The sequence below is a fragment of the Zavarzinia aquatilis genome (assembly GCF_003173035.1).
Lineage (GTDB): Bacteria > Pseudomonadota > Alphaproteobacteria > Zavarziniales > Zavarziniaceae > Zavarzinia > Zavarzinia aquatilis.
The window spans coordinates 115065-172735 of sequence record NZ_QGLE01000009.1 but is presented as its reverse complement, the minus strand read 5'-3'; the positions used below and the strand labels follow the sequence as shown (position 1 = coordinate 172735).

At 67.1% G+C, this 57671-nt stretch carries 48 protein-coding genes (2 of these 48 cut by a window edge); 40 read left to right on the top strand and 8 right to left on the bottom strand.

The window, feature by feature from the left end:
• The 3 genes from DKG74_RS15575 to DKG74_RS15565 form a co-directional block, all read left to right on the top strand.
• Positions 1-724: the 3' portion of a DMT family transporter gene (locus tag DKG74_RS15575; RefSeq protein ID WP_165837717.1), read on the top strand. It extends 185 nt beyond the left edge of the window; the window shows 724 of its 909 coding nt (coding positions 186-909); the start codon falls outside the window, past its left edge; it ends in the stop codon at positions 722-724.
• 63 nt (positions 725-787) lie between these two features.
• Positions 788-1312, top strand: a complete 525-nt coding sequence (gene ppa, locus DKG74_RS15570) for an inorganic diphosphatase (protein WP_109907095.1) — start codon at positions 788-790, stop codon at positions 1310-1312.
• Between the two features lie 228 nt (positions 1313-1540).
• The gene (locus DKG74_RS15565) at positions 1541-3187 is read left to right on the top strand and encodes an NAD-dependent malic enzyme (protein ID WP_109907094.1); all 1647 of its coding nucleotides are present in this window, start codon (positions 1541-1543) and stop codon (positions 3185-3187) included.
• A gap of 77 nt (positions 3188-3264) precedes the next feature.
• On the opposite strand, the gene glcF is transcribed toward DKG74_RS15565, so the two are convergent.
• Genes glcF through DKG74_RS15550 form a run of 3 tightly spaced genes read right to left on the bottom strand, consistent with a single transcriptional unit; the run spans position 3265 to position 7261 of the window.
• The gene (gene glcF, locus DKG74_RS15560) at positions 3265-4545 is read right to left on the bottom strand and encodes a glycolate oxidase subunit GlcF (RefSeq protein WP_109907093.1); all 1281 of its coding nucleotides are present in this window, start codon (positions 4543-4545) and stop codon (positions 3265-3267) included.
• Positions 4545-5768, bottom strand: a complete 1224-nt coding sequence (locus DKG74_RS15555; RefSeq protein ID WP_243404145.1) for an FAD-binding protein — start codon at positions 5766-5768, stop codon at positions 4545-4547. Before DKG74_RS15555 ends, glcF begins: the two co-directional genes overlap by 1 nt.
• 2 nt (positions 5769-5770) lie before the next feature.
• On the bottom strand, positions 5771-7261 hold the full coding sequence (locus DKG74_RS15550; protein ID WP_423841698.1) for an FAD-linked oxidase C-terminal domain-containing protein: 1491 nt from the start codon (positions 7259-7261) through the stop codon (positions 5771-5773).
• 167 nt (positions 7262-7428) lie between these two features.
• On the opposite strand from DKG74_RS15550, the gene DKG74_RS15545 reads away from it, so the two are divergent.
• Positions 7429-8259: a hypothetical protein gene (locus DKG74_RS15545; protein ID WP_133251609.1), complete on the top strand. Its 831-nt coding sequence runs from the start codon at positions 7429-7431 to the stop codon at positions 8257-8259.
• Between the two features lie 27 nt (positions 8260-8286).
• Here the strand turns inward: DKG74_RS15545 and DKG74_RS15540 are convergent, their stop codons facing one another.
• Positions 8287-8523 carry a DUF2061 domain-containing protein gene (locus DKG74_RS15540; protein ID WP_109907127.1) on the bottom strand — a complete coding sequence of 79 codons (237 nt, stop codon included), beginning with the start codon at positions 8521-8523 and terminating at the stop codon, positions 8287-8289.
• Between the two features lie 159 nt (positions 8524-8682).
• Positions 8683-10014, bottom strand: coding sequence for a 30S ribosomal protein S12 methylthiotransferase RimO (gene rimO / locus DKG74_RS15535; protein ID WP_207779377.1), 1332 nt, complete (start codon positions 10012-10014; stop codon positions 8683-8685).
• Positions 10015-10178: 164 nt separating this feature from the next.
• Here rimO and DKG74_RS15530 point away from each other — a divergent pair, with 164 nt between their 5' ends.
• From DKG74_RS15530 to DKG74_RS15510, 5 genes are all read left to right on the top strand, one after another.
• Positions 10179-10853: a response regulator gene (locus DKG74_RS15530; RefSeq protein ID WP_109907089.1), complete on the top strand. Its 675-nt coding sequence runs from the start codon at positions 10179-10181 to the stop codon at positions 10851-10853.
• Positions 10850-12202 carry a sensor histidine kinase gene (locus DKG74_RS15525; protein WP_109907088.1) on the top strand — a complete coding sequence of 451 codons (1353 nt, stop codon included), beginning with the start codon at positions 10850-10852 and terminating at the stop codon, positions 12200-12202. The genes DKG74_RS15530 and DKG74_RS15525 overlap by 4 nt, the downstream gene beginning before the upstream one ends.
• Positions 12199-12729, top strand: coding sequence for a cytochrome b (locus DKG74_RS15520; protein WP_109907087.1), 531 nt, complete (start codon positions 12199-12201; stop codon positions 12727-12729). The genes DKG74_RS15525 and DKG74_RS15520 overlap by 4 nt, the downstream gene beginning before the upstream one ends.
• 73 nt (positions 12730-12802) lie before the next feature.
• The gene (locus DKG74_RS15515; protein WP_109907086.1) at positions 12803-13030 is read left to right on the top strand and encodes a hypothetical protein; all 228 of its coding nucleotides are present in this window, start codon (positions 12803-12805) and stop codon (positions 13028-13030) included.
• A 20-nt stretch (positions 13031-13050) separates the two neighbouring features.
• Positions 13051-14154, top strand: coding sequence for a hypothetical protein (locus DKG74_RS15510; protein WP_109907085.1), 1104 nt, complete (start codon positions 13051-13053; stop codon positions 14152-14154).
• Positions 14155-14199: 45 nt separating this feature from the next.
• Here the strand turns inward: DKG74_RS15510 and DKG74_RS15505 are convergent, their stop codons facing one another.
• A complete protein-coding gene (locus tag DKG74_RS15505; RefSeq protein WP_109907084.1) occupies positions 14200-15075 on the bottom strand; it encodes an aldose 1-epimerase family protein in 876 nt (291 codons plus the stop codon).
• A gap of 85 nt (positions 15076-15160) precedes the next feature.
• On the opposite strand from DKG74_RS15505, the gene recQ reads away from it, so the two are divergent.
• Complete coding sequence (recQ, locus tag DKG74_RS15500) at positions 15161-16981, top strand: DNA helicase RecQ (protein ID WP_109907083.1); 1821 nt, start codon at positions 15161-15163, stop codon at positions 16979-16981.
• 74 nt (positions 16982-17055) lie between these two features.
• The gene (locus DKG74_RS15495; protein WP_109907082.1) at positions 17056-18084 is read left to right on the top strand and encodes a phytanoyl-CoA dioxygenase family protein; all 1029 of its coding nucleotides are present in this window, start codon (positions 17056-17058) and stop codon (positions 18082-18084) included.
• On the opposite strand, the gene DKG74_RS15490 is transcribed toward DKG74_RS15495, so the two are convergent.
• Together DKG74_RS15490 and DKG74_RS15485 are read right to left on the bottom strand one after the other, a co-directional pair.
• A complete protein-coding gene (locus DKG74_RS15490; RefSeq protein WP_109907081.1) occupies positions 18079-20286 on the bottom strand; it encodes a penicillin acylase family protein in 2208 nt (735 codons plus the stop codon). The two genes, DKG74_RS15495 and DKG74_RS15490, sit on opposite strands and share 6 nt — an antisense overlap.
• Positions 20287-20349: 63 nt before the next feature.
• The gene (locus DKG74_RS15485; RefSeq protein WP_207779376.1) at positions 20350-20853 is read right to left on the bottom strand and encodes a flavin reductase family protein; all 504 of its coding nucleotides are present in this window, start codon (positions 20851-20853) and stop codon (positions 20350-20352) included.
• 242 nt (positions 20854-21095) lie between these two features.
• Here DKG74_RS15485 and DKG74_RS15480 point away from each other — a divergent pair, with 242 nt between their 5' ends.
• The 29 genes from DKG74_RS15480 to DKG74_RS15340 all read left to right on the top strand — a co-directional run.
• A complete protein-coding gene (locus DKG74_RS15480) occupies positions 21096-22289 on the top strand; it encodes a flavin-dependent monooxygenase (RefSeq protein ID WP_109907080.1) in 1194 nt (397 codons plus the stop codon).
• A 62-nt stretch (positions 22290-22351) separates the two neighbouring features.
• Complete coding sequence (locus DKG74_RS15475) at positions 22352-23401, top strand: ferredoxin--NADP reductase (protein ID WP_109907079.1); 1050 nt, start codon at positions 22352-22354, stop codon at positions 23399-23401.
• Between the two features lie 121 nt (positions 23402-23522).
• Positions 23523-24401, top strand: a complete 879-nt coding sequence (locus tag DKG74_RS15470; RefSeq protein ID WP_109907125.1) for a VOC family protein — start codon at positions 23523-23525, stop codon at positions 24399-24401.
• A 231-nt stretch (positions 24402-24632) separates the two neighbouring features.
• The gene (locus DKG74_RS15465; protein WP_133251608.1) at positions 24633-25634 is read left to right on the top strand and encodes a WD40/YVTN/BNR-like repeat-containing protein; all 1002 of its coding nucleotides are present in this window, start codon (positions 24633-24635) and stop codon (positions 25632-25634) included.
• A gap of 1 nt (position 25635) precedes the next feature.
• Positions 25636-28059, top strand: coding sequence for an efflux RND transporter permease subunit (locus DKG74_RS15460; RefSeq protein ID WP_109907077.1), 2424 nt, complete (start codon positions 25636-25638; stop codon positions 28057-28059).
• 182 nt (positions 28060-28241) lie between these two features.
• The gene (locus DKG74_RS15455; RefSeq protein WP_165837716.1) at positions 28242-29090 is read left to right on the top strand and encodes an alpha/beta fold hydrolase; all 849 of its coding nucleotides are present in this window, start codon (positions 28242-28244) and stop codon (positions 29088-29090) included.
• 142 nt (positions 29091-29232) lie between these two features.
• Positions 29233-31269 (top strand): DUF1302 domain-containing protein, encoded by a 2037-nt coding sequence (locus tag DKG74_RS15450; protein ID WP_109907075.1) that lies wholly within the window; start codon positions 29233-29235, stop codon positions 31267-31269.
• 21 nt (positions 31270-31290) lie between these two features.
• On the top strand, positions 31291-32667 hold the full coding sequence (locus tag DKG74_RS15445; RefSeq protein ID WP_109907074.1) for a DUF1329 domain-containing protein: 1377 nt from the start codon (positions 31291-31293) through the stop codon (positions 32665-32667).
• Positions 32668-32723: 56 nt separating this feature from the next.
• Positions 32724-33509, top strand: coding sequence for a 2-oxopent-4-enoate hydratase (gene dmpE, locus DKG74_RS15440; protein WP_109907073.1), 786 nt, complete (start codon positions 32724-32726; stop codon positions 33507-33509).
• Positions 33510-33519: 10 nt separating this feature from the next.
• Positions 33520-34317, top strand: a complete 798-nt coding sequence (locus DKG74_RS15435; RefSeq protein WP_109907072.1) for an SDR family NAD(P)-dependent oxidoreductase — start codon at positions 33520-33522, stop codon at positions 34315-34317.
• A 136-nt stretch (positions 34318-34453) separates the two neighbouring features.
• The gene (locus DKG74_RS15430; protein WP_109907071.1) at positions 34454-35644 is read left to right on the top strand and encodes an amidohydrolase family protein; all 1191 of its coding nucleotides are present in this window, start codon (positions 34454-34456) and stop codon (positions 35642-35644) included.
• An 8-nt stretch (positions 35645-35652) separates the two neighbouring features.
• Complete coding sequence (locus tag DKG74_RS15425) at positions 35653-37191, top strand: FadD3 family acyl-CoA ligase (protein ID WP_109907070.1); 1539 nt, start codon at positions 35653-35655, stop codon at positions 37189-37191.
• Positions 37192-37219: 28 nt separating this feature from the next.
• Complete coding sequence (locus DKG74_RS15420) at positions 37220-38086, top strand: CoA transferase subunit A (protein ID WP_109907069.1); 867 nt, start codon at positions 37220-37222, stop codon at positions 38084-38086.
• An 11-nt stretch (positions 38087-38097) separates the two neighbouring features.
• Positions 38098-38892: a CoA-transferase subunit beta gene (locus DKG74_RS15415; RefSeq protein ID WP_109907068.1), complete on the top strand. Its 795-nt coding sequence runs from the start codon at positions 38098-38100 to the stop codon at positions 38890-38892.
• 74 nt (positions 38893-38966) lie between these two features.
• Entirely contained in the window at positions 38967-39857 is an 891-nt protein-coding gene (locus tag DKG74_RS15410; protein ID WP_109907067.1) for an enoyl-CoA hydratase, read from the top strand.
• Positions 39854-40939, top strand: a complete 1086-nt coding sequence (locus tag DKG74_RS15405; protein WP_109907066.1) for an NAD(P)H-dependent flavin oxidoreductase — start codon at positions 39854-39856, stop codon at positions 40937-40939. Before DKG74_RS15410 ends, DKG74_RS15405 begins: the two co-directional genes overlap by 4 nt.
• Before the next feature lie 8 nt (positions 40940-40947).
• Positions 40948-41697: an enoyl-CoA hydratase family protein gene (locus DKG74_RS15400; RefSeq protein WP_109907065.1), complete on the top strand. Its 750-nt coding sequence runs from the start codon at positions 40948-40950 to the stop codon at positions 41695-41697.
• A gap of 4 nt (positions 41698-41701) precedes the next feature.
• A complete protein-coding gene (locus DKG74_RS15395; protein WP_109907064.1) occupies positions 41702-42862 on the top strand; it encodes an acyl-CoA dehydrogenase family protein in 1161 nt (386 codons plus the stop codon).
• Positions 42863-42948: 86 nt separating this feature from the next.
• Positions 42949-43977 (top strand): acyl-CoA dehydrogenase family protein, encoded by a 1029-nt coding sequence (locus tag DKG74_RS15390; protein ID WP_109907063.1) that lies wholly within the window; start codon positions 42949-42951, stop codon positions 43975-43977.
• Positions 43978-43999: 22 nt separating this feature from the next.
• The gene (locus DKG74_RS15385) at positions 44000-45151 is read left to right on the top strand and encodes an acetyl-CoA C-acetyltransferase (RefSeq protein ID WP_109907062.1); all 1152 of its coding nucleotides are present in this window, start codon (positions 44000-44002) and stop codon (positions 45149-45151) included.
• 10 nt (positions 45152-45161) lie between these two features.
• Positions 45162-46061: an SDR family oxidoreductase gene (locus DKG74_RS15380; protein WP_109907061.1), complete on the top strand. Its 900-nt coding sequence runs from the start codon at positions 45162-45164 to the stop codon at positions 46059-46061.
• A 196-nt stretch (positions 46062-46257) separates the two neighbouring features.
• Positions 46258-47379 (top strand): acyl-CoA dehydrogenase family protein, encoded by a 1122-nt coding sequence (locus DKG74_RS15375; protein WP_109907060.1) that lies wholly within the window; start codon positions 46258-46260, stop codon positions 47377-47379.
• The gene (locus DKG74_RS15370) at positions 47376-48563 is read left to right on the top strand and encodes an acyl-CoA dehydrogenase family protein (RefSeq protein ID WP_109907059.1); all 1188 of its coding nucleotides are present in this window, start codon (positions 47376-47378) and stop codon (positions 48561-48563) included. Before DKG74_RS15375 ends, DKG74_RS15370 begins: the two co-directional genes overlap by 4 nt.
• Positions 48564-48574: 11 nt before the next feature.
• Positions 48575-49357, top strand: coding sequence for an SDR family oxidoreductase (locus DKG74_RS15365; RefSeq protein WP_109907058.1), 783 nt, complete (start codon positions 48575-48577; stop codon positions 49355-49357).
• Positions 49358-49410: 53 nt separating this feature from the next.
• The gene (locus DKG74_RS15360; RefSeq protein ID WP_109907057.1) at positions 49411-49713 is read left to right on the top strand and encodes an SCP2 sterol-binding domain-containing protein; all 303 of its coding nucleotides are present in this window, start codon (positions 49411-49413) and stop codon (positions 49711-49713) included.
• A 145-nt stretch (positions 49714-49858) separates the two neighbouring features.
• Positions 49859-50785 carry a LysR family transcriptional regulator gene (locus DKG74_RS15355; RefSeq protein WP_109907056.1) on the top strand — a complete coding sequence of 309 codons (927 nt, stop codon included), beginning with the start codon at positions 49859-49861 and terminating at the stop codon, positions 50783-50785.
• An 88-nt stretch (positions 50786-50873) separates the two neighbouring features.
• The gene (locus DKG74_RS15350) at positions 50874-52835 is read left to right on the top strand and encodes an APC family permease (protein ID WP_207779375.1); all 1962 of its coding nucleotides are present in this window, start codon (positions 50874-50876) and stop codon (positions 52833-52835) included.
• A 159-nt stretch (positions 52836-52994) separates the two neighbouring features.
• Positions 52995-56315: a transglutaminase family protein gene (locus DKG74_RS15345; protein WP_109907055.1), complete on the top strand. Its 3321-nt coding sequence runs from the start codon at positions 52995-52997 to the stop codon at positions 56313-56315.
• Between the two features lie 147 nt (positions 56316-56462).
• Positions 56463-57671, top strand: the 5' portion of a protein-coding gene (locus DKG74_RS15340; protein ID WP_165837715.1) for a circularly permuted type 2 ATP-grasp protein. Its footprint extends 1380 nt past the window's final position; the window shows 1209 of its 2589 coding nt (coding positions 1-1209); it begins with the start codon at positions 56463-56465; its stop codon lies beyond the right edge, outside the window.

The following is a 57671-nucleotide window of genomic DNA, read 5'->3' as shown; positions in this document are numbered from 1 at the left end:
CGCGCCGGGGGCCGATTTCTTTCTCTATGCCCTGCTGGGCGGCATTCCGCAGATCGTCGCCACCGGCTGCCTGATCCATGCCTATACGCTGCGCAATTTCGCCGTCGCCACCACCTTCTCCAAGACCGAGACGATCCAGGCCGCCGTGCTGTCGCTGGCGGTGCTGGGCGAGGGCCTGAGTCCCGGCGGCTGGGCCGCCATCGCCATCGGCTTCCGCGGCCTCGTCCTGCTGACGACGGCGCGGCGCAGCGGCGGCACCATCCCGCTGACCGAGGCCTGGCGGGAGCCGGCGACGGTTTACGGCCTCGCGTCCGGCTTCTTCTTCGCCCTTTCGGGCATCGGCATCCGCTCGGCCGCCCTGTCGCTGCCGTCGGGCGACAGTCTGATCCGGGCCGTGACCACGCTCTGCGCGATCACGGCGATGCAGACCGTGCTGATGGGCCTCTATCTGCTCGCCGCCGACCGCAAGGCATTGAAGGGCGCGCTCGGCTTCGCGCGAAAGCCGGCGGCCAGCGTCGGGATCATGTCGGTGGTCGGCTCCTTCGGCTGGTTCCTCGCCATGACGCTGGAGCCCGTCGCCCATGTCCGCGCCCTCGCCCAGGTGGAAATCGTCTTTTCCATCGCCATGTCGATCCTGGTTTTCCGCGAGCGGCCGGTCCGCCGGGAATATGCCGGGGCGGCGCTGATCGTCGCCAGCGTGCTCTTACTGCTATTGGCTAGGTGATTTCTTTGGCCGCAGGCGCTATGGTCCGCGCCGCCTTACGCTTTTTTTGAACCGGGGACCATCATGGATATCAGCAAGGTTTCGATCGGCAAGAATCCGCCCGACGACATCAACGTCGTGATCGAAATTCCGCAGGGCGGCGTGCCGGTAAAATACGAACTGGACAAGGAATCGGGCGCGCTCTTCGTCGACCGCTTCCTGCACACCGCCATGTACTACCCGGGCAACTACGGCTTCATCCCGCACACCAAGTCGGGCGACGGCGATCCGGCGGATGTGATCGTGATCGGCCAGTCGCCGGTCGCCGCCGCCTCGATCATCCGCGCGCGCCCGATCGGCGCCCTCCTCATGGAAGACGAAGCCGGCGCCGACGAGAAGATCATCGCCGTCCCCGTCGACAAGCTGCATCCCTTCTACAAGGACGTGAAGTCCTACGCCGACCTGCCGGACATCCTGTGCGAGCAGATCGCCCATTTCTTCCAGCACTACAAGGATCTGGAAAAGGGCAAGTGGGTGACCATCGTGAAGTGGGTCGGCCCGGAAGAGGCCAAGGCGCTCATTCTCGAAGCGATCGAACGGGCAAAGTAAGACGGCGGCGCATGTTGCGCCGCACCCAATTTACCTTTCGATGCGAAATCGCATGATGGGGGTGCCGGCAACGGCACCCCTTTTCATTTGCGCATGACGCCCCTCGCCTTAGACCAAGGAGAAGGTTGCGCACCCCGGCAGGCTCCACTACCTCTGCGACCAGATCGCGGCGTATAGTGCCCGCAGGCGATCGCCGGACCCTTTGGATCGACAAGAAAGCCAAGACCAATGACCAAGGCATCGGTGCCAGGCGGTATTCCCACCGGCATGGATCTCATGCAGAACCCCCGCCTGAACAAGGGCACGGCCTTCACCGAGGCGGAGCGCGAGGCTTTCGGCCTGATCGGCCTGATGCCCGAGGGGATCGACACCGAGGAAAACCGCCTGAAGCGCATCATGCTGCAGCTGGCGAAGAAGTCGACCGACATGGGCCGCTACATCTTCCTGCAGTCCCTCGCCGACAACGACCGCACCCTGTTCTACAAGACGATCATGTCGGACCCGGTCCGCTTCATGCCCATCGTCTACACGCCGACCGTGGGCGCCGCCTGCCAGACCTACGGCCACATCATGCGCCGGCCGAAGGGCATCTATCTCGGCATCAACCGCAAGGGCCGCATCGCCGAGATCCTGCGCCACTGGCCGGAGAAGGACATCCGCTTCATCGTCGTGACCGACGGCGAGCGCATCCTCGGCCTTGGCGATCTCGGCACCAACGGCATGGGCATTCCGATCGGCAAGCTGAACCTCTATACCGCCTGCGCCGGCGTGCCGCCGCGCATGACCTTGCCCGTCATGATCGACGTCGGCACCAATAACGAGGCTCTGCTGCGCGACCCGCTCTACATGGGCCTGAAACAGTCCCGCGTGCGCGGCAAGGACTATGACGACTTCCTCGAGGAATTCGTCCAGGCGGTGCAGGAAGTCTTCCCGCGCTGCTGCATCCAGTTCGAGGATTTCGCCAATGTGAACGCGGTGCCGCTGCTCGAGCGGTATCGCAATCGGGTGAGCTGCTTCAACGACGACATCCAGGGCACCGCCGGTGTCGCCGTCGCGGGCGTGCTCGCCGCGCTGCGCATCACCGGCAAGCCGCTGACCGAGCAGCGATTCCTGTTCCTTGGCGCCGGCTCGGCCGGCACCGGCATCGCCAATCTGTTGTCGCAGGTCATGCATCAGGCCGGCCTGCCGCTGGAGGAGGCGCGCGCCCGCTGCCACCTCTTCGACATCGAGGGCCTCGTCGTCGAGAGCCGCAACGATCTCGCCAGCTTCCAGCGCCCCTTCGCCCACAAGGGCGAGCAGCTGCGCAGCTTCGCCGAGGCGATCGAGGCCCTGAAGCCGACCGGCATCATCGGCGTCTCCGCCGTCGCCAAGGCCTTCACTCAGGAAGTGATCGAGGCAATGGCCCGCCTGAACGAGCGGCCGATCGTCTTCCCCTATTCCAACCCGACCAGTCACGCCGAATGCACGGCGGAAGAAGCCTACAAATGGTCGGAAGGAAGGGCGATCTTCGCCTCCGGCAGCCCCTTCCCGCCGGTGCGCATCGGCGACAAGACGCTGGTGCCCGGCCAGGGCAACAATGTCTATATCTTCCCGGCGGTCGGCCTCGCGGTCTATGCGACCGAGGCCAGCCGCGTGACCGACGGCATGTTCATCACCGCCGCCCGCGCCGTCGCGGAGCAGGTGACGCAAGCCGACCTCGACGCCGGCCTGATCTATCCGCCGCTCTCGGGTATTCTCGAAGCCTCGGTCCAGGTCGCGGTGAAGGTCGCCGCCGAAATCTTCAAGGAAGGCCAGGCCCGCGTGCCCGAGCCGGAAGATATCGAACTCTACATCCGCTCGCGCATGTGGCGCCCCAGCTACAAGCAGCTGCTGTAGGGCGGCTTTCCACAAAATCGTCGCCCCGGCGAAGGCCGGGGCCTTGTGACGAGAAGGGGTAAAAGCCTCTTCGGCGGTCAGCCGGGCGGCAGGCCCTCTGGCGCCGGCCCGCCGGTCGCCCAGTCCAGCAATTCGACCGTGTGCAGCACGGGCAGGGCGCCGTGCAGCCCGATCTGGGTCATGCAGCCGATATTGCCGGCGGCGATCAGCGGCGCGCCGGTCGCGGCGAGGGCGGCGGCCTTGTTGGCGCCCAATGGCGCCGACAAGCCGGGTTGCAGCATGTTGTAGGTCCCGGCCGAGCCGCAGCAGAGGTGCGGATCGACCGGCTCGCGCAACGCAAAGCCCGCGCGGGCGAGCAGGCGTTTCGGCGCCGTCACCCGCTGGCCGTGGCGCAGCGAACAGGCATCGTGATAGGCGATGGCGCGCCCGGCGGCGACACCGGTGGGCGCGAGGTCCACGCCGTCCAGCACTTCGCTGACATCCCGGGCGAGGGCGGCGAGGCGGGCGGCCAGGGCGGCGCGCGCCGGGTCGTCCTTCAGCAGATGGCCGTAATCCTTCACCGTGGTGCCGCAGCCGCTGGCTGTGACGATCACCGCGTCGAGCGTGTCGATCTGCCCGGCGAGGGCGTCCACGACAGCGCCGGCCATGGCCCGTGCCTTCTCGTCCTTGCCCATGTGCAGCGGCAGGGCGCCGCAACAACCCGCCTCGGGCACCACCACCTCGATGCCGTGCCGGGTCAGCAGGCGGACCGCCGCGTCATCGACAGCGGGCCGCAGCACCGGCTGGATGCAGCCCGTCAGCAGGGCAACGCGTAGCCGCCGGGGCCCCTGCGCCGGGTGGCGCTGGCCGGGCCGTACCACGGTCGGCGGCGGCAGTTTCGCGGGGATCAGGGTGCCGAGCGCGCCAAGGCGCCCGGGCAGACGCCGCACCACGGGCGCGAACAGGAAGCCGGCCAGCAGGGCGAGACGGAAACGCCGCCGCCCCGGCAGGGCAAGGGCGAGCAGGTCGCGGATCAGCCGGTCCACGAACCCGCGCGGTGCCGTCGCCTCGACATGAGCCTTGCCGTGTTCCACCAGCCGGCCATAATCGACGCCGGACGGACAGGTGCTCATGCAGTTGAGGCAGCCGAGGCAGCGGTCGAGATGGTCGCGCACCGTCTCGTCCGCCGGGCGGTCGGCCTCGAACATTTCCTTCATCAGGTAGATGCGGCCGCGCGGCCCGTCCAGCTCGTCGCCGGTCAGCAGATAAGTCGGGCAGGTCGCGGTGCAGAAGCCGCAATGGACGCATTTGCGCAGGATTTCGTCGATCTCGGCGATGGCGGGATCGGCCAGACGCTCGGGCGTGAAACTGGTGCGCATCAGTTCGGCCCCGAAATACCGGACCCCAGGATGCCGGGGTTCAGGATGCCGGCGGGATCGAAGGCGGCGCGGATGCGTGCTTCGAGCGCGGCGAGGCCGGCCGGCGGCGGCTCGAAGGCCGGCACCTGCGCCTTGATCGCCGCGGGGGCGCGCACCAGCGTGGCATGGCCGCCCAGCGCCTGCACACGGGGCCGGATGATCGCCGCCCCGGCATCGGCGAGCGGCGGCACCGCCAGCCACAGGCGCCCGCCCGCCCAGTCGGCGAACCAGCGAAGACCGGGGATCGAGGTGGCGAGGTCGGCGGCGAGGCTGCAGCCCGCGGCCGGCGGCACCGACAGGCGCCACAGCGCCCGCGCACCGTCCGGCAACAGTCCGGCGATGTCGCGGATGGCGACCCAGGTCTCGTCCGAGTCCGGGCCGTCGATGGCCTCGACGGGGGCGATGTCGCCGACCAGCGTCTGCAGGTCCGCCAGCCGTTCGTCGAGCGCGACCGAGGGCCCGTCGAAGCGGACGAGGACCGCGGCGGCCGCCAGCGGGTGGCGGGTGCGCACCGCGACCTCGGCCGGCAGATAGGCGATGGCCAGCGGCTCCAGCGCGGAGCCGGAAATCCGCTGCATCAGGCGCCCCGCCGCCGCCGGATCGAGATCGAGCAGGGCCGCCGTCACCGTGGCCGGCGCCCGGCCGGCGACGCGCAGCGTGAGCCTGGTCATGGCGGCGAGCGTGCCGAAGGAGCCGGCCATGAGCTTGGGCAGGTCGTAACCCGTTACATTTTTGACGACGCGGCCGCCGGCCTTGAAAATCTCGCCCCGGCCGGTCACGGCTTCCACCCCCAGCAGATGATCGCGCGCGGCGCCCGCCCGCGGCCGCCCGGGCCCGGACAGATTGGCCGCGATGGCGCCGCCGACGGTGCCAAGGCCCGGCGCCTCGCCGAAAACGGGGCCGATATCGGGTGGATCGAAGGCGAGGCGCTGGCCTTCCTCGGCGAGCGCCGCCTGCACGGTGGCGAGCGGCGTCGCCGGGCCGAGGGTAATCACCTGTTCCGCCGGCTCATATCGCTCGATCCCGGAAAAGGCGGAGAGGTCGAGCACGGCATCGGCGACGACCGGATGGCCGAAGCCGGCCTTGGTGCCGCCGCCGACCAGATGCAGCCGGGTGCCCGCGGCGTGGGCCCGTTCGATGACGCCGGCCAGACGCTCGGCGGAGGTCGGTTGGAAGCGTTCCATCGTCAGAACCTCGGCAGTTCGGGAAAGCGCAGCTTGCCGCCCGAGACATGCAGGCGGCCCAGCTCGGCGCAGCGGTGAAGCACGGGAAAGACCTTGCCCGGGTTCAGCAGCCCGGCGGGATCGAAGGCGCATTTCAGGCGCTGCTGCACGGCGAGATCAGTCTCGTCGAACATCTCGCCCATCAGGTCGCGTTTCTCGATGCCGACGCCGTGTTCACCGGTCAGCACGCCGCCGACGGCGACGCAGGCGCGCAGAATGTCGGCGCCGAAGGCTTCCGCCTTGTCAAGCTCGCCCGGGATATTGGCGTCATAGAGGATCAGCGGGTGCAGGTTGCCGTCGCCCGCGTGAAAGACGTTGGCGCAGCGCAGCCCGTAATGGGCCGAGAGTTCGGCGATCTTCGTCAGGATTTCGGACAGGCGGGCGCGGGGGATGGTGCCATCCATGCACAGATAATCGGGCGAGATGCGGCCGACGGCGGGAAAGGCCGATTTCCGTCCGGCCCAGAAGCCTAGGCGTTCCGCGTCGTCCCGGGTGCGGCGCAGGCTGCGCGCGCCCGCCGCATTGAGGAGGGCGGCAACCTCGTCCATCTGTGCCTCGACCTCGCCGGCCGGGCCGTCGAGCTCGACGATCAAAAGGGCGGCTGCCTCGCGCGGGTAACCGGGGTGGCAGAAATCCTCGGCGGCATTGATGGCGAGACTGTCCATCATCTCGATCCCGCCGGGCACGATGCCGGCGCCGATGATGGCGCCGACCGCCGCCCCCGCCGCCTCGACCGTGTCGAACCCCGCGAGAAGCGCGCCAATGCCCTGCGGCTTCGGCGTCAGGCGGACCGTGACTTCGGTGACGACGCCAAGCAGGCCTTCCGAGCCGGTGATGACGCCGAGCAGATCGTAGCCCGGCCCGTCCAGCGCCTTGCCGCCGCCAAGGCGGATCACCGTGCCGTCGATCAGCACCATTTCAAGACCAAGGAGATTATGCGTGGTCAGGCCATATTTCAGGCAATGCACGCCGCCCGAATTCTCGGCCACATTGCCGCCGATGGTGCAGGCGATCTGGCTCGACGGATCGGGGGCGTAGAAGAAGCCGTCCGCCTCCACCGCCTTGGTCAGGGCGAGATTGGTCACGCCCGGCTGCGCCGTCAGGCAACGGTTGGCGAGGTCGATGTCGAGAATGCGGTTGAAGCGGGCGAGGCTGAGCACGATGCCATCCTCGAGCGGCAGCGCCCCGCCGGACAGCGAGGTGCCGGCGCCGCGCGGCACCACCTTGACCTTCCGCCGGTGGCAGAGCGCGAGCACGGCCGAGACCTCCGCCGTCGTCCGCGGCAGGACGACCGCCAGCGGCCGCTGGACATAGGCGGTCAGGGCATCGCATTCATAGGGGCCGAGAGCGGAGGCTGCCGAGATCACGGCATCGGCCGGCAGCAACCGGCCCAGTTCCGCGACCAGCGCCGCCCTTTCCCCCATCACCGCCTTGTCGGCAGCCGGCATGATCAGAGCCATCGCTCACCTCCCGGCACAGGATGGCAGGTCGCCGCGCTGTTGCAAGTCTGCGACGCGGATGATCCCGGGGCGCAAGTGCATCCAATATGGCGTTAATTACAGAAGAAACCGGCGCAATTTTATGTCGCTATAGCCCGGACGATCCATCGTAAGGACTCCATGTGACCGCCGGAAGAGCATTCCCGCGCGCGAAAGGCCGCATCATTTCCGCGCCGACCCTCGGCCTTGCGGCGATGGTGGCGCTCGGCCTCGCGGCGGCACCGCCGGCCCTGGCGGAAACCCTGGTGGTTTCGGGCGTGCCGCTGGAATTGTCCGCGCCGTCCGGTTATTGCCGCCTGTCGCCCGACGTGCCCACCGAAGCCGCCGTCGCCCGGCAGCTTGCGCAGGCGGAAAAGGACACGCTGCGGCCGGCCCTCGCCTTCGCCGATTGTCTGGAGCTGGAAGACTGGCGCGCCGGCAGGCGCCGCGACCTGACCACCCTCGGCCAGATCGGCGGTCAGGTGGTCGGCGGCGAAGTGCAGCGGGCGGACAGCATTCCGGTCTTTTTCCGCGATCTGCGCGGCCGCCTGCCCCGGCTTTCCGCCGCCGAGGCCGTCGCCCTGCCCGGGCAGGACGGGCTGCTGGTCGAAGGCGCCGGCTTCGCCGTGCATGGCGGCCTTGTGGAGCGCGGCCGGGCGGCCGAATTGCATCTGGGGGCGACCACGGTCATCGGCGGCGCCATCGTCGAGATCAGCATTTATATGCCCGCCAGCCCGACCGGGGCGGACAATGCCGCCCGCCTCGCCGAGGGCGCGGGCAGCCTCGCCCAGGGCACGGGCGAGATGCTGGCGATGAACGATGTCTTCGACGAGGCGGAAAAACCGTCGAACTACAATCAGGCCGGCAGCCTCAACCAGCTCACCGCCATCGTCGCCGGACTCAGCCTGATTTCGCTGCTGGGCATCCGCTCGCTCTGGCTGCTGTTGCGCGCGCCGCGTCGCCGTCAGGTCTGATCGCGCCCTGTCTCAGGCTTAGCCATCTCAGGCGTGGCCGCAGATCAGGCCGTGTGAAGACGATCTTTCCTCCGTCCCCTTGCCCCGACCCAGACGCTTCCACGCCTGTTCGTGGAAGAAGAAGACCACCGTGTTCACGGCGGGCTCCACCAGCGCGACGCCGGTCGCGATCTGGACCGAGCCGGTGAAGGCATAGGTCACGGCGAAGCCGACGCTGAAGTGCAGCAGGGCGAAAGTCGCTGTCTTTGCCAGATCCCGAGCCATGGTCGACACCTTTCCTCGTCCAAACCGCCGTATTGCGAATTATTATCAATAAATTTTCAGGCAGGCAAGGCGGAATTTGCGATTGGCTCGCAAAAACAGAGAGGGCGCGGCGATGTGGCTCGCCGCGCCCTCTGAAACCGGTTCCGATGGCGCCGGGGATCAGTTCTGATCGGCGAGATGGCCAAACAGGTCGTATTCGCCCGCCTCGTCGACGGTCACGCGGACGATCTCGCCCGGGCGCAGGCGCCGGGTCGGTTCCTCGACGATGACATTGCCGTCGATTTCCGGCGCATCGGCGTGCGAGCGGCAGATCGCGCCGTCCTCGGGGTCGATCTCGTCGACGATCACCTCGAGGGTGCGGCCGACCTTGGCGTCGAGCTTGGCCATGGAGATTTCCTGCTGGACAGCCATGAAGCGGTTCCAGCGTTCCTCCTTCACCTCTTCCGGGACGGCACCGGGCAGGTCGTTGGCCGGCGCGCCGTCGACCGCCTCGTAACGGAAGCAGCCGACCCGGTCGAGCTGCGCTTCCTTCAGCCAGTCGAGCAGGAGGGAGAAATCCTCCTCGGTCTCGCCGGGGAAGCCGACGATGAAGGTCGAACGGATGGCGATATCGGGCACGTCGCGGCGCCAGGCGGCGAGGCGCTGCAGCACCTTTTCCTGATTGCCCGGGCGGCGCATCGCCTTCAGCACGGTCGGCGAAGCGTGCTGGAACGGAATGTCGAGATAGGGCAGCACCTTGCCCTCGGCCATCAGGGGGATGACGTCGTCGACATGCGGGTAAGGATAGACATAGTGCAGCCGCACCCAGGCGCCCAGTTCGCCCAGCGCCCCGGCGAGATCGGTCATATGCGCCCGCCGCTCGCGCCCACGCCATTCCGCGCCCTTGTGGCGCAGGTCGACGCCGTAAGCCGACGTGTCCTGGCTGATCACCAGCAATTCGCGCACGCCGCCGTTCACCAGATTCTCGGCCTCGCGCAGCACCTCGTCGATCGGGCGGGAGACGAGATCGCCGCGCAGGTGCGGGATGATGCAGAAGGAACAGCGGTGATTGCAGCCTTCCGAAATCTTCAAGTAAGCGTAATGGCGCGGCGTCAGCTTGACCCCCGCCGCCGGCACCAGGTCGACGAAGGGATCGTGGCGCGGCGGCACCACCTGATGCACAGCCGACATCACCTGTTCGTAGCGGTGCGGGCCGGTAACGGCCAGCACGCTCGGGTACTGCTCGAGGATGAGGTCGGGCGTCGCGCCGAGGCAGCCGGTGACGATCACCTTGCCGTTCTCGTTCAGCGCCTCGCCAATGGCTTCCAGCGATTCCGCCCGCGCGCTGTCGAGAAAGCCGCAGGTGTTCACGACGACGACATCGGCACCGGCGTAATCGGGGCTGATGTCGTAACCCTCGGCCTTCAGCTGGGTCAGGATGCGTTCGGAATCGACCAGCGCCTTGGGACAGCCCAGGGAGACGAGACCGACTTTCGGGCCGGCCCGGGACACGCTGGTCGGGGGCACGGCGACGGATTTGGACATGGATTTTCTCAGGGTACGGTTCTGACCGCCTTTATGGGTGCTGGCGGCCGGTTCCGCAAGGGGCGCCGCCGTCAGGTAACGGTCAGCAACGGCCCCTAGGCTGCGCCCCGGTTGTAGCAAGGCCGGTTCCGATGCGTTTGTTGCTGCTCGAAGATGAAGACACGCTTGCCGGCCTCGTCGCCGCCGGCCTCGGCCAGGCCGGCTTCAGCGTCGACCGCGCCGCCAGCCTCGCCGAGGCCGGGGACATGGCCGGACTTTACGATTACGACGCCATGATCTTCGACCGCGGCCTGCCGGATGGCGATGCCCTTGGCCTGCTGCGCGATTTGCGGCGGCGGAAATGCGCGGTCCCTGTCCTTGTGCTGACCGCGCGCGACGCGGTCGAGGACCGGATCGAAGGCCTGAACACCGGTGCCGACGATTATCTGGCCAAGCCCTTCGCCCTGAGCGAACTGGTCGCCCGATTGCGCGCCCTGCTGCGCCGGCCCGCGCTTTCGGTATCGCCGCTGATCGGCCTTGGCAATCTGCTGTTCGACCCGGGCGAGCGGGTGGCGAGCGCCGACGGGCGGCCGCTGTCCCTGTCCCCCCTTGAATGCAATGCGCTGGAAATCCTGCTGCGCCGGTCGGGCAAGGTCGTGCGCCGCGCCCAGCTCGAACATGGCCTCTACGACGCTGACACGATCATCGGCTCCAACACCATCGAGGTGTTGATGCACCGGCTGCGCCGCAAGCTGGAGCTGGCGCAATGCGACTGCATGATCGTGACCGTGCGTGGCCTCGGCTACCTGCTGCAGCCCGCCTCATGAGGTATCCGTCGCTTCAGCGCCGGCTGGCCCTGCGCATCGGCGCCCTGTTTCTGGTGACCATGATCGCCGGCATCGGCTTCGCCATCTTCCGTATCCAGGCGGTCGGTCCCGCCTTCGACCGCTTGAGCCTGAAGACCCAGCTCGACACGCTGGCCGCCGACCTGCCCGCGGGCGCGCCCCCGGCCTATTCGGGTGGCGAGACCGCGCCCATTTTCGCCGTCTGGGACGAGAGCGGACGGGCCATCGCCCGGTCGCCCGGGGCCGATGCCGCCGGCATCGCCGCCCGCCTGCCGGCCAAGGGCGAGGGCTTCTTCCAGTACCGCCCGCCCGCGACCGGCCCCGACCGCCCGGTCATGCGCGACGGCCTCGCCGCCCATCGCACGGTCGGCGGCCAACCGCTGATCGTCGCCGTGATCGAAGGGCTGAATCCAGACGATGAACTGCTGGGCCTGATGGCGGACGAGGCGACGGACGATCTGCTCTTCGTCGGCATCCCCTTCACCCTGATCGCCGGCCTGATCGGTGTCGCCACCCTGCGCGGCAGCCTCGCCGTCGTTTCCGAAGTCTCGAACACCGCGCGCGCCATCGGCCCTTCGGCACCCGGCCTTCGCCTCGACCGGCCGGGTATTCCGCGCGAACTGCTGCCCCTCGTGCAGGCGGTCGATGGCATGGTCGACCGGCTGGAAGCCGCCATCGAAAGCCAGCGCCGTTTCACCGCCGAGGCGGCGCATCAGTTGCGCACCCCCCTCGCCATCGCCGTCGCCCGCCTCGACCAGGCCGGCGCCGACGCAGGCCCCCTCGCCGCCGGCCTGCGCGGCGATCTCGACCGGCTGGAGCGGCTGGTGCGGCAGATGCTGGCCGCCGCGCGGGCCGAGGCCGGTCTCTATGCCGGGCCCGCCGAATCGCTTCAGGTGCGCGCCCTCGCCGAAGACGCGGTCGAGGCCCTGCTGCCACTTGCCTTCTCGCTCGGCGTCGAATTGGGCATCGAGGGCCGGGACGACTTCGCCCTGACCGGCAATCGCGCCGCCCTGCACGGCATGATCGCCAACCTGATCGAGAATGCCCTGGAACACAGCCCGCGCGGCGCCGCTGTCGATATCGCCATCGACGATCACGCCATCAGCGTCGCCGACAGCGGCCCGGGCGTTCCGGCCGAGCTGCGCACGCGCATCTTCGAGCGCTTCTGGTCCGGCACCAAGCCGGGCGGCCGTCAGGGCAGCGGCCTTGGCCTCGTCATCGCTTCCGCCATCGCCCGCCAGCACGGTGCCGACCTGAGCGTCGGCGATCGACCGGGCGGGGGGGCTGTTTTCACTGTAGACTGGAACCCGTCAGCAAAGGACCGACCATGACCTCTCGCCTTCCGATACCCGCCGCCGTGAAACTGATGCATTGGACCGTCGTCCTGCTCATCGTCGCCTTGTTCGGCATCGCCTGGAGCATCGACAGCTTCGAGGCCGGGCCATTCAAGACCGGCCTCATCGACCTGCACCGGTCCCTCGGCCTTGTCGTCTTCGTGCTGGCGCTGATCCGGCCGGTGCTGCGCTTCGCCCTCGGCGGGGTCGAATCGGCCGGCAACGGGCTGACCGATCTGGCCGCCAAGGGTCTTCACCTCGCGCTTTATGCCGCGCTCATCGTGATGCCGATCGCGGGCTGGGTCGCGACCAACGCGAACGGCGGGTCGGCCCTGCTGTTCGGCATTCCCGTGCCCGATCTCGTCGCCAAGGACGAGGGCATGGCCGATCTCGCCTTCGGCGCCCATGAAGTGCTGGGCAATCTGATCGTGATCGCCGTCGGCCTGCATGTCGCCGCCGCCCTGTGGCACCACTTCGTCCAGCGCGACGACGTGCTGCGCCGCATGTTGCCCGGCCGCTCGTAAGGTCGGCGTAAGGGGGCGTCGGCCAGTCTCCCGTCCAGCCCATCCGTGAGGATGCGTTTGGAAGGAAGACCTGATGCGTTTCATCGTGCTCATGCTGGCGCTGGCCGGCGCCACCCCTGCCTTCGCCGATTGCGCCGCCGATATTTCGGCGGCAAAGGCCGCCGCCGCCGGCATGACCGACAAGGACAAGGCCCAGGAACTGACCACCCTGGTCGACCGCGCCAATCTGGAACTCACCGCGGAACATGACGAGCGGGAATGCCGCGACATCATGAAAGACGCCTCGAAGCTGATGAACTGATCGGCGAAGGGGCACAGATCATGAAATCCCTGTCATTCCTCGCAGGGGGCATCGCCCTCCTCGCGCCACTCGCCGCTTTCGCTGACGGCAGCTTTCCGATGCTGAACTCGGAAACCTCGCTGGAGGTCCAGAACGACGGCATCGTCCGCAACAGCGACAAGGCGACCGGCACTTACGACGACATGCACCTGAAGGTGGAACAGGAAACCGGCCTGTTCCTGACCCCGGAATTCGGCATCAAGTCCCAGCTGGTGCTGGAGCCCCTGATGACCCCGGACGGCGACCGTTTCTTCGCCAACAACGGGCTCTATCTCGAACAGCTCTATGCCCAGTACCGCACCGATGTCGCCGGCATCTATGCCGGCAAGTTCGATCCGCTGTTCGGCCGCGCCTATGACAATGCCCCCGGCATCTACGGCACGGATTTCGCGGGCGACTACGAACTGACCGAGGCGGACGGCGTCGGCGGCATCGCCGATTTCGGCAATGATCGGGTCGGTCACTACGAGCTGAAGGCCGCGGCCTTCACCCTCGACACCACCTTCCTGTCGGAAAGCCTGTTCACCCGGCCCAATGGCACCAATCCGCGCACCGACCGGCCGCGCCGCTTCACCCGCGATCAGGGCGGTCTCTACAACACCGGAGATCTCAATAATTTCACCGCCGACGTGAACATGTTCGGCCTCGCCGCGATCCCCGATCTGACCGCCTATGTCAGTTTCGAATCGCTCGGCAACGGCACGCCGGGCGCGGCGCGCCAGACCGGCGTCGCGGCTGGCGCCGAATATGCGATCGACCTCGGCGACGATGTCAGCCTGGTGCCGCGCGGCGAATACGCCCATTTCGACAATGTCGACGGCGACAAGGCGACCAATGCCGATTATGTCACCGCCTCGGTCGAACTCGACAAGGGGCCGTGGGACGTCGCCGTGATCGGCGGCATCCGCAAGTTCAATTCGACCGACCCCGCGGCCGACTATACCGATCACCTGCGCGAAATCTCGGCCGGTTACACCTTCGAGAATGGCATGAAGCTGGAAGTGAGCGCGGCCGGCGAGAGCGACGCCGGCACCGACGCGACCCTGATCGGCGCCAAACTGTCGTGGTCGCTGCGTAACCCCTGAGATTTTCCCCTCGCCCTCTCACCCCCCGGGGGCGAGGGGGAACCCTCAGGCACCGGGAGAAATGGCCTCTACCCGGTAGGAGAATTCGCGGGTCTCGCCCGGCGCCACCAGAAAGACGCCGGGCTTGTCCGCGAATTCACCATCGAAACCGAGCGGACTGGCGAAACCCGCCCACGGCTCGATGCAGAGCCAGCCGGCCCCCGGCTTCATCCACAGGCCGAGCTGCCCGAAGCCCGCCCAGGAAAAACGGATCGCCCGCCCCGGCCCGCCAAACACGAGCCCCCGGCTGACCGGCGCATCGAGGATCAGGGCATCGTCGACGAAAAGCGCGTCCGCCAGATCGAGGCGACGGCCCCGGATCGGCGTTTCGTGCAAGGTGGGCGACAGCAAGCCCCCTTCGAGACGGCGCACCGGCGCCGGCTCCGCCTCGTCGAACAGCAGATGATGCGCCGTCTTGGCCGCGCCGGGATCGAGCGGCCACAGGAAGGCGGGATGGGCACCGACCGAGGCGGGCAGAACCTCGCCCCCCGGATTGCCGACCTCATAGGTGACACTCAGCCCCGAAGCGTCGATCCGGTAGACGAGATCGAGGGTGAAGGCGAAGGGATAGCGCGCCCTTGTTTCATCGTCGTCGCTCAGGCGGAGGCGGCAATGATCAACGCCCGCCTCGATCACCGTGAAATCCCGGTCGCGGGCGAAGCCGTGCTGGCCGAAGCTGTAGACCTGCCCGCCATGGCGCAGGCGGTCTCCGGCCAGCTTGCCGACGATGGGAAACAGGTTCGGGGCATGGCGGCGCCAGGGGTCCGTCGCCGGCCACAGGATATCGCCCCAGCCCCGATACGAGAGGGCGGCGAGTTCGGCGCCGAAGCGCAGGATGCGGGCCGACCAGGGGCCGGCGGCGATGTCGATCGTCTCGGTCATGACCTCATGTTTAAGCCGCCGCCCCTTGCGAAGAAAGGGGGCAAGGGGTGTTGGCAGGCGGTGCGCCGCCTTCTATAAGCGCTGCATGTCCGCCCGCCCCGCCGATCCTGTCCATGTCCTGCGCGAAACCTTCGGTTTCGAGGCCTTCCGGGGCCGGCAGGCGGAGATCGTCGCCCATGTCGTCGGCGGGGGCGATTGCCTCGTCGTCATGCCGACGGGCGGCGGCAAATCCCTGTGCTATCAGGTGCCGGCGCTGTGCCGGCCGGGTGTCGGCATCGTCGTCTCGCCCCTCATTGCCCTGATGCAGGATCAGGTCGAGGCGCTGCGCCAGCTGGGCGTGCGCGCCGCCGCGCTGAATTCCGCCCTCGACGCCGCCGAGGCAAGGCAGGTCGAGCGGGCGCTGCGTGCCGGCGAACTCGACCTTCTCTATGTCGCGCCGGAGCGGCTGCTGACCGAGCGGTTCCTCGACTTGCTCGACGAATCGCCGCTGGCGCTTTTCGCCATCGACGAGGCGCATTGCGTCTCGCAATGGGGCCATGATTTCCGGCCGGAATATCTGCAGCTCGAAGTGCTGCACCGGCGCTATCCTTCGGTGCCGCGCATCGCCCTGACCGCGACCGCCGACGGGCCGACCCGGCGCGACATCGCCGCCCGCCTCGGCATCGAGGACGCGCCCCTGTTCCTCGCCGGCTTCGACCGGCCGAACATCCGCTATACGGTGACGCCGAAGCTGGAGCCCCGCGCCGCCCTGAAACGCTTCCTCGACAGCCGTAAAGGCGAGGCCGGCATCATCTACTGCATGAGCCGGGCCAAGGTCGAGACCATGGCCGAATGGTGCCAGGCCCAGGGCTACCCCGCCCTGCCTTATCACGCCGGCCTCGACCGCGCGGTGCGGGCGAAGAACCACGATCGCTTCCTGAAGGAAGACGGCGTGATCATGGTCGCGACCATCGCCTTCGGCATGGGCATCGACAAGCCGGACGTCCGCTTCGTCGTCCACCTCGATCTGCCGAAAACGATCGAGGCCTATTATCAGGAAACCGGCCGCGCCGGGCGCGACGGCCTGCCCTCGGAAGCCCTGCTGTTCTATGGCATCGAGGATGTCGCGCGGCTGCGCCAGCTGATGGCCGGCTCCGACGCGGGCGAGGATCACAAGCGGGTGGAGCGCAGCAAGCTCGAAGCCCTGCTCGGCTTTTGCGAGACCGCCCATTGCCGGCGTCAGGTCCTGCTGTCCTATTTCGGCGAGACCGACACCAAGCCCTGCGGCAATTGCGATACCTGCCTGTCGCCGGTGAAGACCCGCGATGGCACGGAAGATGCGCAGAAGGTCCTGTCCTGCCTCTACCGCACCGGCCAGCGTTATGGCGCGGTCCATGTCATCGACGTGCTGACCGGCCATGAGACCGAGAAGGTGAAGAGCCAGGGTCACAACGAGATCAAGACCTTCGGCGCCGGCAAGGACAAGCCCGCCAGCCATTGGCGCAGCGTGATCCGCCAGCTCGCCGCCCTCGGCCTCCTCGAGGTCGATCTGGAGCGGCACGGCGCCCTCGTCCTCAATGGCGATTCCTGGCCCGTGCTGCGGGGCGAGCGCAAGGTCGAATTGCGCGACGAGCCCGCCCCCGTCGCGGCGCCGAGGCGCGGTACGAAGCGCGGCCCGGTGGAGCGCCCGGCGGAAGACAGCGCGGCGGGCAGCCTGTTCGGCGCCCTGCGCGCCCTTCGCCTCGAACTCGCCAAGGAACAGGGCGTCGCGCCCTATGTCATCTTCCACGATACGACGCTGATCGCCCTCGCCGAGCGGCGGCCGCTGGACCATTACAGTTTCGCCATGATCCCCGGCGTCGGTCAGGCCAAGCTGGAGCGCTATGCCGACCGCTTCATCGACGTGATCGAACACTTCGACGACTGAGGCGCGGCACCGTGCCGCTTTGTGCCGGGCGCCGGTGGGTCTAGGCTGCGCCGACGTAACAGGGACGATACCCCATGAACGCCCGCCAGATCCTCCTCCTGCCCTTTCAGGCGCTGGCCGTCGCGACCGGCGCCAAATCCTTCGCCGGCAATCCGGTGATCGGCAGCGCCTTTCTGAACCGGCTCGGGCTTCATGTCGTCCGGGTGGTGCTGGCGGACCGGGTCATGGCCTTCCGCCGCCTGCTGCTGGCCGCCCTGGTCGCGCCGGAAGACCGGGACGCCCTGCGCCGCGACGGTTTCATCCTGAAAACCGATTTCCTGCCGGCGGAGGATTTCGCCGCGCTGGAGGCCGAGGTGCGGGCGATGAACGAGCCCGCCCGCGAATGCCATCAGGGCGACACGATCACCTGGCGCGTGCTGCTCGACGCCGAGACACTGGCGCGCCTGCCCGCCACCCGCCGCCTGATCGAGGATCGGCGCTATCGCGGGCTTCTGTCCTATGTCGCCGGGCGCTTCCGGGTGCCGGGTCACTGGGTGCAGAACATCCGGGCCGGCCTGCTGCCCGGCCGGCCCGATCCGCAGACCAATATCCATGCCGACACGTTCCAGCCGACCATGAAGGCCTGGCTGTTCCTCGATGACGTGGACGAAAGCAACGGCCCCTTCACCTATGTCCCCGGCTCGCAGCGGGTGACCTGGCAGCGGCTGAAATACGAATACCGGCGCAGCATCACCGAGGCAAAATCGACCGACAGCTATTCCGCCCGCGGCTCCTTCCGGGTGGCGGAGGCCGATCTTCCCGCCCTCGGCCTGCCGGCGCCCAAGGCGTTTTCGGTCCGGAAGAACACGCTGGTCGTGGCCGATACGGTCGGCCTGCACCGGCGGGGCGATTCGACCTTACGCCCGTCGAGCCGGCTGGAAATCTGGTCGATGTGCCGGACCAACCCGTTCAATCCCCTGCCCGGCCTGCCCTTCCGCATTCTCGACCGGGTCGACCTCGCGCTTTACCGCGCCTTTCTCACCCTGCAGGACCGGAAGGCGGCGAAGCGCGGCACCCTGCCGAGCTGGCGTCTCGTGCCCAAGCGCGAGGGTGGCGGGTCATAGCGGCTCGATCCTCGTTACCCGGGTGAAGAGCCGGGCCACCGTCTCCGGCCGCAGGGGCAGCTGAACACTGCCGCCGGCCTGCCAGAGGGCGATCTGGTCCATCGCCGTCGTGCTGCCGAACCAGCCGTCCTGCCCGCCCAGAAGACAGACGAAATGACCGTCCTCGTCACCGAGGTCGGCGAGATGGCGGACGGCGGCGCCGAAGCCGACATGATGGCGCCCGCAGGCCAGGCCGAAGGCCGCCTTGGCCACAGTGTCGTTGCCGCCCGGCGAGGACAGATCGGCGGCGCGGAAGTAGCGGCCGATGCGCGGCAGGCCGGACAGGAAATGACCCGGGCGCAGCCGGTGAATATCGCCCCAGACCGTGCCCGGCGGCAGGCGGCGGGCGGCCTTGGCCAGGGCCTTCTCGAAGGCCGGGACCAGGGTCTCGCGCGGCAGGGCTTGCAAATCCTCGGCGATCAGGCGGCGCGACTGGCGCAGGGCGTCATAGGCGGCGCGCTGTAGCGGCCCGGTAGCGCGCCGCGCGAGGAGGGCCAGCGTCACCTCGAAGGCCGCCGCGCCCGCGCTGCCCGCGTCGTAAGCGCCGTTCCAGCCGGCGATCAGGTCGAACAGGCGCTGCGCCGCCGGCTTTCGCCCGCTGCCGGCGCCAAGGTCCAGCAACAGGTCGCGTAGCGCAAGCGCCGGGGCATGGACGACATCGCGCTGGATGCGGCGCAGGTCGTCCGGGCCGATCCGGTCCCGCGCCGCCAGCAGCTGGGCGATCCGCTCCGCCCGGTCGCGGGGGGCGAAGAAATGCCCGATGGCGATACCGCCCGGCGGCGGCGGCTCGTTGGCCGAGACGACGACGCCCTTCGCCGGATCGAGGCTGGAGGGTAAGTCGCGTCCCCGCGCAAGATCCGCCAGCGGCCAGGCGGCGGCCGGCGGCAGCACGAGGTCGGCGGGATCGCCGGCCCGCAGGCGGGGAACGTGAACGGCCCGCAGGTGGCCGATCCGGCCGTCCCGCCCGGCGTGGGTGATGTTGAGGCCGGGCAGCGCGAAACCGTCGAGCGCGGCGCGGAAATCCTCCGCCGTGCGGGCCCGCGCCGCCGCCAGCATGGCGGTGAATTCCTCGCCCGCGCCGTGGCCGGTCCAGCGCAGGGCGAGGGTCGATTTCGACGCCAGCAAAGGCCCGTCCGAGACGATGGGGCCGAGGGCACAGCGCCGCAGCGGCAGCACCCGGTCGCGCCCCCCGCGCACGCGGAAGACCTCCGTCGTCGTCTCGATGGGCAGGTCGGCGGCATCGAACAGGTCGCTGGTCTGGGCATAGAGATTGGTGCCGCCCCAGGCCAAGTTCCGGTTACGCCCGACCGGGAAGAACGGCAGGCCCGGCATCATCAGACCGGCGGCATGAAATCCGGGCGACGCCACACCGACCGCCATAACGGGGCTCGGCAGGCCGATGGCGAGATGAGGGTCGCTGGCGATGAGACCGGCGCCGCTTTCCGTGCGCTTGCCCGATACGGCGAAGGAATTGCTGCCGAGCCCGGCGCGCCCGCCGAGAAGGGCACCCGCGCCATCGACCGCGGGCGCGGAGATGCCCGCCGCCTTCAGCCGGCGCCACAGCGCGGCCCATTCGTCGCCGGGCAGCCGGTCCCGCGCCTTGAGCAGGCGGCCCCACGACAGCCAATGCGAATCCGCCGCCATCAGCCGGCTGTAGGCGAGGAAATCGGCCAGGTTCCACGGCTCCCGCCCGATGGCGAGAGGGGCGCATTCGGGCGGCAGCTCGCCGCCGTTCATCAGCTGGTGATTGTAACCTTCAAGAAAACACCCGATCAGGCGGCGGGTTTCCGCCGGCATCGCGGCGATGGTCGCGGGGCCCGCGTCGCGAAAACCGAACAGGCGCAAGGAACGGTCGAGACCGAGCGCCAGCGGCCCCGCCATTTCCGCCACCCGGCCAAGGGCGACCCGGCGCATGATCTCGATCTGGCCGAGGCGGAGATGGGCATGGACGAGGCCAAGGCCGGTGAACAGGTCCGCGTCCGTTTCCGCCTCGATGACGGGGATCTGCCGTTCGTCCCAGCGGATGTTCAGCGGCCGGGCAAGGGGCGCGGTGCGTGCCACCAAGGCCAGCCGGGCGTCGAGCGCCAGCCGGCGGGGCGGGGTGGAAAACATGGTACGCAACACGAGGGCCGTGCCGACGACGGCCCCCCACAGTTTTTCCATGACGCAACGCTCCGAACGCAACCACGAAGCCGTGGCGGCCGAGCGTCGGGAAGGATGCCGGCGTCAGCTCGCCTTGATGTAGCGTCCATCCTGATAGATCAGGGGCGCGATGTCGCCGAAAAGTCGAACCTCGTCGACCTTGCCGACAAAGATCGTGTGGGTGCCATAGATCATCAGGGCGTCGACGGTGCAGAAGATATTGGCCTGGGCATCGGTCAGAAAGGGCACGCCCGTTTCGTTGTCCGACCATTCCCCGGCGGTGAAGCGGGCCGCGCCCTGCAGCTTGCCGCCAAAGGCGCCGGCGACCTCGGCATGGGCATCCTTCAGCAGGTTCACGCAGAAGCGGGTGCCGCTGGCCATCACGGGGTGCAGGCTGGCGCTCTGGTTCACGCAGACGAGGATGGCCGGTGGATCGGTGGTCACCGAGGTGACGGCCGTCGCGGTCATGCCTTGGCGCTCGCCACCCTCGCCGGTCGAGATGATCGTGACGGTGGCCGCCAGGCGGCGCATCGCGCCCTTGAAGGCGGCGACGAGTTCGGCGGGGGGCTGTACGGGGGCTTCGGCCATGGAATTCGGTCCTCGGATACTGTCGGCGCGGTGCGGGGCACCCTGCCGCTCGTCTCAATAGAGCCGAATTTGGCCCTGCGTCGCAAGTTCGCCATCGTCTGCTTGGGGGAGATGAAGGGGCGCCGGATGCTTAGTCCTAACAGACGATGCCGCCCCCCGCCCCCCGCACCCATGATCCGGCCAAAGCCTGGAGGTCGCGTCTTCGCGGCCTTGGCGCACGAAGACACGGGAAGGATCGAGACATGGACGGAAGCAGCGACGTCAATCTGCAGGTACCCACGGCGGCGGACATGGTGGCGCGGGCGCGCGCCCTCGTCCCCGTCCTGCGCGAACGCGCGGCGGAAACCGAGAAGCAGCGCCGCGTGCTCGACGAGACCATCGCCGACTTCCAGGCCGCCGGCCTGTTCCGCATCCTGCAGCCCAAGCGCTGGGGCGGCTATGAAATGCACCCGGGCGTGTTCTTCGACGTGCTGATGACCCTCGCCGAGGGCGACATGTCGTCGGCCTGGTGCTACGGCGTGATCGGCTGCCACAACTGGCAGATGGCGCTGTTCGACGATCAGGCGGCGCAGGATGTCTGGGGTCAGGACACCTCGGTCCTCATCTCCTCGACCTATATGATGGTCGGCAAGGCCATGCCGGTCGAGGGCGGTTACCGCTTCTCGGGCCGCTGGCGCTTCTCGTCGGGCTGCGAGCATTGCGACTGGATCTTCCTCGGCGGCATGGTCGATCCCGACAGCGGCAACATGGACGCGCGCACCTTCCTGCTGCCGCGCAAGGACTACAAGATCGTCGACACCTGGGACACCCACGGCCTGCGCGGCACCGGCAGCCATGACATCGTGGTCGAGGATGTCTTCATCCCCGAATATCGCACCCACAAGATGGCCGACGCCCTGATGTGCATGAGCCCGGGCAATGCCATCAACACCTCGCCGATCTACCGGATGCCCTTCGCCCAGGTCTTCATCCGCTCGGTCTCGACCTCGACCATCGGCGCCCTGCAGGCGATGATCGACGCCTTCATCAAATACGCGGCGAAGCGCGTGACCGTGACCGGCGCCAAGACGGCGGAAGACGCGACGGCGCAGCTCGTCATCGCCGAGACCCTGTCGGCCATCGACGAGATGAAAGTCCTCCTCCACCGCAACATCGGCAAGATGTACGACGACGCGGTGAAGGGCGAATTCACCACGATCGAGGAACGCATGATGTATCGCTTCCAGTCGGCCGACGTGCCGGAGCGCTGCATCAACCTCGCCCAGCGCATCTTCAAGGCGGGCGGCGGCGCCGCGGTGTTCAACGGCCTGCCCTTCTCGCGCATCTTCCGCGACATTTCGACCGGCAAGGCCCATGCCGCCAACCAGTCGGATTCGATCGGGCGCAACTGGGGCGGCGTGCTGCTGGGTCTCGACAACAAGGACTTCTTCATCTGATCCTTGCCGCCCCCGGCCCCGCGCCGGGGGCATTCCTCAAGACTTAGGGCCGGGCCGGAACCATGCAGCCGCTGCAGTATCACTCCCTGAAAATCGCCGCCATCGTCGAGGAGACGCCGGATGCCCGGTCCGTCGTCTTCGAGGTGGGCGAGTCCTTGCGCGAGCGTTTCGCCTACAAGCCCGGCCAGTTCCTCACCCTTCGCATCGGCGAGGGCGAGTCCGCGGTCGCCCGCTGCTATTCCCTCGCCTCGTCGCCCTTCACCGGGGAAGCGCACAAGGTCACGGTGAAGCGGGTCGCGGGCGGCCGCGCCTCCAACTGGGTGTGTGACGCCTTGCGTGTCGGCGATACCGTCGACGTACTGCCCCCGGCGGGCGTCTTCACGCCGAAGACCCTCAATCGCGACCTGCTGCTCTTCGCCGGTGGCAGCGGCGTGACGCCGGTCATGTCGATCCTGAAGTCCGCCCTGCTGAAGGGCCAGGGCCACATCGTCCTCGTCTATGCCAACAGGGACGAGAAGTCGGTGATCTTCGCCGCCGAACTGCGCCGCCTCGCCGCCGACAACCCCGGCCGGCTGACCGTGCTGCACTGGCTGGAATCGGTGCAAGGCCTGCCCTCGCCCGAACAGATCGCCGCCCTCGTCCAGCCCTATGCGCCGACGCATGACGCCTTCATCTGCGGCCCGGGGCCGTTCATGGACGGCGTCACCGCCGCGCTCAACGCCCTCGGGGTCGAGCGGGGCCGGATCCATCTCGAGAAATTCATCTCGCTCGACGGCGATCCCATCGCCGCCGTCGCCGCCATCGAGGCCGCCGCCAAGGCGGCCGAAAGCGGCCCCCGCGCGGAAGCCGAGATCGTGCTGGACGGCGAGACCCATGTGATCGCCTGGCCGACCGCGCGCCACCTGCTCGACATCATGCTCGAGGCCGGCATCCAGGCCCCTCACTCCTGCCGCATGGGCAGCTGCAGCGCCTGCATGTGCAAGCTGGAAGCGGGCGAGGTGAAGATGTCGAAGAACAGCGTTCTCGACAAGACCGACCTCGCCGAGGGCTGGATTCTCGCCTGCCAGGCCCTGCCGCTGACCGACAAGGTGAAAGTCGCCTTCCCCGAATAGGTCTGCCTTCGCCGTAGTCCATGCAGACGATGATCGGCTTGCCCGTTCGTCTAGGGTCAGGGAACGAGAAGGGTAACGGCCCGATAGGGCGCAAGACCCGAACAAGACGGTGGAGGAAAGCGTGTCGATCCGGGAATTGGGTTATGTCGTCGTCGGCTCGACCGACAATGCCAAGTGGCGGCAGTTCGCGACCGAAGTGCTCGGCCTGATGGCCGAGGATGCGCCGGACGGTCGCCTGCACCTGAAAATGGATGCGCGCCGCTTCCGCTTCCTGATCCTGCCCGCCGCCGAGGATGGCCTGATCGCCTCGGGCTGGGAAGTGCAGGACCAGATCGCCTATCGCACCGCGCGCGAGACCCTCGCCAGCAAGGGCGTGGAGATTACCGATGGCAGCGCCGAAGACGCCGCCATCCGCTATGTCCAGGAATTCTTCACCTTCGCCGATCCCTCGGGCAACAAGCATGAAGTCTACTGGGGTCCGATCTCCGACTTCGCGCGCTTCCAGTCGCCGATCGGCGTCTCGGGCTTCGTGACCGAGGGCATGGGTCTTGGCCATGTCGTGCTGCCGGCGCCCTTCGCCTTCGAGGAAACCCACAAGTTCTGGACCGAGGTCGCGGAATTCGGCCTGTCCGACATCCTGAAGATTTCCATGCTGCCGGGGATGCCGCCGCTGCGCATCCAGTTCTATCACTGCAACCCGCGTCAGCATTCCCTCGCCCTCGCGGAAATGCCGAGCCCGGCCAATTGCATCCATGTGATGATCGAGGTCGACAGCATCGACGAGGTCGGCCGCGCCCTCGACCGCGTGGCGCAATATCAGGTGCCGGTGGTGATGAGCCTCGGCCGTCACGTCAACGACGACATGATTTCCTTCTACATCGTCACCCCGGGCAACTTCGCCCTCGAATATGGCTGGGGCGGCGTGGTGAAGGACTGGACCAACCATCAGGTGTTCGAGACGACGACGCCGAGCCACTGGGGCCACCGCCTCGGCGGCTGATACGGTTTGAGCACCCGGGTCCCGCCTCCTGGGTGACCAAGGGCGGGGGCGTATCGTCGGTCAACGGTCTTTTCGAGCCTCGGTCGATGCCGGCGATACCCCCCGATCCTGCGCCAATGCTCATTGGAAGCAGGCAAGGGCGCGGATTAGATTGGCAAAAAAGGCGCGCCTGTCACGAACACGCGGCCGTCCGCGCGGCAAAGCCGCCGGCAGGGGGAGGAGAGCGGCTAGATGGCCAGGAAATCTTTGGGCATTCTCATGGCGATGCTGATCGGCGTCATCGCCGTCTACGCCTTCTACCCGCGCAGCCTGCCCCACTTCCCCGCGACCGAGACCAACCCGACGCGCCTGCGCATCAACGGGATCGCCATGATCGGCGAGCGGCTGATCGCCGTCGGTGAAAGCGGTCACATCCTGATCAGCGACGATACCGGCCAACACTGGCGCGACGCGCGCATCGGGCCGGGCGCCGGCATCACGAGGCTGGACGCCACCCTGACCCAGGTCGCGGCCGTGGGCGGCAAGATCGCGCTGGCCGTCGGCCATGACGGTGTCGTCCTGCGCAGCGACGATGCGGGCGAGACCTGGACCCCGGTGCGGGCCGAAGCCGAATCCTCCGATCCGCTGTTCGCGGTCTGCCGCACCAGCACGGGTACGATCATCGCCGCCGGCAGTTTCGGCCGCCTGCTGCGCTCGACCGACGACGGCGCCAGTTTCGAGCCGGTCGCCGTCGACCTGCCGGACGAGCCGCATCTGAACGGCATCGCCTGCGCCGACGACGGCAAGGCCATGATCGCCGGCGAAATGGCGCAGGTGCTGCGCAGCCGGGACGGCGGCGCGACCTGGGACATGGTGCAGCTGCCCTACAACGGCTCGCTCTATGGTGTCGTGCAGGCGGGCCCCTCGCGCTGGGTCGCCTTCGGCCTGCTCGGCCATGTCTTCGGCACCGACGATTTCGGCGACAGCTGGAGCGAGATCAAGACCGGCGCCGAAACCTCGCTGTTCGGCGGCCTGAAGACCGCCGACGGGCGCGTCGTCCTCCTCGGTCAGGGCAGCACCGTACTGGTCTCGACCGATGGCGGAAAGAGCTTCGGCATCGAGCGCATCGGCGGCCGCGACAGCCTCGTCGCGGGCATCGAGATCGCGCCGGGCCGCCTGATGCTGGGCGGCGAAAAGGGAATTTCCGAACTGACGCTGGGCCGCACCGTCGCGGCGCTGGCCGGGGGACAGTGACATGGCCGGAACTCATTCGCACGCCGCCCCCCGCACATCGGGCCAGCGCCTGGTCGAGGCCTGTTCCAATCTCCTGCTGCGCCTGCGCTTCGTCGTTCTCGTGCTCGCCATCGGCATCACCGGCTTCCTCGGCTACGAGGCGCGCAACATCCAGCTCGATCCCGGCTTCCTGAAGCTGATCCCGAGCCATCATCCCTTCATGCAGGACTTCATGAAGTACGCCACCATCTTCCCCGGTCACAACCGGGTGGTGCTGAACATGCACTGGAAGGGTGACGGCGACATGTACAACAAGACCTTCATGACCGAGATGGAGAAACTGGCCAGCGACGTCTTCTTCCTGCCCGACGTCGACCGCACCCGCGTAACCTCGCTGTTCTCGCCGACCGTCCGCTTCACCAAGGTGACGGAAGAAGGCTTCATCGGCGCCCCCATCATCCCCGAGACCTTCACCAAGACCGACGAGCAGCTGGCGCAGGTGCGCCGCAACGTCGAGGACGCGGGCATCATCGGCCGCTACGTCGGCAACGACGGCCGCGACGCCATGATCATGTTCGAGGTGCAGGAATATTCCGGCGGCCAGCCGGTGCGGGTGAACTACTACGAACTCGCCAACAAGCTCGACGAGCTGCGCGCCAAATACGAGAGCGCGGACATCGAGGTGAACGTCATCGGCTTCGTGATGATCGTCGGCGCCATCGTCGACGGCCTGCTCGGCGTCATCGCCTTCTTCGGCATTTCCTTCCTGATCACCACCGCCCTTCTCTATCTCTACTGCCGCTCGTGGAAGCTCACCGGCCTGTCGCTGGTCGTCGCCATGCTGCCGGTGATCTGGCTGGGCGGGCTGCTGCCCATGGTCGGCGCCGGCATCGACCCGATCTCGATCCTGGTGCCCTTCCTCATCTTCTCGATCGGCGTGTCCCACGCCGTGCAGATGACCAATGCCTGGAAGCAGTCGGTCCTCGGCGGCGACAGTTCGATCCATGCCTCGCGCAAGGCGTTCCAGGCGCTGTTCGTGCCGGGCAGCCTCGCGCTCATCACCAATGGCCTCGGCTTCCTGGTCATCATGCGCATCCAGATCGACATCGTGCGCGAACTGGGCATGACCGCCTCGATGGGCGTGATGCTGATGATCGTCACCAACAAGATGATCCTGCCGGTGCTGCTGTCGCTCATCACCCTCGAGCCTTCGGCCCGCAAGCGCGCCCATGCCGTCGACGACGGCGAGGAAGTGCGGAAGTCCTGGTGGGCGCTGTCCCTGCTGGCGACGCGAAAGCCCGCGGCCGTCGTCTTCGCCATCTCGGCCGCGCTTGCCGCCTTGTCCGCCGTCTATGCGCGCGACCTGAAGACCGGCGACGTCGGCCAGGGCGCGCCGGAACTCTGGCCGTCCGACCGCTATAATGTCGATAACGGCGCGATCCTGTCGCGTTACGACATCGGCACCGACATATTGACCGTGATCGTCGAAACGACCGGCTTCTCCGAAGCCTGTCTCGATCATTCGGTGATGACCGCGGTCGACCGTTTCGACCTCTATGCCCGGGGCATCAACGGCGTCCAGTCGGTGCTGTCGGTGCCCGCCATCGGCAAGATGGTGATCGCCGGCATGAACGAGGGCAACCCGCGCTGGGCCGGCCTGCCGCGCAGTTCGCAGGGGCTGGCGGTCGGCGGCTATGCCTATAATCCGGACATCGGCCTCAACACCGAGGGCTGCCAGGCGATGAAGGTCGACATCTTCCTGAAGAACCACGACGGCGCCCTGGTCGCCCATGTGGTCGAGGAAGTGAAGCGCTTCCTCGACGCCGAGAAGACGCCGGGCGTCACCTTCCGCCTCGCCTTCGGCAATGTCGGCGTCGCCGCCGCCACCAACGAGGCGGTGGAGGAAGCCGAGCTCGAGATGCTACTGTCGATCTTCGGCGCGATCTCGCTGCTCTGTTTCCTCACCTTCCGCAGCGTGCAGGCGGTGATCTGCATCATCGTGCCGCTGACCATCGTCTCGATCTTCTGCAACGCGCTGATGGCGCGGCTCGGCATCGGGCTGAAGGTCTCGACCCTGCCGGTGATCGCGCTCGGGGTTGGCGTCGGTGTCGATTACGGCATCTATATCTACGAGCGCCTGATCCACGAGATGCGCCACGAGGGCCGCCCCCTGCGCCAGGCCTTCTACGAGGCGATGAAGCAGCGCGGCACCGCCGCCCTGTTCACCGCCATCACCATGTCGGTCGGCGTCTTCACCTGGGCTTTCTCGGCGCTGAAGTTCCAGGCCGACATGGGCATCCTGCTGTCCTTCATGTTCCTGGTGAATGTCTTCGGGGCGATTTTCCTGCTGCCCGCCCTCGCCGCCTGGTTGTTGCCGGAAAAGGGCTACGCCCGGCACCGCGCGGCCGAACCCGTGGTCGACCGGGCGGTGGCACAGAGCCGCTGACACCGCATTAACCATCTGAAATCAAATGAAATTCGGGGCGCTGCGGCGCCCCGAATGCTGTCGGCAACAGGCCGTTTCCATACGTCAACAATCATAGTCTGCATGGACCATGCGGCCCCTCCCCTTTGGGGCGATGGTTCAACTCAAATTGGTGTGAAGCCAATGAACATCGGAGGATCCCCGTGAGCGCCAAGTCGCCCATTCCCGTCGGAAAATTCCTGCAGCTCGCTTCCGGGCACAAGCTGCATTACCACGAAGTGGGCACGCCCTCGGCCGATCGTCCCAGCATCCTGTGCCTGCATGGCTCGGGCCCCGGCGCTTCCGGCTACTCGAATTTCAAGGGCAACATGGCCGCCTTCGGCGCCGCCGGTTACCATGTGATCGTGCCCGACTATCTCGGCTATGGCCTGTCGGACAAGCCCGAGACCATCGAATATTCGACCGATACCCATGTCCCGGTGATCCGCGAGCTGGTCGATGCCTGCGGCGTGACCAAAGTGGTTCCCATCGGCAATTCTCTGGGCGGCGCCATTTCGCTGCAGTTCACCCTGACCTATCCCGAGATCGTGCCGAAGCTGATCCTGATGGCCCCCGGCGGCCTGCAGGAGCCGCAGGAATACGCCTTCTCGATGCCGGGCGTGCTGCGCATGCTGCAGTTCATTTCCAGCCGGCCCTTCGCGATCGAGGATTTCCGCGACCTGCTGGGCCATCTCGTGTTCGATCCGAAGCACATCACCGATGAAGCGGTGGCGGAACGCTGGCCGGTCGCCCTCGAACAGCCGATCCCGGTCTATGCCAGCATGAAGGTCGGCGTCTATGCCGATCGCCTGCACGAGCTGAAGTGCCCGGTGCTCGCCTTCTGGGGCACCCACGACAAGTTCCTGCCGGTCGCCCATGCCTCGATCCTGGCGGATCGCTGCCCGCAGGCCAAGGTGATCATCTCCAACCAGTGCGGGCACTGGGTGATGATCGAGGACGCGGATTATTTCAACGCCGAATGCCTCGGCTTCCTCGAGCGCCCCGGTCTCTGAAGGCCGCGAGGTTTCCCCTCGGTTGGGGATGATTTCGCGCTTCTGGTGCAAGTTCCCATGGGTGCCGCAATGGGCGCCTGATTAAATTGCGAACAAATATGTCGGTGCCCAAGGCGCCGCGCGAAAAGGCTAGGGGGATATCATGGGGGGGTGGTCGAGGCGCATCGGGTCCGGCAGACGCAAGGCGGCGCTGCCGTTCGTGGCCGGGGTCGGCATTGTTTCGGGCATTCTCGGCGCGGGCAGCTTCGCCCTCGCCGAAGTGATCGAGTTCGACAATGGCGCCAGTCTGTCCGTCAACATGACGACGGCCTATTCCATCGGCGTCCGGGCCGAGGACCCCAGCCCCAAATCCCGCGACCCCGAGACCGAATACGCCACGGTCTATATCCTGCCGCAGATCCCGCTGCTGCCCACGCTGCAGGTCGGCACCGAGACGCCGAAGGTCTATAACTTCGACGATCCGAACCGGAATTTCAAACGCGGCGACCTGATCACCAACGCCTTCAGCGCCCTCGCCGAAGCCAACTTCAAATATGAAGACTTCGGCTTCAAGATGAGCGGCAACGCCTTCTACGATTTCGTCTACCACAGCGGCAATTCGAACGACGAAGCCTATCCCAACGGCATCAACAAATACGAAGGCCCGCCCGACGAATTCGTCGGCGGCACGCGCTATGCCAACGGCGGCCGTTTCCGCCTGCTCGACGCCTTTGCCTATGGCACTTTCGACATCGGCGAGACCAGCCTGTCCCTGCGCGTCGGCAATCAGGTCGTCGCCTGGGGCGAGAGCCTGTTCTTCGGCAATATCTCCTTCAGCCAGGGCGTCGCCGACGCGACCCGCGCCAACAGCCCGGCGGCGGAGGTGAAGGACATCCTGCTGCCGTCGCCGCAGGTCTCGATGAACTGGGGCGTGACCGACCGGCTGTCGTTCATCGGCTACTATCAGTTCGACTGGGAGAACACGCAGCTCGACGGCATCGGCTCCTATTTCAGCCGCGCCGATCTGGTCGGCCCGGGCGCCGAATTCGCCTATGGCTCGGTCAATCCCTTCCCGAGCGTGATCCAGCAATACGCCTCGGCCTGTACCCTGAGCGCCAGCATCCCCAACTGCGACACGCTGGCCATCCCGCAGCCGATCGCCCAGCTGCTGTCCGACATCCTGAGCCAGAACGTGCTCGGCGTCGGCAATCCGGACGACCAGCGCTTCGACGTGCCCGTCGCCGGCGAGAAGAAGCCGAACAACGCGGCGCAATGGGGCATGGGTCTGACCTACATGCTGACCGACGCGATCAACACCGGCTTCTACTTCATCAAGTATCACGAGAAGAATCCGCTGCCGGTGCTCGAAATCTCGACCCCGCGCACGGACATGTTCCGCAAAGGCACCGTCGTCGGCGCCGTCACCAATACGCTGTGCACCCTGCTCGGCCAGGATTGCAGCGGCATGAACGCGCAGATCACCCAGGGGGTGGACGATATCGTCGGCGCCGTCGCGCCGCTCTATCTGCCCTATTCCTCGACCATCACCTATTTCGACGATGTGAAGCTCTATGGCATGAGCGCGTCGACCTCGATCGGCGCGGTCAACTTCGGCTTCGACTTCGCCTATCGCCAGGACGCACCCATGCTGGTCGATGGCCGCATCTCGGGCATCAAGGCGCCGCAGCCGGTGCGCGGCGACATCTGGCAGGCCAATCTGAACGCGCTCTACATCCTCGGCTCGTCCGATTTCTGGGACTCGCTGACCCTGATCGGCGAAGTGAGCGTGAACCACGTCGTGCGCCACGACACGCTTTATCTCTACGACGCCGACGGCAATCCGCTGCAGGACGGTAACGGCAACAACATCAACGAATTCAACCAGCTCTCGGGCGACGAGACCTCGTGGGGCTTCCAGGGCCTCGCCGAATTCGCCTACACGGACATCTTCCCGGGCGGCTGGGACATGTTCATCCCCGTGACCTTCGGCGTTGCCTTCGGCAATCCGGCCTACAGCGGCTCGCTCGGCGCGCTGTCGGGCGCGGGCGACATGCGCGCCTCGCTCGGGGTCAAGCTGCGCTACCTCAACAATCTCGAGATCAGCGTCGCCTACAACGCCTTCTTCGGCGACTACGACACCATCAACCGTCCGCTGGTCGACCGCGACTACGCCATCGCGACGGTCAAATACACGTTCTGAAGAAACGGGAGGAGAAACACCATGGATCGCAGAAGCTTCGTCGGGGGCGTGGGCGCTGCCGCGCTGCTGGCCGCCATGCCGAAGATCGCCCTGGCCAAGGCCGCACCGGACGAGATCGCCAAGCTCGGCACCACGCTGACGCCGATCGGCGCGATCAAGGAAGGCAATGCCGACGGCTCCATCGCGCCCTGGTCGGGCAAATGGCTGGGCACGCCGCCGGGCATCTCCTTCGCCGGCACCGGCTCGCCGCTGGCCGATCCCTATGCCGGGGAAAAGCCGCTGTTCACCATCACGGCGCAGAACGCCGCGCAATATGCCGACAAGCTGTCCGCCGGCCAGCAGGCGATGTTCAAGCGTTACCCGGATACGTTCAAGATGCACGTCTACCCGTGCCATCGCGACTTCCGCTACAGCGACTGGACCCACGAGCAGATCAAGCAGAACGCCCAGCTTGCCGCGCTGACCGCGAGCCAGGAAGGCATCACCAACGTGAAGGCGGGCGCTGCCTTCCCCTTCCCGAAGTCGGGCATCGAGCAGATCTGGAACGTCATCACCGCGACCAAGGCCTTCACCGAGACTGGCGATTATGACGAAGCCGTGGTCTATCCCGACGGCAATGTCGCCTGGGGTGGCCAGAAGTGGGACATCTATGCCCCGCCCTACGACCCCAACACCCCGCGCGAGGAAGGCTCGCCCGCCTCGTCCTTCGTCTTCCGCGAGACGACGAAGCCCGAGCGCGAGCGCGGCTCCATCGCCCTCGTCCAGGAAACCTGGGCCTTCGACAGCAACCCGACCATGGCCTATCAATATGTGCCGGGCACCCGCCGGGTGAAGCAGGCGCCGGAAGTCGCGGGCGACTATCCGCTCGGGCCGGGCGGTTTCCACACCGTCGACGACACCCGCCTGTGGGCGCAGTCGCCCAAGCGCTATAACTGGGAGCTGGTGGGCAAGAAGGAAATCTTCGTGCCCTACAACAACTACAAGGTCGAAGACCCGGCCGCGTCCTACAAGGACATGCTGGGCAAGTCGCACCTGAACCCGGATTACATGCGCTGGGAGCTGCACCGCGTCTGGGTGCTGAAGGCCAAGCTGAAGGACGGCATCCGTCACGTCTATGCCGCCCGCACCATCTATGCCGACGAGGACAGCCATCTGCCCCTGCTGGCCGACATGTACGACGCGCGTGGCGACCTCTACCGTTTCGCGCTGAACACGGTCTCCTACGATTACGCGGCGCAGATCTTCATGACCCGGGTGTGCTGCTATCACGACCTGGTGTCCGGCGCCTATATGGCCGACCGCCTGACCAACGAGCTGAAGAACAAGCCGAAGTTCAATGTCGGCGGTCGCAAGCCGGGCGACTATACCCCGGCCGAACTCAAGCGCCGCGGCGTCTGACCTCAACGACATGCCGGCGGCGGTGACGCCGCCGGTTTCATGCAAGGCAATCAGCGATGGACAAGATCACCATCGCGGCGCTCGGCCTGGAACTCCACCAGGCCCTCGCCGCGCGCCGGACAGTCGCGCCGCTTTCGGGGCGCGGCTTCGACATTTCGGTCGACGACGCCTATGCGATCCAGACCGAATTCCTGTCGCACCGGCTTTCCGCCGGCGACCGGATCATCGGCAAGAAGATCGGCGTCACCTCGCGGCCGGTGCAGACCATGCTGGGCGTGACCCAGCCCGATTTCGGCATGTTGCTGGCCTCGATGGCGGTGCCCGAGCGCGGCGATATCCCCATGTCATCCATGATCCAGCCCCGGGCGGAGGGCGAGATCGGCTTCGTGCTGAAGCGTGACCTGATGGGCCCCGGCGTGACCAATGCCGACGTGCTGCGCGCGACCGAGGGCGTCATGGCCTGCCTCGAGATCGTCGATTCCCGCATCGACAACTGGAAGATCGCGATTGCCGACACGGTCGCCGACAATGCCTCCTGCGGCGTCTTCGTGCTGGGTGACCGGCTGGTCGACCCGAACAGTCTCGACCTCGCCCTCGCCGGCATGATCATCGAGAAGAACGGCCGCATCGTCGGCACGGGCGCGGGCGCCGCCACCCTCGATTCCCCCGTCAACGCCATGGCCTGGCTGGCCAATACGCTGGGCGCGCGCGGCATCCCGCTGAAGGCGGGCGAAGTCATCCTCTCCGGCTCGCTCGCCGCGCTGATCCCGGTGACGGCAGGGGATTCCATCCGGGTGGCGATCCAGGGGATCGGCACCTGCCACGCCAATTTCGTCGCCTGAGGAAGCCAACATGAGCGAGCAGGATTTCGCCGGGCGCGTCGCCCTCGTCACCGGGGGCGCCTCGGGCATCGGCCATGCCACGGTCGAGGGATTCGTCGCCCGGGGCGGCCGCGCCGTCATCGCCGACATCAACGAGAAGCTGGCCAGGGAACGCGCCGCCGCCCTCGGCGACAAGGCCATCGCCGTCACCCTCGACGTCGCGAGCGAGCCGGCCTGGATCGCCGCCATCGAGGCGACCAAGGCCGCCTTCGGCGGGCTCGACGTCGTCGTCAACGCCGCCGGCATTTCCTTCACATCGAGCGTCGCCAATACCGAGATTGAGGACTGGCACCGCGTCGTCGGCATCAACCAGACCGGCACTTTCCTCGGCTGCAAGCACGGGCTGCTGGCCATCGCCGAGACGGGTCGCGGCGGCGCCATCGTCAATATCTCGTCGGTGCAGGGCATCCATGCCCATGCCGCCAGCTTCGTCTACAACACGACCAAGGCGGCGGTGCGCATGATGTCGAAATCCGTCGCCCTGTCGGCCGCGCTGTTCCAGCCGCCCATTCGCTGCAACACGGTGCTGCCGGGCTATGTCGACACGCAGATCCTCGCCCCCGTGGCCGACATGCTGGGCGGGCGCGAGAAGCTGATCGCCGGCATGTCGAAGGACACGCCCATGGGCCGCCTCGTCCAGGCGAGCGAGATCGCCGACGCCATACTCTATCTCGCGTCCGAGCGGGCCTCGATGGTCACGGGGGCGGAGATCGTCGTCGACGGCGGCCTCACCCTGCCCATGCACATCACCTATACCGACGCGATGTAACGACAGAAATCCCCTCATTGTTCGTGACGGCGAACGGAGAATTCGCCTCGGGCCACTTCCGGCTGTCGGGCGGGGGGCCTAGGGTTCAGATCAGAGAAGCCGGGGCAGCCGGCGATAACGATAACCGGAGGAAGAGATGGACCGCTATCTGGTGATTTCGGGCGATGGTCACGCCGGCCTGCCGCCGGAGAAATATCGCGACTATCTCGAGAGCAAGTATCACGCCGAATTCGACGAGCGCCTGCCCAAGGAAATCGCCTTCCGCGAGATGATGGAAGAGAAGCTCCTGGTCAAGGACTTCAACGACAAATGGCGCGCCGCCTGCGGCAATGACATTTACGGCGTGTGGGACAGCGTGATCCGCGACAAGGTGCTGGATGGTGACGGCGTCGCCGCCGAAGTCCTGTTCCCCGACGGTATCACCGAGCGTAATGCCCCGCCCTTCGGCGCCGACGTCGGCCTGCGCTGCCAGGGCGCGGACCCAGAGTTGCTCTGGGCCGGTGCCCGCGCCCATAACCGCTGGATGGTCGACTTCTGCAAGATGTCGCCGACCCGCCGCATCGGCCTTGCCGTCATTCCCGTCGTCTTCGACGTCGAGACCGCGGTTCGGGAAATCGTCTGGGCGCGCAAGGAAGGCCTCAAAGGGGTGATGTTCCCCTGCATGACCGACGGTTACGACCCCTACAACCACCCGAAATATGATCCGGTGTGGAAGGTCTGCGAAGACCTGAACATGGGCATCCATTTCCATTCGGGCGCCGCCCCGGCCATGGCCCCGGTGCCGGGCGCCATCGGCTGCTTCCTGATGGAATATCCGTTCTGGATGACCCGCTCGATGTGGCAGTTCATCTTCGGCGAGGTGCTGGAGCGTTTCCCCAAGCTGAAGATCATCTACACCGAAGGCTCGGAATTCTGGTTCAACTGGATGAACACGATGATGGACATCCGGGCCAGCGTGAAGCACACGTCCGGCAAGCTGGGCGACTTCCGCGCCAAGCTGACCATGAAGCCGTCGGAATATTTCGCGCGGAACATGTGGGTCGTCGCCTCGGCCCTCGCCGACCGGGACACGGCCGTGGCCTGCAAGGAACTCGGTATGAACCGGGTGATCTGGGGTTCTGACTATCCGCATCCCGAAGGCTGCTGGCCGAACACGGCGGAAAAGATGCTGATCTCGCTCGGCGGCCTGCCGGAGAGCGATCTCGAGCAGATCTTCTGGAAGTCGGCGGCGGAGGTCTATGACCTCGACCTGCCGGCGCTCAACAAGATCGCCGGGAAGATCGGCCCCAAGAAGAACTGGCTCGCCACCGCCCAGGCCGCGGAGTAAGGCGCGCCATGGTCTCCAGCATTCCGGCTGCGGTCATCGCGGCGGCGGCTCGCTGGCCCGACCGCCCCGCGATCGAGGAAGGCGGCGCCGTCTCGAGCTTCGCTGCGCTCGAGACGGCCCGTCTGACCGCGGCGCGCGCCTTCATCGCCGCCGGAATCGTGAAGGGCGACCGGGTCGCGATCTGGGCGCCCAACATGGCCGAATGGATCGTCGCCGCTGTCGGCCTGCAATCGGCCGGCGCCGTGCTCGTGCCGTTGAACACCCGCTTCAAGGGTCGGGAAGCCGGGCAGATCCTGCGCGCTTCCCGGGCCAAGCTGCTGCTGACCGTGCGCGGCTTCCTCGGCTTCGACTATCCCGCCATGCTGGCGGGCGAGGATCTGCCGGACCTGAAGGCCATGGTCATCCTGAAGGGCGAGGCCGGCGCCGACCGCGACTGGCCGGCGTTCCTCGCGCAAGGGGCCGCGGTTTCCGAACAGGCGGCGGCGGATCGCCTCGCGACTGTCGGGCCGGGCGATCCTTGCGACATGCTCTTCACCTCGGGCACCACCGGATTGCCCAAGGGCGTCGTCTCCAACCACGGCCAGACGGTGCGCACCATCGCGACCTGGAGCGATGTCGTCGGCCTGACCGAACAGGACCGCTTCCTCGTCGTCAATCCCTTCTTCCACTCCTTCGGTTACAAGGCGGGCTGGCTCGCCTGCCTGCTGAAAGGCGCGGCCTGTCTGCCGGAGGCGGTGTTCGACACCACCCGCCTGCTCGACCGGATCGAGACCGAGCGGGTGAGCGTGCTGCCCGGCGCGCCCACGGTCTATCAGTCGATCCTCGGCGACGGGACTTACGCCACCCGCGATCTGTCGTCGCTCCGCCTCGCGGTCACCGGCGCGGCCAGCGTGCCGGTGGACCTGATCCGGCGCATGTTCACCGACCTGAAGTTCGACGTCGTGCTGACCGCCTATGGCCTGACCGAGGCGCCGGTCGTCACCATGTGCGAAACCACCGACGATGCCGAAACGATCGCCAATCGCTGCGGCAAGCCGATCCCCGGCGTCGAGGTGATCTGCGCCGACGCCGAGGGCCGGGAAGTGCCGCGCGGCGCCGAGGGCGAGGTGCTGGTGCGCGGCTACAACGTCATGGCCGGCTATTTCGAGAATGAGACGGCGACACGGGAAGCCATCGACGATGCCGGCTGGCTGCACACCGGCGACATCGGCGTGATGGACGAGCGCGGTTACCTGAAGATCACCGACCGCAAGAAGGACATGTTCATCGTCGGCGGCTTCAACTGCTATCCGGCCGAGATCGAGAACATCATCCTGTCCCGCCGCGACATCGCCCAGGCCGCCGTGATCGGCGTGCCGGACGAGCGCATGGGCGAGGTTGCCAAGGCCATCGTCGTGCCCGCCCGGGGAGCGGTCCTCGAAAAGGATGAATTCCTCGCCTGGTGCCGCGCCAACATGGCCAATTACAAGGCGCCCCGCCAGGTCGAGATTTGCGAAGCCCTGCCGCTGACCGCCAGCGGCAAAGTCCAGAAATTCATGTTGCGGTAACGCCAAGCGTTATCAGGGAAGAAATGCCATGGACAAGAGCATGAGCATCAGCGAGATGGTCAGCCGGCTGGAAAGCGGCATGACCATCGGCATCGGCGGCTGGGGCGCGAGGCGCAAGCCCATGGCCGTGGTGCGCGAAATCCTGCGCAGCGATGTCACGGATCTCACGGTCGTTTCCTACGGCGGGCCGGACATCGGCCTGCTGGCGGCTTCGGGCAAGTTGAAGAAACTGGTGTTCGGTTTCGTCTCGCTCGATTCCATTCCGCTCGACAATCACTTCCGCTCCGCCCGTCAGGCCGGCAGCTTCGAGACGCTGGAAATCGACGAGGGCATGTTGCAGTGGGGCCTGCGCGCCGCCGCCATGCGCCTGCCCTTCCTGCCCACCCGCGCCGGCCTTGGCACCGATGTCGAGGGGCTGAACGGTGTGCTTCGCACCGTCACCTCGCCTTACGAGGACGGCGAAGTGCTGATCGCCATGCCCGCCCTCAATCTCGATGCCGCCTTCGTTCATGTGAACGCGGCGGATACGCTCGGCAACGCCATCGTGACCGCGCCCGATCCCTTCTTCGACGAGCTGTTCTGCCGCGCGGCGGATCAGGCTTTCGTCACCACCGACCGGCTGGTGACCACGGCGGAACTGGGCGGGATGCCGGGGATGCGCCATCACCTGGTCGAGCGGTCCTGCGTCACCGGCGTCGCGCTGGTGCCCTTCGGCGCCCATCCGACCTCGTCCGGGCCGGACTACGGCTTCGATTTCAAGCACCTGAAAGATTACAACGACGCAGCCTTCCCCGACTGGCGCGCGCGCTATGTCGACGGTGTCAGTCACGACGCCTATCTCGCCGCCGTCGGCGGGGCCGAGAAGCTCGCCAGCCTGCCCCTGCCGGTGTTCTGAGGAGACGGACGATGACCTACACGCTCGCGGAACTCTGCATCACCGCCGCCGCCGAAGCCTGGCGCGGCAATGGCGAAGTGCTCGCCTCCGGCATCGGGCTCATTCCCCGGCTCGCCGCCTCCCTCGCCAAGGCGACCTTCGAGCCGGCGCTGATGATGACCGATGGCGAAGCCTATCTGGTCGAGGAGCCGGTGCCGCTCGGCAAGCGCGGCGCCTACATCCCGAAGGTGGAGGGCTGGATGACCTATGCCCGCGTCTTCGACGTCGTCTATCGCGGCCATCGCCATGCCATGACCGGCCCGGTGCAGGTCGACCGCTTCGGCCAGCAGAATATCTCGGTCGTCGGCGATTACGCCAAGCCCAAGGCGGCGCTGCTCGGCGTGCGCGGCATTCCGGGCAACACCATCAATCACATCAATTCGATGTTCGTGCCCAATCACTCGACCCGGGTCTTCGTCCCGGGCGAGGTCGATATGGTTTCGGGCGTCGGCTACAACCCGGCGCGCCTGGCGGGCGGGCGGTCCGACCGCTTCGTCGATCTGCGCCTGATCGTCACCGATCTCGCCGTGCTCGACTTCGGCGGCAAGGATCATGCGATCCGCGTCCGTTCCCTGCACCCCGGGATCAGCTTCGATCAGGTCCAGGCCGCGACCGGCTTCCCGCTCGAAGGCCGCGAGACGGCGACCGTGACCCCGGCGCCGACGGCGGAACAGCTGCACCTGATCCGCGACGTGCTCGACCCGCATAACACCCGCGCGACGGTGTTCAAGGAAAACCCGCCGGGCGACCGGCGCGAAGCAGCCTGAAGGGTGCGGCCCGCCCGGGCCAGACAGAGGGCGGGCCACACCGAACGAGACAGAAGACAAGGCGGAGGCAGCGAATGGGCGAGATTGTTTACGAGACGGACGAGCCGGTCCACTACAAGGTCGCGGACGGCATCGCCACCATCACCATGGACCGGGTGCGTTACAACAACGTCCAGAACAGCCAGATGACCTATGCCCTCGACGCCGCCTTCCGCCAGGCGGCCGACGACGACGAGGTGAAGGTGATCGTGCTTGCCGGCGCCGGCAAGCATTTCTCCGCCGGTCATGACATCGGCACGCCGGGCCGCGATGTCGAAAAGACCTTCGAGCGCAAGCATCTGTGGTGGGATCACGTCGGCAAGCCCGGCGGCGAGAAACTGTTCGTGCGCGAGCAGGAAGTCTATCTCGGCATGTGCCGGCGCTGGCGCGACCTGCCCAAACCCACCATCGCCATGGTGCAGGGCGCCTGCGTCGCGGGCGGGCTGATGCTGGCCTGGGTGTGCGACCTGATCATCGCGGCGGACGATGCCTTCTTCGCCGATCCCGTGGTTCGCATGGGCATTCCGGGGGTCGAATATTTCGCCCATGTCCACGAACTGAACGCCCGTATCGCCAAGGAATTCCTCTTCCTCGGCGAGCGGATGCCGGCGGAGCGCGCCTATCAGATGGGCATGGTGAACAAGGTCGTGCCCCGCGCCGATCTGGAGGCCGAGACCTATGCGATCGCCAGCCGGATCGCCGCCATGCCGCGCATGGGCCTCGCCCTCGCCAAGCAGGTGGTGAACCACATCGAGGATCTGCAGGGCAAGCGCGCGGGCATGGACAACGCCTTCGGCTACCACCATTTCGCCCATGTCCACAACACGCTGGCGCAGGGCGACACGCTGGGCGGTTTCGACGGCAAGGCCATGGCCAAGTCGCAGAAATCCGTCGAGGACAAGAAAGTGGCGGAGGCCGGCGAATGACTCACCCGGCCCTGTCCACCCCGCTGACCGAGCGTCTCGGCTGCCGTTACCCGATCCTGCAGACCGCCATGGGCTGGGTGGCAACGCCGCAGCTGGTCGCCGCGACGTCCAACGCCGGGGCCTTCGGCTTCCTCGCCGGCGCGGTCATCCCGGCGGAACAGATCGAGGCGGAAATCCTCAAGGTGAAGGCACTGACCGATCGGCCCTTCGGCCTGAACCTCCACATGTTCCTGCCCGGCGCCGACCACATGCTGGACATGGCGATCAAGCATGGGCTGCGCGCCGTTTCCTATTCCCGCTCGCCCTCGGCCGCGCTGGTCTCGAAGCTCAAAGACGCCGGCCTCGTCTGCATCCCGACGGTGGGCGCGGTGAAACATGCCGTCGCCGCCGTGAAGATGGGCGCCGACATGGTGACGGTGCAGGGCGGCGAGGGCGGCGGCCATACCGGCAATGTGCCGACCTCCCTGCTGATCCCGCAGGTGCTGGACGCGGTGAAGGTGCCGGTGGTCGCGGCCGGCGGTTTCAAGGACGGGCGCGGTCTCGTCGCCGCCCTCGCTTACGGCGCGGCCGGCATCGCCATGGGCACCCGCTTCCTGATGACCAGCGACAGCCCGGTGCCGCGCGCGACGCTGGAGCGTTACATCACCTCGGAGCTGACCAACATCATCGTCTCGACGAGGGTCGACGGCGCGCCCATGCGCATGATCCTGAACGAGACTCTGGGCCGGCTGGAGAAGTCGGGCGTCGTCGGGCGTTACTGGACGGCGCTGAAATCCGGCCTCGCCTTCCGCAGGCACACGGGGCTCGGCTATGTCGAGATGCTGAAATCCGCCCTCGCCAATGCCCGCGCCAACAAGCTGACCCTGGCCGAGACCCTGATGGCGGCCAATTCGCCGATGCTGATCCAGCGTTCCATGGTCGAGGGCCACCCGTCGGAAGGCGTGCTGCCCTCCGGCCAGGTCGCCGGCCTGATCCGCGACCTGCCGAGCGCGGCCGAGGTGATCGAGCGCATCATCGCCGAGGCGGAAACCCGCCTCGACGCCCTGAACCCTTCGCGGCGCGATGTCGCCGCCGCCGAATGAGGCACGTCATGGATTTCACCTATACCGTTTCCGACCGCATCGCCGAAGTGGTGATGAACCAGCCTCCGGTGAACGCCTTCAATTCCACGGGCTGGAACAACCTCGCGAAGACGATCACCGCGGCGGGTGAAGACCCCCACGTCAATGTCGTCATCCTGCGGGCCGAGGGCCGGGGCTTCTGCGCCGGGGTCGACATCAAGGAACTGGCCGCCGACGGCAGCAAGATCGTCGCAGTGAACAAGGGCTGTTACGACAGTTTCGCCGCCGTACACCGCTGCAAGGTGCCGGTGATCGCGGCGACCCACGGCTTCGTGCTGGGCGGCGGCATCGGTCTTGCCGGTGCGGCCGACATCATCATCGCCTCGGAAGACAGCTATTTCGGCCTGCCGGAGATTGATCGCGGCGCCATGGGCGGCGCGTCCCATTTCCTGCGCATGTTGCCGTTGCAGAAGGTACGCGCGCTGTTCTACACCGGCGAGAGCATCAAGGCCGCCGAAATGGCGAAATGGGGCGCCATCGAAAGCGTCGTGCCGCGCGAGAAACTGGTCGAGACCGCCCGGGCGCTGGCCGCCAAGATCGCCGCCAAGTCGGGCAAGGCGCTCCGCCTCGCCAAGGAAGCCCTGAACGGCATCGAGCCGGTCGATATCGAACGCAACTACCGCTTCGAGCAGGGTTTCACGCTGGAACTCTATACTTCCCCCGACAGTCAGGAAGCGCGCGACGCCTTCGTCGAGAAGCGCGACGCCAAGTTCGGTTAAGGCGATGGACCTCCAGTATACGCCAAAGCAGCAAGCCTTCCGGGCCGAGGTCCGCGCCTGGATGGCCGCCCATGTGCCGCAGCGACGCCTGAAGTCCTACGACACGGCGGAAGGCTTCGAGGAACACCGGGCGTGGGAGCGGGTGCTGAATTCGGGCCGCTTCGGCATGGTGACCTGGCCGGAGGCGCTGGGCGGGCGCGGCGCCGACCTCATCGAATGGCTGATCTTCGAGGAGGAATATTACCGCGCGGGGGCGCCCGGCCGGGTGAACCAGAATGGTATCTTCCTGCTCGGCCCGACCCTGATGGAATATGGCACGGCCGAGCAGAAGGCGCGTTTCCTGCCGCGCATGGCGGCGGGTGACGACATCTGGGCGCAGGGCTGGTCCGAGCCCGGCGCCGGCTCCGACATGGCGGCGATCCGCACCAAGGCGATCCGCGACGGCGATCATTACGTCATCAACGGCCAGAAGACCTGGTCGACGCGCGCCGTCTTCGCCGACTGGTGCTTCGGTCTGTTCCGCACCGATCCCGAGAGCAGCCGCCATCACGGCATGAGCTTCATCCTGGTGCCGCTCGATACCCCCGGCATCACGCGCCGGCCGATCCCCCAGCTCGACGGCGAGCCGGGTTTCGCCGAATTGTTCTTCGACGATGTGCGTGTGCCCGTCGGCAATCGTCTGGGCGACGAGGGTCAGGGCTGGAACATCGCCATGGCGACGGCGGGCTTCGAGCGTGGCCTGATGCTGCGCAGCCCGGCGCGCTTTCAGGAAACCGCCAAGCGCCTCGTTCAGCTCTACCGCCGGCACGAGGCGCGGGTCTCGCCCGGCGTCCGCGACCTCGTGCTGAAGGCCTGGATGGATGCGGAGGCTTACGCCCTCAACACCTATATGACCGCCAGCCGCCTGATCGCGGGCGGCAAGATCGGTCAGGAAGCCAGCCTCAACAAGATCTTCTGGTCGGAACTCGACCGGTCGATGCATGAAACCGCGCTGTCGATCCTCGGCGCGCGGGGCGAATTGCTGGCGAGCGGCCTCGACGAGGCGGACGACATCACCCGCTGGCTGAAGGGCTTCCTGTTCTCGCTGGCCGGGCCGATCTATGCCGGCGCCAACGAGATCCAGCGCAACATCATCGCCGAGCGGCTGCTGAACCTGCCGCGCTAACGAGGCGTTGAAAACAAGAAGATCGTCATTCCGGCGAAGGCCGGAATCTCGGGAAAATCAGGCACCGGGACGCCGGGGAGAGACCGATGAAATTCGCCTTTACCGAGGACCAGCTGCTGTTCCGCGACACGGTGCGGGATTTCCTCGCCGCCGAATGCGGCCCGGCGCAGGTCCGCGAATGCGCGGCGGGCGAAGGCCGCTCGCCCGCGCGCTGGGCCAAGCTGGTCGAAATGGGCCTGACCGGCCTGACCGTGCCGGAAGCGCAGGGCGGCCTCGGCCTGTCGCTGGTCGACGGCGTGCTGATCGTCGAGGAAGCGGGCCGCGCCGCCCTGCCGGAGCCGCTGGTCGACCAGATCGCCATCGCGGCGCCCCTGCTCGCGGCTTTCGCCGACAGGACCGATGTCGCCGAAATTCTGGCGGGGATCGCCGCCGGTACGGTGAAGCTCGCCGCCGGCCATCCGCTCGATCCCTTCGTCGCCGACGCGGGCGATGCCGATTACCTGCTGCTGGGCCGGGAAGATGCCCTGCACCTCGTGCCCCGGGGGCGGGTGACGGTGACGGCGGAGGTCAGCGTCGATCCCTTGCGCCGGATCGCCGCCGTCGACTGGACCCCGGGGAACGACACGCTGCTGTCGGCTGATCCCGCGATCCTCGACCGAATGCTCGACCTCGGAGGGCTGGCCGCTGCCGCGCAGGGCCTTGGTCTTGCCCAGACCATGGTCGATCTCGCCGCCGACTACGCCCGCACGCGCCAGCAGTTCGGCAAGGCCATCGGCAGCTTCCAGGCGGTGAAACACCACCTGGCGACGGTACAGGTGGCGATCGAATTCGCCCGGGCGCCGGTCTACAAGGCCGCCTTCACCCTCGCCCCCCGCGATATTTCCCACGCCCGCGTCGCGGTGATTGACGCCGCGGCGGCGGCGGCGCGCACCGCGATCCAGGTCTTCGGCGCCATGGGCTACACCTATGAAGTCGACCTGCATTTCTTCATGAAGCGGGCCTGGGCGCTGGCCGGCGTCTGGGGCGACCGGCACTACCATCTGGCCCGTCTGTCGCGAATGGTCCTTTCGGACGATGCGGCCCTTGGTGCCGATGGCACATTTGCTGACAAATAATCTGTTCGAGGAAACGAGTTCCATGGCCGAAGCCTATATCATCGACGCCGTCCGCACCCCCGTCGGCCGCCGCAACGGCAGCCTGTCGCGCGTGCACCCGGCCGACATCGGCGCCCATTCGATCAAGGCGCTGATCGAGCGCACCGGCATCGACCCGGCGGCGGTGGACGATGTGGTCTTCGGCTGCGTCGATGCCCTCGGCCCGCAGGCGGGCGATATCGCGCGCACCTGCTGGCTCGTCGCCGGGATGCCGGAAGAGATTCCGGGCACCACCATCGACCGCCAGTGCGGCTCGTCGCAGCAGGCGGTGCATTTCGCGGCGCAAGGCGTCATGTCGGGCACGCAGGACCTCGTCGTTGCCGGCGGCGTCCAGAACATGAGCCAGATCCCCATTGCCTATGCAATGGTCGCGGCCGAACCCCTCGGCTTCAAGGACCCGTTCTCGGGTTCGGAAGGCTGGGTCGCCCGCTATGGCACGCAGGAAGTTTCGCAGTTCCGCGCCGCCGAGATGATCGCCGAGAACTGGGATTGCTCGCGCGAGGAGATGGAGCGTTTCGCCCTGCAATCGCATCAGCGCGCGGTGGCGGCGATCACCGGCGGGCTGTTCGACAAGGAAATCGCCCCGGTCGGCACCTTCGCCCGGGACGAAACGGCGCGGGCCGACACCAGCCTCGAGAAGATGGCGACACTGAAGACCCTGCGCGAGGGCGGGCGGATGCACGCCGGCGTCTCGTCGCAGATTTCCGATGGCTCGGCCGCGATCCTGATCGCCTCGGAACGGGCGGTGAAGGAGCATGGCTTGACCCCGCGCGCCCGCATCCATCACCTCTCGGTGCGGGGTGCCGATCCGGTGTGGATGCTGACCGCGCCGATCCCGGCGACCGCCTATGCCCTCAAGAAGGCGGGCATGAAGATCGAGGATATCGACACGGTCGAGATCAACGAAGCCTTCGCCTCCGTCGTCCTCGCCTGGCTGAAGGAAACCGGCGCCGATCCGGCGAAGGTGAACCCCAACGGCGGCGCCATTGCGCTGGGCCATCCGCTGGGCGCGACCGGTGCCCGCCTGATGACCACCATGCTGCACCAGCTGGAGCGCACGGGCGGCCGCTATGGCCTGCAGACCATGTGCGAAGGCGGCGGTCAGGCCAATGTCACCATCATCGAGCGGCTGTGAGGGCGGGCGCATGATCTGTCGGGATCGCATTGTCGCCGTCACCGGCGGGGCCCGGGGTTTGGGGCGTGAATATGTCCTCGAATTCGTCCGTCAGGGCGCCAAGGTCGTGGTCAACGACCTCGGCGTCTCGCGCGACGGTCATGGCGGCGGCTCCGATGCCGCCGACGAACTGGTCGCCGAGATCCGGGCGATGGGCGGCGAGGCGGTGGCCAACTACGCCGATGTCGCCGACTGGGAAGGCTCGGGTTCCATCATCCGCACCGCGGTCGAGAGTTTCGGCGGCCTCGACGTGATCGTGAACAACGCGGGCTTCCTGCGCGACCGCATGTTCGCCAATGCGACGGTCGACGAATGGGACGCGGTGATGCGCGTGCACCTGCGCGGTCACTTCTGCGTCGGCAATCACGCAGCGCGCTACTGGCGCGACCGGCAGAAGGCGGGCCAGCCCGTCGATGCCCGCATCATCAACACCTCGTCCGGCGCCGGGCTGCAAGGCAGCATCGGCCAGGCGGCCTATTCGGCGGCCAAGGGCGGCATCGCCTCCCTGACCCTCGTGCAGGCGGCGGAACTGCGGCGTTACGGCGTCACCGCCAATGCCCTCGCCCCCGCCGCGCGCACCCGGATGACCGAGGAAGCCTTCGGCGATGCCATGAAGGCGCCGGATTCCGGCTTCGACGCCAACGACCCCGGCAATGTCGCCCCCCTCGTCGCCTGGCTCGGCTCGGCCGCCTCGGCCCATGTCACCGGCCGGGTGTTCGAGGTTTCGGGCGGGCGCCTCTGCCTCGCCGACGGCTGGCGCGACGGGCCGGAAGTCGACAAGGGCGCGCGCTGGGACCCGGCGGAAGTGGGCAGCGCGATCGACGACCTGCTGGCCCGCGCCGCGCCGGTGAAGAAGGTCTGGGGCTCGTGAGCCTCAACGTCACATCGACGCGTCATCCCGGCGCAAGCCGGGATCTTTTCGGCTTTGGCCGCAATGCCTTCGCGTCGCAAGGTCCCGGCCTTCGCCGGGACGACGAGGTTGGGGGTGTTTTTTTCGGGCGTCATCCCGGCGCAGGCCGGGATCTCGTGAGGATTGGCCGCAACGCCGGGGCAGGGGAGGCCTTGCCATGAACTTCGCCTTCACCGAGGACCAGCTGCTGATCCAGGACGCCGCGCGCGGCTGGCTGGGCGAATTCGCCGGGCCGGCCCATGCGCGCAAGGTGATGGCGACGAAGGAGGGCTACGATCCCGCGCTGTGGCAACAGGCGGTCGCGCTCGGCTGGACCGGGCTGATCGTGCCGGAGACGCAGGGCGGCCTTGGCCTCGGCTTCGTCGAACTGGCGATCCTGATGGAGGAAATGGGCCGCGCGCTCTACCCCTCGCCTTTCGAGGCGACGGTGGCGCTGGCGGCCAATGCCCTGACGGCGCTGGGCGCGGAGCGTTATCTCGAGGCCATCGCGGCCGGTGACATCACCGCGACCCTCGCCGCCGGCAATGCCATCGGTGAAGTTACGGCCACGCCGGTGGATGGCGGCTACCGCCTCGACGGCCTGCTGCGTCATGTCCCGGACGGCGCGCGCGCCGATCTCGTGCTGGTCGCGGCGACGCTGGATGGCCGCACCGCGCTTTTCGCCATCGAGGGTGAGGTCGCGGGCCTCACCCGTACCGGCCTCGCCACCATGGATCAGACCCGCCGCCCGGCGGAGCTGCGTTTCGAGGGTGTGGCGCTACCGGCCGCGGCCCTGATCGCCGCCGATGCCGGACGCGCGCTGGCCCTCGCCCTCGACCGGGCCGCGGTCGCGCTGGCCGCCCATGCGGTCGGCGCGGCGGAAAAATGCCTCGAAATGACGGTCGATTACACCAAGGGCCGGGTCCAGTTCGGCCGGCCGGTCGCCAGTTTCCAGGCGGTGAAGCATCAATGCGCCGACATGGCGCTGGCGGTCGAAACTTCGCGCTCCGCCGCCTATTGGGCGGCCTGCGTCGCCGATGATTGCGGCCACAATGGCGACGGCACCGCCCTCGCCCTCGCCGCCTCGGGTGCCAAATCCTGGGCCGGCCGGGCCTATTTCGACTGCGCGGCGACGGCGATCCAGCTTCACGGCGGTGTCGGCTTCACCTGGGAATACGACGTCCACCTCTATTTCAAGAATGCCCGCGCCCTCGAAGCCGTGCTGGGCGACGGTGCTCATCACCGCGAGCGCGTGGCCCATCTGATCGGTCTCGACGATCTGGCGGAGGCGGCGCAATGAAACTCTCTTTCTCCGCCGAGGACGAAGCCTTCCGCGCCGAAATCTCCGGCTGGATGGCCGACCATCTGACCGGCCCCTTCGCCCGGCTGAAAAACCGGGGCGGCCCCGGCGACGAACACGCCTTCTTCGAGGAACGAAGGGCGTGGGAGCGGCACATGGGCAAGGCCGGCTGGATCGGCGTCGGCTGGCCGACGTCGGCGGGCGGGCGGGGCGCGCCGCTGTCCCATCAAGTCATCTTCTACGAGGAATATGCGCGGGCCGGCGGCCCGGGCCGGGTCGGCCATATCGGCGAAGGGCTGGCCGGGCCGACCATCGTCGCCTTCGGCAGCGAGGACCAGAAGCGCCGTTTCCTGCCCGGCATCCTGTCGGGCGACGACCTGTGGTGCCAGGGCTATTCGGAACCCAACGCCGGCTCCGACCTCGCCAATGTCCGCACCCGCGCCCGCCTCGTCGGCGACCGCTGGGTGATCGACGGGCAGAAGGTCTGGACCTCGCTTGCCCATGTCTCGGACTGGTGCTTTGTCATCGCCCGGACCGAGGACGGCTCCAGCGGCCACAGGGGCCTGTCCTATCTGCTGGTGCCCATGAACCAGAAGGGCATCACGGTCCGCCCGATCCAGCAGATGACGGGCACCTCCGAATTCAACGAAGTCTTCTTCGACGGGGCCGAGACGGCGGCCGAGAACATCGTCGGCAAACCCGGTGAAGGCTGGAAGGTCGCCATGGGCACCCTCGCCTTCGAGCGCGGCGCCTCCACCCTCGGCCAGCAGATGGCTTTCCGCAACCAGCTGGACGAGATCATCGCCATCGCCAAGGCCAATGGCCGGGCGAAGGACCCGGTGATGCGCCAGCGCCTGGCCGAAGCCTGGATCGGGTTGCAGATCATGCGTGCCAATGCCCTGCGCATGCTGTCACAGGCGGGCAACCCCGAGCTGCCGCGCGAAGCCTATGTCTCCAAGCTCTATTGGGCGACGTGGCACCGAGACCTCGGCAAGCTGGCGATGGACGTCCTCGGCCCCGAAGCCGACGTCTTCCCGGGCGAGCCCGGGACTTACGAGCTGACCGCCCTGCAACAGCTCTTCCTGTTCACCCGGTCGGACACGATCTACGCCGGCACCAACGAAATTCAGCGCAACATCATCGCGGAGCGGGCCCTCGGTATGCCGCGCGAAGCACGCGCCTGAGAGACGAGACCATGACCCAGCCCGCCCCCGCCTATCCCCCCGCCCACAACCTTCTCGCCGGCAAGACGGTCCTGATCACCGCCGCCGCCGGCACCGGCATCGGCTTCGCCACGGCGAAACGGGCGACCGAGGAAGGCGCCACGGTGATGATTTCCGACATCCACGAAAGGCGCCTTGCCGAAGCCGCCGCGCGGATCGAGGCGGAGGCCGGCCGCCGGCCGCTGACCCATCTGTGCAACGTGACGAAACAGGCCGATGTCGATGGCCTCGTCGCCGCGGCGATCGCGGACCTCGGCCATGTCGACGTGCTCGTCAACAATGCCGGCCTCGGTGGCTCCGCCCCCCTCGTCGAGATGACCGACGAGCAGTGGAACGTCGTCCTCGATGTAACCTTGACCGGCACATTCCGCATGATGCGCGCCATGCTGCCGCACATGATGGCGCGGAAATCCGGCATCATGGTCAACAACGCCTCGGTGCTCGGATGGCGGGCACAGAAGCTGCAGGCACATTACGCCGCCGCCAAGGCCGGGGTCATGGCGCTCACACGCTGCGCTGCGGTAGAAGCGGCGGAGCATAACATCCGTATCAATGCCGTTTCCCCCAGTCTGGCGATGCATGAATTCCTGAATCGGGTGACCAGCGACGAGTTACTGGCCCAGTTGACGTCGCGTGAAGCTTACGGTCGCGCCGCCGAGACATGGGAAATTGCGAACGTTATTATCTTTTTGGCCAGCGATTACGCCACTTACATGACGGGCGAAGTGGTGGCAGTATCCAGTCAACGTGCTTGACTAAGCCCGTCAAACATCATAACCCCAAGCGTCCTTTGTGGAGGAGAGACCCAATGACCGATCTGGCGAAAATCACCGAAGAAATGAAGGCCCGCGTGGGCGAGAATTCCGGCCTCGGCGCGTCCGTGAAGTTCGACTTCAAGGGCGACGGCATCGTCTATGTCGATGGCAAGTCGGTCCCGAACAGCGTGTCGAACGAAGACAAGCCGGCCGATTGCACCATCAAGATTGCCAAGGACGACTTCATCGCCCTCGGCGACGGCAAGCTGAACCCGACGACCGCCTTCATGATGGGCAAGATCAAGGTCGAGGGCAACATGGGCGTCGCCATGAAGCTCCAGACGATCTTCAAGTGATCGACTGACGCCTTCCGCGTGAAGGGCCGCCGCGAGCGATCGCGGCGGCCTTTTTCATTTCCCGCCTCCGCCTGACCCCCCGCGTCCATTTGAGGGGTGCGTCGACCGATCCGCCTCTGCTATCAGGGGGGCGGGAGGACAGGGCATGACACCATGGGATGGCGTGCACGAATTCGTGCAGGTGGTCGAGATCGGCTCCTTCACACGTGCGGCGGAGAGCCTCGGCGTTTCCAAATCCTTCATCTCGAAGCAGGTGACGGATCTCGAGAACCGGCTGGGCGTGCGCCTGCTGCAGCGCACAACGCGTCAGGTCTCACTGACCCCCGAAGGCGAGGTCTTCTACCGCAATTGCCGCGAGATGGTCGAAGCCTTCGAGCGGGCGCAGGGCCTCGTCTCGGAGATGCAGGAACAGCCGACGGGCCTGTTGCGCATCGCCCTCAACAATACTTACGGCGTCGAATTCATGGCGACGGCGGTCGCCGAATTCGCCTCGACCTACGACAAGCTGACGGTCGAGGTCGTCACCTCGCTGACCGACAGCGACCTGGTCGGCGATGCCAATGACGTCACCATCCGCTATGGCCAGCAGGAAGACAGCAGCCTCTACGCCCGGCAGATCGGCCACCAGTCCTTCTGCCTCTGCGCGACGCCGGCCTATTTCCGCAAGCACGGCCGCCCGACCAATCTGGCAGAGCTGAAAGAACACAACTGCCTGACCAACCGCAGCGGCTACTGGCACTTCAATTCGGCCGGCGGCACCATGAAGGTGAAGGTGAACGGCACGTGGAAATGCGACGACGGCTCGGGCATCGTCGCCGCCGCGCGCTGCGGCCTTGGCCTTGCGCAACTGCCCGTCGTCTTCGTCCGCCGCGAGCTTCGCACCGGGCAGCTGGTCGCGCTCGAGGAGGACTGGAGCTTTTTCGACCGCGATGTCTGGGTGGTCTATGGCCACAAGCAGAACCTGTCGCTGAAGGTCCAGCTGCTGCTGAATTTCCTGACCCAGCGCTTCGAGCGGGCCGAGCAGCGGCCCCAGCGCTTCACCCTGCCCGACACCTGGCAGGACCTCGAATAGCGCCCCGGCGGGTCTGCGACGGCGAACCCGCTTCCGCTGCCTTGCGCCGCGTGTAAACTGGCACGAGCGGAGCAGGGGGTGGCGTTTCGTGATCAGACGTTTGTACCGGGCGGTTGTCGGCGCTCCCAAGGACCCGCTGTCGAAGGATACCCGCCAGCACATGGCGCTGGCCGCCTTCCTCGCCTGGGTCGGGCTCGGTGCCGACGGCCTTTCGTCCGCCAACTACGGGCCGGAGGAAGCCTTCCTCGCCCTTGGCCATCACACCCATCTCGCGCTCTATATCGCGCTGATGACGGCGCTGACCGTCTTCGTCATCTCGCTCGCCTATAATCAGGTGATCCGGCTGTTCCCCTCGGGCGGGGGCGGCTACAAGGTGGCGAGTTCGCTGCTCGGCCCCCATGCCGGCCTCGTCTCCGGCTCGGCCCTGATGGTCGACTATGTCCTGACCATCGCGATTTCGGTGGCGAGCGGGGTCGACGCCCTGTTCAGCCTGCTGCCCGTTTCCTGGCAGGGCGCCAAGCTCGGGGTCGAGATCGCGACCATCCTCGGCCTCATGGTGCTGAACCTGCGCGGCATGAAGGAGCCCCTGAAGCTGCTGGTGCCGATCTTCCTCGGTTTCGTCGGCACCCATCTGCTGCTCATCGTCGGCGGCATCCTCGCCCATGCCGAACAATTGCCCGGCCTCATCCCCGCGACCTTCAGCGAGACCGCGAGCCTGACCGGGGAAATCGGCTGGGTCGCCGTCGCCTCCCTGCTGCTGCGCGCCTATTCGCTGGGCGCCGGCACCTACACCGGGATCGAGGCGGTCTCGAACAATGTCCATATCCTGCGCGAGCCGCGGGTGCGCACCGGGCAATGGACCATGGCGCTGATGGCGACCTCCCTCGCCGTCACCGCCGCCGGACTGATCGCGCTCTATCTCCTGTGGGGGGTCGGTCATGTCCCGGGCGAGACGCTGAACGCGACGACCTTCAAGGCGATCCTCGGCGATCTCTTCGGCCAGGGCAGCGCGGCGCAGGATATCGGCCTGCTAATCGTCATGCTGCTGGCCGCGGGGCTGCTGTTCGTCGCCGCCAACACGGGCTTCCTCGGCGGGCCGTCCGTGCTCGCCAATATGGCGGCCGACCGCTGGGCGCCCCATGCCTTCGCCTATCTCTCGGTCCGGCTGGTCACCCAGAACGGCATCCTGCTGATGGGCTTCGCCGCCCTCGCCCTGCTGTGGATCACCAAGGGCAAGGTCTCGCTGCTGGTCGTGCTTTATTCGATCAACGTCTTCCTGACCTTCACCCTGTGCCTCGCCGGCCTCGTCCGCCACTGGTGGCGCCAGCGCGGCACGGTGGAGGCGAGCACGGCCAGCCTGTTGCAGGCGGGCCTTGCCCTCGTCGTCGCCGGCTCGATCCTGGTCGTCACCCTGTTCGAGAAATTCTTCGAGGGCGGCTGGCTGACGGTGATCATCACCAGCCTCGTCATCGTGCTCGGCCTCGCCATCCGCCGGCACTACGACCAGACCGCGGTCGAGATCGCCAAGATCGACGCCCTGTTCTCGACCACGACGCGGGGCGCGGCGGCCGAGACCGTGCCTGCCCTCGACCCCGCGCTGCCCACCGCCATCTTCATGGTCGGGCGCAGTTTCGGCGCCGGGATGCACACGCTGCTGGCCGTGCGGCGCATGTTCCCCGGCCATTTCCGCAACTTCATCTTCATTTCGGTGGGCGAGGTCGATTCGGAGTCCTTCCGCGGCAGCGAGCAGCTGGCGCGCATGACCGCGGATGTCGAGGCCAGCCTCGCCGAGTTCGAGCGTTACTGCCAGCGCCGCGGCCTGCCGGCCGCCAGCAAGGCCGCCTATGGCACCGATGCCGCCCACGAACTGGCGCGCCTCGCCGAGAAATTGATGGAGACCTATCCCCAGGCGGTGTTCTTCGCCTCGAAGCTGATCTTTGGCCGGGACAATCTGTTCAGCCGCCTGCTGCACAATCAGACCGCCCTCGCCGTGCAGCGCCGCCTGCACCTCAAAGGGATCCCCATGGTGATTCTGCCGATGAAGGTCTGATCAAGGATGAGGCAGCGCCCGGTGGCGTGCCCAATATGCGTTCACCCCTCGACGGCAGCGCCATCTTCGGGTTCAATCAGGCTCAACGAATAACCACAATATACCCGTGCCATTGTCTTTTACGCCGACGGCCCCCGCCGTCGCGATCCTGGAGCGAGCATGACCATCAGGGTGGCCCTCAATCACAAGACGACCTACAAATACGACCGTCTGGTCAACCTGGGTCCGCAGACCATCCGTCTGCGCCCGGCGCCCCATTGCCGGACGCCGGTAACGGGCTATTCCCTGCGCATCACGCCCTCGGTCCACTTCCTGAACTGGCAGCAGGATCCGCAGTCGAACTATCTCGCCCGCGTGGTCTTCCCCGAGAAGACCCGGGAATTCGAGGTCGAGGTCGATCTGGTCGCCGAGCTCGCGATCATCAATCCCTTCGACTTCTTCCTGGAGAAAAACGCGGAACGGGCGCCCTTCGCCTATGATCCCGCGCTCGCGCACGAGCTGAAGCCCTATCTCGAGGTCGAGGCCCCGGGCAAGGAACTGGCCGCCCTGCTCGCCAAGGTCGACCGGCGCGAACGCGGCACGGTCGATTTCCTGGTCGATCTGAACCGCCTCGTCCACCGCCATGTCTCCTATGTCATCCGCATGGAGCCGGGCGTCCAGACGCCGGAAGAGACGCTGACCCTGAAAAAGGGCAGCTGCCGCGATTCGGCCTGGCTGCTCGTCCACCTGCTGCGTCACCTGAAGCTCGCCGCGCGCTTCGTCTCGGGCTATCTGATCCAGCTCGCGCCGGACGTGAAGTCGCTCGACGGCCCCTCGGGCACCGAGGTCGATTTCACCGACCTGCACGCCTGGACCGAAGTCTATCTGCCGGGCGCGGGCTGGGTCGGCCTCGACCCGACCTCGGGCTTGTTCGCGGGTGAAGGCCATCTGCCGCTCGCCTGTTCGCCCGAGCCGGGCAGCGCCGCGCCGATCACCGGCGTCGTCGACGAGGCCGGGGTCGAATTCGACTTCTCGATGTCGATCACCCGCATCGTCGAAGCCGCCCGGGTGACCAAGCCCTATACCGAGGAACAGTGGGAAGAGATCGTCGCCGCCGGGCGCGGGGTCGAGGAGCGGCTGGTGGCGGGCGACGTGCGCCTGACCATGGGCGGCGAGCCGACCTTCGTCTCGATCGACGATTTCGACGGCCCCGAATGGAATACCGAGGCCCTGGGCCCGACCAAGCGCGGCCTCGCCAACCAGCTGGTGCGCAAGCTGAAGGACAAATATGCCCCCGGCGGCGTGCTGCACTACGGTCAGGGCAAGTGGTATCCGGGCGAATCCCTGCCGCGCTGGGCGCTGGGCTGCTTCTGGCGCACCGATGGCGAGCCCCTGTGGCAGCAGCAGAAATATCTGGCCGACGAGAATGTCGATTACGGCTTCACCCTCGAGCAGGGCGAAAACTTCCTGATCACCCTCGCCGAGAAGCTGAAGGTCGCGCCCGACAACACGATCGCCGCCTTCGAGGACCCCTGGTACTGGATGTGGCGCGAGCGGCGGCTGCCGATCAACGTCGACCCGCTGGAAAACCAGATCGACGACGCCGAGGAGCGCGAGCGCATGAGCCGCGTCTTCGACAAGGGCCTCGACACGCCGACCGGCTTCGTCCTGCCGCTCGAATGCTGGATGACGGTCGACGGGCCGCTGTGGCAGGCCAAACCCTGGAAGCTGCGCTCGAAGCGGGTGTTCCTGACCCCCGGCGATTCCCCGGTCGGCTACCGCCTGCCGCTGCAGAGCCTGCCCTGGGTGCGGAAGGAAGATTACCCCTACCACTTCGAGGAAGACCCCTTCGCGCCGCGCCCGCCGCTGCCCAGCGCGGCGACCACGCTGATCGCGCAGGTGCCCGGACGCCTGCCTTCGAAGCCGCTGCCGCCGCCCGAGCCGACGGTGCCGCCGGGCGCCATGCCGGGCAATTTCGCCGGCATTTCCATGCCGGGCGTGATCCGCACCGCGGTTTCGGTCGAGGTCCGCAAGGGCCGGCTCTATGTCTTCCTGCCGCCGCAGTCCTATCTCGAAGCCTGGGTCGACCTGATCGCCAAGGTCGAGGAGACGGCGATCGCCCTCGACATGCCGGTCATCCTCGAAGGCTACGGCCCGCCCAAGGACTGGCGCCTGAAGAACATCATGGTCACCCCCGACCCGGGCGTGATCGAGGTGAACATCCACCCGGCCAAGAGCTGGGACGAACTGGTCGACATCACCACCAGCCTTTATGAGGATGCGCGGCTGTGCCGCCTCGCCTCCGAGAAATTCATGGTCGACGGGCGCCATGTCGGCACCGGCGGCGGCAACCATATCGTCGTCGGCGGCGCCCGGCCGGAGGACAGCCCCTTCCTGCGCCGGCCGCATCTGCTGCGCAGCCTGCTCTGCTACTGGCAGAACCATCCCAGCCTGTCCTATCTGTTCTCGGGCATGTTCATCGGCCCGACCAGCCAGGCCCCGCGCATCGACGAGGCGCGGCACGATTCGCTCTATGAACTGGAAATCGCCTTCCGTCAGGTGCCGGACCACACCGATGTCCCGTCCTGGCTGGTCGATCGCCTGTTCCGCCATCTGCTGTGCGACGTGACGGGCAATACCCATCGCTCGGAATTCTGCATCGACAAGCTGTTCTCGCCCGACAGTTCGTCGGGCCGCCTCGGCCTTCTGGAACTCCGCGCCTTCGAGATGCCGCCGCACGCCCGCATGTCCTGCGTGCAGCAGCTGATCCTGCGGGCGCTGATCGCGCATTTCTGGGATCACCCCTATCCGGCGCGGCTCGTCCGCTGGGGCACGGAATTGCACGACCGTTTCCTGTTGCCGCAATTCGTCTCGGACGATCTCGACGACGTGGTCGCCGACCTCAACCAGTGGGGCGTGCCGTTCCAGCGCGAATGGCTGGCGCCGCATTTCGAGTTCCGCTTCCCGCATTACGGCACGATCCACCAGCGCGGCCTGACGATGGAACTGCGTCAGGCGATGGAGCCCTGGCATGTGCTGGGCGAAGAGGGCATGGCCGGCGGCACGGTCCGCTTCGTCGACAGTTCGGTCGAGCGCATCCAGGTGAAGGTGAACGGCATGACCGATGGCCGCCACGCCGTTTCGGTCAACGGCTACCGCGTGCCCCTGACCTCGACCGGGCGCGAGGGCGAATATGTCGCCGCCGTGCGCTTCCGCGCCTGGCAGCCGGCCTCGGCCCTGCATCCGACCATCCCGCCCCATGGCCCCCTCGTCTTCGATATCGTCGACGAATGGTCGGGGCGCTCGATCGGCGGTTGCACCTATCACGTCTCGCACCCCGGCGGCCGCAACTATGTGACCGCGCCGGTCAATGCCTATGAGGCGGAAGGCCGGCGTCTGGCCCGATTCTTCAGCTTCGGCCATACCCCGGGTCCGATGACCCTGGGGGCGGCCGAGGTGACGCGGGAATTTCCGCTGACCCTCGACCTGCGCCGCCAATAGACCGGCAAGCGGCCCCTAAGCCTTTGGCAGGGGCCGCTTTTCCGGGACATTGACTGCATGTCGCCAGCAATTGATCGCATCGATTCAAGAGCAAAATGATCGTGAAAAGTCATGGCAGCCCCTGACCTGCCTGATACGATGCCCCGCGTGAGTCTGGCGATCGAACCGCAAGGCCCCGAGGATGGGGCGCAAATTCCGCTGCCCCTGCCTGCCGGTGAATCCGCGGCGGGCGGCACCGACCGTGCACGCGGGTATCAACCCCTGCCCGGCACGTTCGACGAATGCGTGGACGAGACCGGCACGATCCGCCCCCACTGGCGGGAGCTGGTCGAATCGCTGACCGGCCTCGGCAAGCAGGAATTCGGCGACCGCACGGCGCGGGCGCGCCAGCTGCTGCACGACAACGGCGTCACCTATAACGTCTATGGCGACCCGCGCAACGCCGCCCGGGCGATCGAACTCGACCTCGTGCCGCTGGTGATTTCCGAGGCGGAATGGGCGGGGATCGAGGCCGGCCTCATCCAGCGCGGGCGCCTGATGAATGCCCTGCTCACCGATCTCTATGGCGAGCGAAAGGTGCTGAAGGATGGCGTGCTGCATCCCGGCATCGTCGAATGCAATCCCGACTATCTGCGCCCCCTCGCCGGGTTCCGGCCGCCGGCGGATATCTGGCTGCATGTCTATGCCGTCGATCTGGTGCGCGATCCCGAAGGCCGCTGGCAGGTGGTGGGCGACCGCACCCGCACCCCGGCGGGTGCCGGCTATGCCCTCGAAAACCGCATCATCACCTCGCGTTCGCTGGCGGAAACCTACCGCGCGATGAAGGTGAAGCGTCTGGCCGCCTGGTTCGACCGGCTGCGCCAGACCCTGCGCAATCTCGCGCCCTGGACGCGTTACCCGCGCATCGTGCTGCTCACCCCCGGTCCCTACAACGAGACCTATTTCGAGCACGCCTATCTCGCGCGCTATCTCGGCTACACGCTGGTCGAGGGCAACGACCTGACGGTGCGCGGCAACCGGGTCTTCCTGAAGACCCTGGGCGGGCTGGAGCCGGTCGACGTCATCCTGCGCCGGGTCGACGACGATTTCTGCGATCCGCTGGAATTGCGCGGCGATTCCTCGCTGGGCGTCGCCGGTCTCGTGCAGGCGGTGCTGGCGGGCCATGTCATCGTCGCCAACGCGCTGGGCAGCGGCCTCGTCGAGACGCCGGCCCTGATGCCTTTCCTGCCCGCGCTGTCGCGCCACCTGCTGGACGAAGACCTGCAGCTGCCCAACCTCGACACGGTCTGGGCGGGCGAGCGGCAGGGCCGCGACCGGCTGCTGGCCCGGGGCGGCAACTATGCCCTGCGCCCCGCC

Coding starts and splice junctions, on each gene's coding strand:
- ppa (WP_109907095.1), top strand. CDS start 788: ATGGATATCAGCAAGGTTTCGATCGGCAAGAATCCGCCCGACGACATC.
- DKG74_RS15565 (WP_109907094.1), top strand. CDS start 1,541: ATGACCAAGGCATCGGTGCCAGGCGGTATTCCCACCGGCATGGATCTC.
- glcF (WP_109907093.1), bottom strand. CDS start 4,545: ATGCGCACCAGTTTCACGCCCGAGCGTCTGGCCGATCCCGCCATCGCC.
- DKG74_RS15555 (WP_243404145.1), bottom strand. CDS start 5,768: ATGGAACGCTTCCAACCGACCTCCGCCGAGCGTCTGGCCGGCGTCATC.
- DKG74_RS15540 (WP_109907127.1), bottom strand. CDS start 8,523: ATGGCTCGGGATCTGGCAAAGACAGCGACTTTCGCCCTGCTGCACTTC.
- DKG74_RS15530 (WP_109907089.1), top strand. CDS start 10,179: ATGCGTTTGTTGCTGCTCGAAGATGAAGACACGCTTGCCGGCCTCGTC.
- DKG74_RS15525 (WP_109907088.1), top strand. CDS start 10,850: ATGAGGTATCCGTCGCTTCAGCGCCGGCTGGCCCTGCGCATCGGCGCC.
- DKG74_RS15520 (WP_109907087.1), top strand. CDS start 12,199: ATGACCTCTCGCCTTCCGATACCCGCCGCCGTGAAACTGATGCATTGG.
- DKG74_RS15515 (WP_109907086.1), top strand. CDS start 12,803: ATGCGTTTCATCGTGCTCATGCTGGCGCTGGCCGGCGCCACCCCTGCC.
- DKG74_RS15510 (WP_109907085.1), top strand. CDS start 13,051: ATGAAATCCCTGTCATTCCTCGCAGGGGGCATCGCCCTCCTCGCGCCA.
- DKG74_RS15505 (WP_109907084.1), bottom strand. CDS start 15,075: ATGACCGAGACGATCGACATCGCCGCCGGCCCCTGGTCGGCCCGCATC.
- recQ (WP_109907083.1), top strand. CDS start 15,161: ATGTCCGCCCGCCCCGCCGATCCTGTCCATGTCCTGCGCGAAACCTTC.
- DKG74_RS15495 (WP_109907082.1), top strand. CDS start 17,056: ATGAACGCCCGCCAGATCCTCCTCCTGCCCTTTCAGGCGCTGGCCGTC.
- DKG74_RS15490 (WP_109907081.1), bottom strand. CDS start 20,286: ATGGAAAAACTGTGGGGGGCCGTCGTCGGCACGGCCCTCGTGTTGCGT.
- DKG74_RS15485 (WP_207779376.1), bottom strand. CDS start 20,853: ATGGCCGAAGCCCCCGTACAGCCCCCCGCCGAACTCGTCGCCGCCTTC.
- DKG74_RS15480 (WP_109907080.1), top strand. CDS start 21,096: ATGGACGGAAGCAGCGACGTCAATCTGCAGGTACCCACGGCGGCGGAC.
- DKG74_RS15475 (WP_109907079.1), top strand. CDS start 22,352: ATGCAGCCGCTGCAGTATCACTCCCTGAAAATCGCCGCCATCGTCGAG.
- DKG74_RS15465 (WP_133251608.1), top strand. CDS start 24,633: ATGGCCAGGAAATCTTTGGGCATTCTCATGGCGATGCTGATCGGCGTC.
- DKG74_RS15460 (WP_109907077.1), top strand. CDS start 25,636: ATGGCCGGAACTCATTCGCACGCCGCCCCCCGCACATCGGGCCAGCGC.
- DKG74_RS15450 (WP_109907075.1), top strand. CDS start 29,233: ATGGGGGGGTGGTCGAGGCGCATCGGGTCCGGCAGACGCAAGGCGGCG.
- DKG74_RS15445 (WP_109907074.1), top strand. CDS start 31,291: ATGGATCGCAGAAGCTTCGTCGGGGGCGTGGGCGCTGCCGCGCTGCTG.
- dmpE (WP_109907073.1), top strand. CDS start 32,724: ATGGACAAGATCACCATCGCGGCGCTCGGCCTGGAACTCCACCAGGCC.
- DKG74_RS15435 (WP_109907072.1), top strand. CDS start 33,520: ATGAGCGAGCAGGATTTCGCCGGGCGCGTCGCCCTCGTCACCGGGGGC.
- DKG74_RS15430 (WP_109907071.1), top strand. CDS start 34,454: ATGGACCGCTATCTGGTGATTTCGGGCGATGGTCACGCCGGCCTGCCG.
- DKG74_RS15425 (WP_109907070.1), top strand. CDS start 35,653: ATGGTCTCCAGCATTCCGGCTGCGGTCATCGCGGCGGCGGCTCGCTGG.
- DKG74_RS15420 (WP_109907069.1), top strand. CDS start 37,220: ATGGACAAGAGCATGAGCATCAGCGAGATGGTCAGCCGGCTGGAAAGC.
- DKG74_RS15415 (WP_109907068.1), top strand. CDS start 38,098: ATGACCTACACGCTCGCGGAACTCTGCATCACCGCCGCCGCCGAAGCC.
- DKG74_RS15410 (WP_109907067.1), top strand. CDS start 38,967: ATGGGCGAGATTGTTTACGAGACGGACGAGCCGGTCCACTACAAGGTC.
- DKG74_RS15405 (WP_109907066.1), top strand. CDS start 39,854: ATGACTCACCCGGCCCTGTCCACCCCGCTGACCGAGCGTCTCGGCTGC.
- DKG74_RS15400 (WP_109907065.1), top strand. CDS start 40,948: ATGGATTTCACCTATACCGTTTCCGACCGCATCGCCGAAGTGGTGATG.
- DKG74_RS15395 (WP_109907064.1), top strand. CDS start 41,702: ATGGACCTCCAGTATACGCCAAAGCAGCAAGCCTTCCGGGCCGAGGTC.
- DKG74_RS15390 (WP_109907063.1), top strand. CDS start 42,949: ATGAAATTCGCCTTTACCGAGGACCAGCTGCTGTTCCGCGACACGGTG.
- DKG74_RS15385 (WP_109907062.1), top strand. CDS start 44,000: ATGGCCGAAGCCTATATCATCGACGCCGTCCGCACCCCCGTCGGCCGC.
- DKG74_RS15380 (WP_109907061.1), top strand. CDS start 45,162: ATGATCTGTCGGGATCGCATTGTCGCCGTCACCGGCGGGGCCCGGGGT.
- DKG74_RS15375 (WP_109907060.1), top strand. CDS start 46,258: ATGAACTTCGCCTTCACCGAGGACCAGCTGCTGATCCAGGACGCCGCG.
- DKG74_RS15370 (WP_109907059.1), top strand. CDS start 47,376: ATGAAACTCTCTTTCTCCGCCGAGGACGAAGCCTTCCGCGCCGAAATC.
- DKG74_RS15365 (WP_109907058.1), top strand. CDS start 48,575: ATGACCCAGCCCGCCCCCGCCTATCCCCCCGCCCACAACCTTCTCGCC.
- DKG74_RS15360 (WP_109907057.1), top strand. CDS start 49,411: ATGACCGATCTGGCGAAAATCACCGAAGAAATGAAGGCCCGCGTGGGC.
- DKG74_RS15355 (WP_109907056.1), top strand. CDS start 49,859: ATGACACCATGGGATGGCGTGCACGAATTCGTGCAGGTGGTCGAGATC.
- DKG74_RS15345 (WP_109907055.1), top strand. CDS start 52,995: ATGACCATCAGGGTGGCCCTCAATCACAAGACGACCTACAAATACGAC.